Here is a 57,671-nt window from a genome sequence, read left to right as displayed (position 1 = left end):
CATTCTAAATCTTTATCAAGCTTTATTTCTCCAGTAAACCCACAAGAATAACAGATATCCGGCTTCGTATTTATTTCAGCATATTGTATATTATGGTATATATAGTTTATTATTTGTTCAACAGCCGGTAAGTTTTTACTCATGTCTGGAACTTCTATATAACTTATACATCCACCTAAACTTATATCATGGAATTGACTTTCAAATTTAAGTTTTTCAAAAGCATCTATTTCTTCACTTACATGAACATGATATGAGTTTGTGTAATACATTCTATCTGTTACATTTTTTATTTCACCGAATTTTTGTTTATCTATTCTACAGAATCTTGAAGTTAAACTTTCTCCTGGAGTTCCATATAGTCCAAATCCAAGTCCAGTTTCATCCTTCCACTTTTGGCAGGTATCATTTAAGTAATTCATTACTTTTAAAGCAAATTCCTCACCTTCTTTAGTTGTATGACTTACTTCAAGCATCGCTTGAGTCATTTCATACACACCAACATAACCTAAAGAAAGAGTTGAATATCCATTTTCTAATAATGGATCAATCTTTTCTCCTTTTTTAAGTCTTGCAATTCCACCATGTTGCCAATGGATAGGTGAAACATCTGAAATTACACCTTTTAATAAATCATGTCTAACCATTAAAGCTTCTTTACAAAGTTCTAATCTTTCATCTAGTACTTCCCAGAACTTGTCCATATCTTTATTAGCAGTTAATGCAACTTGTACTAAATTTAAAGATATAACGCCCTGGTTAAATCTTCCATACCATTTATAGTTTCCATTTTCATCTTTCCATGGAGATAAATGACTTCTACATCCCATTGGAGGGAATGTGTTTCCTTCATAATTTTTTCTCATTATTTTAGCACTTTGATAATCTGGAACTAATCTTTTAGTACTACATTTAGCTGCTAATTTAGTAATATAATCATATTTTCCACCTTCTAAGCAGTTATGCTCATCTAAAAGATAAACTAATTTTGGGAATTCTTCTCCAACTTCTTGCCCCTTGTAGTTTTTCATTCCTTCTAATCTTTGAAGAATCATTTCCTCACAAATTAAGGCCATTTCTCTTTCATACTCATGACCTTCTTCGATTTCTAGATATATTGTAGAAAATGGTGATTGACCATTACTTGTATATAAAGTAGATAGTTGATATCTTATGGTTTGTATACCACCCTTTAATTCTTCCATCATTCTATCTTCAGCTAATTCTTTTGCCATTTCTTCTGAGTATTTTTGAATATATTTATTATAGTATTTATCATAAGATACTCTTAAAAATGGTGCTATATGTTTTATAGTTATAGAGTTTCCACCATACTGTCCACTAGCTATTTGTGCTATTATTTGAGTAGTCACTGTACATGCTGTTGTAAATGACTTAGGAGACTCTACTAACTTATTACTTATTACCGTTCCGTTACTTAGCATATCTTCTAAATTTATAAGCATACAGTTATGAATAGGTTGTATTGCATAGTCCATATCATGATAGTGAAGAACACCTTCATCATGTGCATGTGCTATGTGAGCTGGTATTAATTTTCTTCTTGCTATATCCTTAGACACTTCCCCAGCAATTAAATCTCTTTGAGTAGATGCTAGTAATCCGTTTTTATTAGAATTTTCATTTATTACATCTTCATTACTATTATCTAAAAGTCCTAATATACTATCATCAGTAGTATTAACTTCTCTTTTAAAAGATTGAACAGCTCTATACCCCTCATAAGCTTTAGCTGTTAATTCATGCTTATGATTAATTAAACTTTCATAAACCATGTCTTCAACTTGATTTACAGTGGATAAATGTGGATTTTCGTTACATTTAACTTCTATTTGATTAGCTATTTCATTAGCTATTTCTTCTTCATATATTCCACTTCCATACTTCATAGCTTTAAGTATTGCATTTTCTATCTTAGTCTTATCAAACTCTGCAATGCTTCCATCCCTTTTAATTATATTTAATTGTTTTTTCATAAAACTCTCCTTTTGTCTAATACATCTTGATTGATTAAATTTTATTCTACAAAAGTATTGACTTTTATAATTTCATATTGTATACGTTAATAAATTTTTATACCATATGTAGTAATCACATAGTCCATTCTATACTATATATGGTATTTATTCAAGTTGATAAATACCACAAAAAATACATTTTAAAACACAAATAGAAAAGAAACCGCACTATATCTAAGTTCTGAATGCAGTTTCTTTTTTAAAAAAATTTTATAATATTTTTTTATATATTATTTAATACAGGAGCTAGTGATGAATCATTAAAAAATGTATTAGAATTATATAAATAAAGCATATCAGTTATATTCTTATCTTTTATTAGATTTTCAATATCTTCATAATAATATCTTGGGTCTACCATTATTATTTCTTTATAATAATGAGTTAGAAATTGTACAAAACTATTAGCATAAGAATCTTTTACTAGTAACAAAACTTTATCACTTTCACTAGTTGTTTTTATATCTACTAAAGGATGATTTCCTCCTAAAAATACCTCGTACTTGTCTTTTTTCTTTAAAGCCTCACTATTATATATAGTAGGAGACTTCTTCTTTTCTTCTTTATATTCAACTATAACTTGATCATTTTTATCTTTAGGAGTGAATATATCAACTTTATCTGGATCTACTTTATATCCGCTCTTTGAATATAAAGTTCCATAAAAGTCATTTGATACTCTATATTTTTCATATCCATTAGGATTCACATCAAGCCCAGCTTGATTAGCAAAATCTAAGAATGCATAATATGCACCTAATGTAGTCCAATGATGATCTGTTTTATAATAAATATATTCTTTTTTATGATCTTTAAGTGAATCTGATACATTTATAAACTTTACTTTATTATCTACAGACTTATCTAATTCTTTTAGATATTTATCTTGGTCATAAACTGGTGCAAAATTAGGTAGTTTATCAGATAAAATATTAACTGAGTTTGGTGCAATTAACATGTATTGATTTATATCTTTATGTTTATTAGCAAATTTATTTATAGCCTCTATATTTGCTTTTAAATACTCTTTATTAGGTTTATTAAAGTTTTCTATTAGATATCCATCTTTACCCTTATATACACCGTTTTCACTATTTTTACCTAATAATGAATCTACCTTTGTCTTAACCTTTATAAATTCGTCTCTTCCTACTATCTGATCAACTGTATATTTTTCATATTTTTTTGTATATCTACCTTCAAATAATCTATCAAAGGTAAATTTAGGTTTTTGCTGTAATATTCTGTTTTCATTTTCTGAAAACTCCTTATCTTTAATAATAAGATTCAAACCTACAAATACAAATATTGTTAATAAAAACATTATAGTCATTAATTTAATATAAACATTTTTATATTTACGTGAATTTTTTTGTAAATTTCTTCTTAACTTTTTATTTCTATATTTCAATATTCTCACCTCTCTTAAAATCTAAAGTATAAGAAAGGATTGTATGTTTCATTTACTAAATATGCAATACTAACAAATAGTAAAATAAATTGAACTGAAGTAGCAAATACGACACCTTTCATCTTTCCGTTTTGAATAATCTTTTTAAATACTTTATTAACTATTGGTGTAGAACATAAAATTAATATTATTAAAAGAATTAAATTAGTAAATAAGTAATATAAAAATGTTGAATCTATAATTGGATTTCCATTTAATAAAAACATCACCTTTAAATACTCTAAAGATTTTTGTATACTATCTATTCCAAAGAATGTCCATCCAACCATAACTAAAACCATTGTGTATATATGTTTTATTAAATTTGGCATTGCTTCTAAAATATTTTTTAATAAAAACTTTTCTATTACTAAAATTAAACCATAGTATAGTCCCCATAATATAAAGTTCCAGTCAGCTCCATGCCAAAGCCCAGTTAAAGCCCATACCACAAATAGGTTTCTAAGCTGTGCCATAGTTGAACATCTATTTCCTCCAAGAGGTATGTACACATATTCTCTAAACCAACTACTTAAAGATATATGCCATCTTCTCCAAAATTCCGTCACACTCTTTGCAACATATGGATAGTTAAAGTTTTCTATAAAATCGAATCCAAACATCTTTCCAAGCCCTATTGCCATATCTGAATATCCACTAAAATCAAAATATAATTGTAATGTATATGCAGCTATAGCCAACCATGCGGTTAAGACAGATATTTGATTTACATCATACTGTTGGATACTTGTAAATATCATCCCTATATTATTTGCAAGAAGAACTTTCTTAGAAAGCCCTTGTATAAAACGCTCTACTCCTTCTCCAAATTTATTTACACCATGAGTTCTATGTTTTAATTGATAATCTATATCTATGTATCTTACTATAGGCCCTGCAACTAATTGAGGAAACATTGTAACATATAGTCCAAATGATATTAAATTTTTTTGAACAGGAACTTTTTCTAAATATACATCAATTACATAAGATAGAGTTTGGAATGTATAAAAAGAAATTCCTATAGGAAGTGGTAACTGTTCATATCCTATATTAATTGAAAATAAAGAATTTAAGTTTTCAATTAAAAATCCGTAATATTTAAAGAATCCTAAAATTCCTAAATTTACAATTACAGCGATTATAAAAATACGTTTAGCTTTAATTTTATTTCTTCTGTATTTATTAATTAATATGCCTATAAAGAAATCAAATACTGTTGTAAACATCATAAGAAATACATATATAGGCTCACCCCATGCATAAAATACTAAACTAATTAAAAGTAATATAGCGTTTTTTGCTTTCTTAGGCGATAAATAATATAAAATCAAAGTTATAGGTAAAAAGGTAAATAAAAATATTATGCTACTAAAAACCATCGTTTTGCTTCTCCCTTTTAGTTTTTGATGCTTTCTTTAAATGCATCAGTAATTTTTTCTAAATTATTTGATACTGAATAGAAAACATAATCTCCTTTGCTCTTTACTTCATAATCCTGAAGTAGTGCAACTTGTTTTGGACCATAGCCACTAAAACTTTCTATTTGCTTATTTACTCTGCTATCAATTGCATCTTCTACACCTTGTGCTTGTGATTTATCTTTTAGCTTTACTATAAGCATTTCTTCAACATCCATAGTCGATTTTGGAGTATATAGTACAAAGTCTTTAAATTCATTTGAGTTTAATCCAAAAAATCTTTTAAGAGCTTTGCTATCACCTTTTTGCATATTATTTAAAGGTACCTTACTATTTATTTCAGTTACAATCGAATTTAAGCTTTTGTCATTATTAATACCACATCCACTCAATATAAATGCAGTTAATGCAAAGCTTAAAACTACTATGTATTTTTTTATTGTTCTCAATTAAATTCCCCCTGTCCTATAAATTAGCTTTTTCTTGTAAAATATTTAAATATCCTTTATAAAATGCAGGCTTAAAATGTATACCATCAGGCTCGTACAAATTCTTATCTGAATTCATACTATCTCCAACATCTATAAACTCAACATTTAAGTTTTTGCACATACCTTTTATTCCATCATTAAAACTATATACATTTTTAAATTTAGGCTGTTTATTTATAGCACTTTTATTAGTAGGAATTATTGAAGTTACATATATTTTTGAATTTGGTAATTTAGCTTTTACATCTTTTATAAGTGATTCATAATTTTTTATAAATTCTTTTGAGTCACTAAATAGTTCTAAGTCATTCATTCCATAAGTCATAAAAATTTTACTAGGGGCTAAATCTACAACACTAGATATATCATCTTTTGCCTTGATAGTAGTTCTGCCTTTATACGCTACTACTGATGATGGGCTTAAAATTTCATATTCTGTAAGTCCTTCTCCTCTAGAGTCTCCCATTATAACTGAATCTTCAAATACCTTATTAAAATCTTTAACCTCTTCTTTTTTAGTGTCATCTTTTTTATTTTCAACTTCATTATTATTACTTTCTTCATCCATCTTATCTCTTATAGAAGAAATATTTACTGACTCAAGTTCTTTTATTTTTTTCATACCATCTTTGTCACTTATATATGATTGTGCAAAGTGTTCTTTATATATATTTATAGCCAAATTAAATCCTAATATTATCGCCGTTCCTATTAGAGCAACTTTTACAACACGAATGTATAAAATCTTTCTCATCACTGTCACTTCTTCCTCATCTACTCTTTATTTTTTTCTTGACCAATTATATATTATACTCCTAGTTTCTTACTTTTTTCTGTAAATTTTTTTTACAATTTCGTAACAACTATTCGACATAATTTTTTTATATTCGACACTTTATATAATAACAAAAGGCATTACCATTTACCATGGTAATGCCTACTTTTCAATAATTTTACATTTAAATTGTTAACGCTCTATTACAGTGTATTTTTCAGCAAATTTTATAGGATGATACGATAGTTTTGCTTTTCTAAGTCCTTCAATTCCTAAATCTTCTTCTCTATTAACGAACTTAACATCACTAAATTCATTTACTAAAAATTCCTTATTTATATATGGATATAACCCTCTTATATCAGAATTAGCTTTTTCTATATGTATAACAGCCATATCTTTGTTTAACATCTCTCCTATTGAAAAAGCTTCTAATTTAGAATCAATATATATTCCAGCTATTTTTATTTTATCTTTTAGCTTATCATAGTTATCAAATATTCTTTTTATAGCCTTTACTTCACTATCAAATTCTGAATCTTCACCTTTATCTTCTAACCATCTACTCATAACATTTTTACAATCTTTAAAATCTTTTTCATTTAACTTTCTATATTCTACCCTGTCTCCATATTCTTTTATAAAACTATTTAAATGGTTTCTCTTTTTTTGATTTTTTCTACCAGCAAGTGTTCTTAAACTTTCCCCTTCATATATATAGTCAAAGTTATTTCTTTCTTCTATATATATAAATCTATCTTTATACTCTTTTCTTAAGTAGTTTACAACTTCTTTACTTATAGCTTTTAAAAGTATTTTTCTATCATTTTTTTGAAAATATCTTATTATAAAATCAAATGCTTTATACATATTTTCTTTACGTGCTAATGGTAATATTAAAAATCCTTTATTTTCATATTCTCCTGCTACTATAGCAAAATCTTTTTCTACATAATATTTCGTATTATACAATTCTTTCCACATATATAGTGTAGTAAAACAATATTCACAGGCCTCATAATCTACTAGTTCAAAGTATTTATCTAAAACCTGTTTTGAATCTATATCTATTTCTTTAAACAAAATACTTACCTCCAAATAAATCAATTTCATAACTATCCGATATTTTTATATTTAATAATATATCAAATTTTATCGATATATTAAATTAGTTACTTTATCGTAACTACCTATCTAAAATTTTTCATCTCTAATCAAATATGCATCAATTATGATTTTGTTACAATTTTGTTATATCCTTAGTGTTGTAAAGTTGTATAATTAATATATTGAATTAAATTTTTATTAAAGGAGACAACGAGAGTGGCTTATTCAAAAGGCAAACACAGTGCTAAGAGCAAAACGCGAAATAAAAATAAGGTAACGTACATAGTGATTCCTGCTGTTGTTGCTATAGGACTATTCATAGGATATAAAGAGATTTCAAGTGCAGTTACATCTAATGATAGTGAAATATCTCAAAATCTTGCTAGTCTACCTCAAGATATTATAAATACTGATAATCCAGCCATAGCTAAACTAGTAAAAATGGCTCCTATGTACCCTAGAATTTATAATATATTAAATAATGTAAATGATTATCCTCAAGAGTTGTTAGTAATGGCTTCTAAGAAACCTGAAACTATAAACTTTGTAGCTGATTATCCTGAACATAAAGGAGGCAACTCAACTTATGAGAACATAACTGTAGAAGGAGAATATACCAAAGGGGAAATCCCTTTATTTATGCAATGGGACGAAAGATGGGGATATGATAAATATGGACCTGACTTCTTTGCTATTAATGGTTGTGGCCCAACAGCTTTATCAATGGTAACTGTAGGACTTACAGGTAATACAAATATGAGTCCTAGATATGTAGAAAATTTTAGTCAACAAAATGGTTACTTAGTTCCTGGGGTTGGAACTGCTTGGTCACTTATGACAGATGGAGCAAGAAAGCTTGGTTTAAAAAGTAAAGTAATTCCACTAAGTTCTGAAAGTATTATAAATACATTAGAAAAAGGACATCCAATTATTGCAACTATGGGTCCTGGCCACTTTACTACAGAAGGTCATTATATAGTTTTAACAGGTGTTGACAGTGACGGAAAAATTATTGTTAATGATTCTGATAGTAAACAAAGAAGTAGTGAAACTTGGGATGTAGATGTGTTTCTTAAAGAAGCTAAAAACTTATGGGCATTTAGTTTATAACTAAAATAGATGTATTTAATTAGATACATCTATTTTTTATTTTATTTAATATAAAAAGCTAACTCAAATTGAGTTAGCTTTATTTATTAATGAGTAAATCCATATTTTTTATTTTCAGCTTTCTTTCCATGTACTAATATATTTGCATTGTTTAAATCATTTATAGCTGTTTTTAAATCTCTTATAAATAATTCCGCCATATCATAGCTTAAGTCAGCTCTACATACTATACGTTGTATTATAACATTTTCTAAATTAACTGGTAATGGATATGCAGGTATTTGCCATCCTTTCATTGCTAATCTATCTGCTAAATCATATAATGTCCACTCTACAGCATCTTCATTTCTTAATCTATAACATACTATTGGTAAGTTTTCTCCATCATTATATATTTTAAATAACCCAGTATTTTCTATCTCACTAGATAAATACATTGCAACTTCTTTTGTACGTTGATGTATTTGTCTATATCCTTCAAATCCAAGACGTAAGAAATTGTAATATTGTCCTATAACTTGACTTGCTGATCTTGAGAAGTTTATTGCCATTGTTGGCATTGATCCTCCTAAATAACTTACTTCAAATATTAATTCTTTTGGTAAATACTCTTCATCTTTCCACACTACCCATCCTATACCTGGGTAAACTAATCCATATTTATGACCTGATGTACTTATTGATACTACATTTTTCAATCTAAAATCCCATTCAAGTTCTGGGTCTATAAATGGAGTAAATAATCCTCCTGATGCAGCATCAACATGTATTGGTAAACTTATTTTAGCTGTTTTATTATATTCTTCAACAACTTCATCTAATGCTTTTATATCATCAAATTTTCCTGTGTAAGTTATCCCTAATAATGCTGCTATACCTATAGTATAATCATCTACATAGTCTAATACTTTATCTATATTTAAACTCATATGTTCTTCATCCATTGGTACTGTACGCATTTCTATATCCCAGTATACACAGAATTTTTCCCAACAAACTTGGTACCCTGATGATACTACTAAATTCGGCTTTTTCTTAGTTACATCTATACCTAATTTTTCAGCTCTATTTCTCCATCTAAACTTCATTGCCATACCACCAAGCATACATGCTTCTGATGATCCAACTGTTGATGTTCCTATATAATTCATATCTTTTGGTGCATTCCATAAGTTTGCTATCATATCCACACATCTATTTTCCATTTCTGTTGTTTGTGGATATTCTGATTTATCTATTGCATTTTTTTCTAATGTTTCTGACATAAGCTTAGTTGCTTCTTCTTCCATATAAGTTTGGCAGAATGTTGCTAAATTTAGTCTTGCATTACCTTCATTCATTAACTCATCCTTAATTAATCTATAAGCTATGTTTGGAGCAATAGAATCTTTCCCTATTACATCTTTTGGAATATTAGAGCCAGACTCTATTGTCCCAAACACTGGTGTACTATAATCATCTTGTTTCTTAAATAACATTGTAAAACCCTCCTAAAATATATGCTGTTTTTCTATTATATTAATTTTTTATAATAGTTAACTGTGATTATTTGTTGTTAACTTTGTTCACTTTCTTGGATGTTATTGAATATATTACAAATGGTATTAAAACTGTAATTATAAAACTTATACTTAATATAGTTAAATATTCATGAACACTTTTTCCACTTAATTGACTTGGTGGGAAAAATGATATAACTAGTGCAAATACTGAAGTTACTAATCCACATGCTGCTACTATTAATTTGAATACTTTTCCTCCAGGTACTTGGTAAGAACGTTTTAAATCTGATTTTTTTAGTACAAGCATAAAATAACCTATAAAGAATAGTAAATATCCAACTAAATATATAACAACTGTTAATGATATAGCTGTAAGGAATGATACATTGTTTCCTCCTCCACCAAAAGTAAGTACCGCTGCCCATATTGTAACTACTACACCTTGTATAAAAACTAAATTTACAGGAACATCATGTTTATTAGTTTTTGTTAAAGATTTAGGTAAAATTCCTTTTTGTGCCGCTGTATACATACCTCTTGAAGGTCCTACAACCCATGCACTAACTTCACCCATTACACCTAATGCTAATAATATCGCCATAAGTTTAACAAGCCATGTTCCATGAGGCATAAAGTGTAATATTAAAACCTTAAATGTCTCAACAACGCCTGAGCTTAAACTCAATTCACTTTGTGGTATTACAGATGCAACTGTTAATCCACCTACAGTGTTTAAAATTATTGCTAATATAACTAACATAATCATAGCTAATGGATAGTTCTTTTTAGCATTATCTAATTCATTTACATGAGAAGCTGATGCTTCAACCCCCATATATGCAAGTATAAATGAAACAAATACAACTAATGTATTTACTTTTGTAAAATCAGGTACAAAGTATTTTAATCCTATTTTTACATCTAGTGGATTACCTTGAACTATATAAGCTATTGATACTCCAAATAAAACTATTGCAGGTATTACTATACCAAATATAAATCCAGCTTTTGCTATTTTTGCTGTGTTTTTTGTTCCTCCTAACTGTGAAAATGTTAATACCCAGAATATTATTAATACTCCTATAAATTTCACAAATGGAACTGTATTTAACGCATCCCAATTAAATATATATGAAACACAACCTAATATAAAATAAATCATTGTTACAAATCCAACTGTTATTTGAAACCATTGAAAAAATATTGCCGCAAATCCAAACTTCTCTCCTAATGTATTCCCAACCCATGCAAAAATTCCACCTTCTTGCCAGCCTTCAACTGTAGCCATTTCTGCCGCACATAGAGCAACTGGTAAGAACCATAATATACCTCCAAGTAAAAGGAAGAATACCAAACTAAATCCTGATGTTGCAAATGTAGGATATTCATAAACCGTCATAACCATTGATGCGGTCATCGCAAAGAATGCAAATAAACTAAGGGAATTCCTTTTAGCTGTCTGTCCCTCTCTCATGTCAATCATCTCCTAGTATATTCAATTATTTACAACATAAATTATTCTAGGCCTATAATAATCAATTGTCGTTTTGTATATTGTATATATACCCTTTGTATTTAGCTCAAAACAATTTTTGCAAAAAATATTTCATCAAAAAATATTTTTGCAATAAAAAAAACATTAATTACCTTTTTACAAACAATTTAAAAAAGTCTTAGTATTTTCAAAAATACTAAGACTTTTTCTTTAGGACTTAACTTTGGCTATTTTATTTTTAGTGAGTAAATCCATATACTTTATTTTCTGGTTCTTTACCATGTACTAATACATTTGCATCATTTAAGTCTTTTATAGCTGCTTTTAAGTCTCTTATAAATAGTTCAGCCATATCATGACTTAAATCTGCTCTACATACTATACGTTGTATAATAGTATCTTGTAAGTTTATTGGTAATGGATATGCAGGTATTTGCCATCCTTTCATTGCTAATCTATCTGCTAAATCATATAATGTCCATTCTACATTAGCATTATCTACTAATCTATAACATACTATTGGTAAGTTTTCACCATTATTGTATATTTTAAATAATCCTGTTTTTTCTATTTCATCTGATAAATACATTGCTACTTCTTTTGTACGTTGATGTATTTGTCTGTATCCTTCAAATCCAAGACGTAAGAAGTTATAATATTGTCCTATAACTTGACTTGCTGATCTTGAGAAGTTTATTGCCATTGTTGGCATTGTTCCTCCTAAGTAACTTACTTCAAATATTAATTCTTTTGGTAAGTACTCTTCATCTTTCCATATTACCCATCCTATACCTGGGTAAACTAATCCATATTTATGTCCTGATGTACTTATTGATACTACATTTTTTAATCTAAAGTCCCATTCCATATCTGGATCTATAAATGGAGTAAATAATCCTCCTGATGCTCCATCAACGTGAATTGGTACACTTATTTTAGCTGTTTTATTATATTCTTCTAATAATGCATCTAATGCTTTTATATCATCAAATTTTCCTGTATATGTTATACCTTGTAATGCTACAACCCCTATTGTGTAGTCATCTACATAGTCTAATACTTTATCTATATTTAAACTCATATGTTCTTCATCCATTGGTACTAAACGCATCTCTATATCCCAGTATACACAGAATTTTTCCCAACAAACTTGATATCCTGATGATACTACTAAGTTTGGTTTCTTACTTGTAACGTCCATTCCTAATTTCTTAGCTCTATTTCTCCATCTAAACTTCATTGCCATACCACCAAGCATACATGCTTCTGATGATCCAACTGTTGATGTTCCTATGTAGTTCATATCTTCTGGCGCATGCCATAAGTTTGCTATCATATTTACACATCTGTTTTCCATTTCTGTTGTTTGTGGATATTCTGATTTATCTATTGCATTTTTCTCTAATGTTTCTGCCATAAGTTTTGTTGCTTCATCTTCCATATATGTTTGACAGAATGTGCATAGATTAAGTCTTGCATTTCCTTCATTCATTAATTCATCTTTTATTAATCTGTATGCTACATTTGGAGCAATAGAATCTTTCCCTAGTTCTTCTTTAGGTATGCTAGAGCCAGATTCTGTTGTCCCAAATATTGGAGTTTCATAACTATCTCCTAATTTATTTTTTCTACCAAATAACATTTTAAAAGCCTCCTTTGTATATAAACATATACATTTAAATTATTTTAATAACAAAAAACATAATTTAAAACTTTTTTTTACTATTTAGAATACATATACAATCATTTTTTGGTTGTTATCTTTGTTTTACTAAGTTTTTCTTTGTTTTCTATTATATTTTATATATACCTCTTAAAATTAAATTTAAACATTTTTTATATTATTTTATTTAGATTTTGATGTTCCACTTTCTAGTATTGAAACTATAGAGAATAAAGTAAAACATATAGCCCCTAATCCAATCATTACACGAGCTGGTATAAAATAAGATATATTAAATATTTCTGCTTCAAATAAAAATGCACCTATGAATAAGCATGTAAGAGCTGTAAAAACAGGTATTAATGGAACCCTTTTTGAAAGTGGATTAGACTTTCTCCATACCATGCCTAATAATAAAACTTTACTTAAAATACTATAGCAAACAATACCTAATCCAATTAAAACATATCCTGGGGCTATCCAAGCTGGATTTTTAGCTATTATAAGTATTGCAGTTCCCCATAAAACATCTATAGTTCCTAATATTACAACGCCTATGGCCCATTTATAACGTTCTTTATCTGTAAAAGTATTTTGTATTTGTTTAACTATACTAACTACTAACATTATTAAACTAGCACAAACTAATGATATTCCAACAAGCACATGTCCCGCTACGAAATGGTCATTTGTTGTAGATGAAAATAGTAAATATACCCCTCTAATAAATCCAATTAAGGTACATATTATAGGTACAGCTATTAATGTTTTTACTGTTGATTCTTTAAATGCTTCTTCTTGTTTTTCTCCTTCTTTTAAGCTACTACTATTTTTAGGAATTAGCATAAACTTTGTTGATGCTGTTGCTACAGTAGATACACAGCATGTTATTAACCCTAATCCAAATACAACATTTCCAGATACAAAATAAGGTGGGTTAGATATTCCTATTTGCCATAAAACAATACCTGAAACTATTGTAAATATTCCAGATAAATAACCTAAAGTAGGTAATGCCCACTTATAAAAATTATTATACTTATTTATAAGTTGTCTTATTATAGTTGCAGCAGTTGTAAATAAAGCTATACATATAGCTGTTAAAAATATTAATACATGTCCTGCAACTACAAAATCTGATCCCATAGCTTGTCCTAAATCCTTAACATAAAATCCATACCCTAAACATATGGCACCCATAAGTAATGGTATTGCTCTAAAAAGAACACTAATATAATAATTCATTTCTATTACCTCCAAAATTTAATAAATATCCTTTAATTTATTAATCCTATATATTAAAAAAGCAACTGGTACAAATACTATAGCACCAGTTGCTTTTTAAACATTCAATCTTGTTTTAGTGAGTAAAACCGTATGTTTTATTTTCTGTTTCTTTACCATGTACTATTACATTTGCGTTATTTAAGTCTTTTATAGCTGCTTTTAAGTCTCTTATAAATAGTTCAGCCATGTCATGGCTTAAGTCTGCTCTACATACTATACGTTGTATAATAGTATTTTCTAAGTTTATTGGTAATGGATATGCAGGTATTTGCCATCCTTTCATTGCTAATCTATCTGCTAAATCATATAATGTCCATTCTACGTTAGCGTTATCTACTAATCTATAACATACTATTGGTAAGTTTTCACCATTATTATATATTTTAAATAATCCTGTTTTTTCTATTTCATCTGATAAATACATTGCAACTTCTTTTGTACGTTGATGTATTTGTCTGTATCCTTCAAATCCAAGACGTAAGAAGTTATAATATTGTCCTATAACTTGACTTGCTGATCTTGAGAAGTTTATCGCCATTGTTGGCATTGTTCCTCCTAAGTAGCTTACTTCAAATATTAATTCTTTTGGTAAGTACTCTTCATCTTTCCATATTACCCATCCTATACCTGGGTAAACTAATCCATATTTATGTCCTGATGTACTTATTGATACTACATTTTTTAATCTAAAGTCCCATTCCATATCTGGATCTATAAATGGAGTAAATAATCCTCCTGATGCACCGTCAACGTGAATTGGTACACTTATTTTAGCTGTTTTGTTATATTCTTCTAGTAATGCATCTAATGCTTTTATATCATCAAATTTTCCTGTATATGTTATACCTTGTAATGCTACAACCCCTATTGTATAATCATCTACATAGTCTAATACTTTATCTATATTTAAACTCATATGTTCTTCATCCATTGGTACTAAACGCATCTCTATATCCCAGTATACACAGAATTTTTCCCAACAAACTTGATATCCTGATGATACTACTAAGTTTGGTTTCTTACTTGTAACATCCATTCCTAATTTCTTAGCTCTATTTCTCCATCTAAACTTCATTGCCATACCACCAAGCATACATGCTTCTGATGATCCAACTGTTGATGTTCCTATGTAGTTCATATCTTCTGGCGCATGCCATAAGTTTGCTATCATATTTACACATCTGTTTTCCATTTCTGTTGTTTGTGGATATTCTGATTTATCTATTGCATTTTTCTCTAATGTTTCTGCCATAAGTTTTGTTGCTTCATCTTCCATATATGTTTGACAGAATGTACATAGGTTAAGTCTTGCATTGCCTTCATTCATCAATTCATCTTTTATTAATCTATATGCTATGTTTGGAGCAATAGAATCTTTCCCTAGTTCTTCTTTAGGTATGCTAGAGCCAGATTCTGTTGTCCCAAATATTGGTGTCTCATAACTATCTCCTAATTTATTTTTTCTACCAAATAACATTTTAAAAACCTCCTTATTATTGTTTAATCTATTCTAAAACTTATTTTCCTACTTTTGTTGTTTTTGCATCTCTTTTTTTAGATGTAATCGCATATATTACAAATGGTATTAAAACTGTAATAATGAAACTTATTATTAATATAGTTAAGTATTCATGAGCACTTTTTCCTGTTAATTGAGCTGGTGGTACAAATGAAATACATAAAGCAAACACTGATGTAATGAAACCACATGCTGCTACTATTAATTTAAATGTTTTACCCCCTGGAACATGATAAGCACGTTTTAAATTACTTTTTTTAAGCACTAATACAAAATATCCTATGAAGAATAATAAGTATCCAACTAAATATATTACAACTGTTAATGATATAGCTGTAAGGAATGATACGTTATTTCCTCCACCACCGAAAGTAAGTACTGCTGCCCATATTGTAACTATTATACCTTGTACGAAAACTAAGTTAATAGGTACGTTGTGTTCATTAGTTTTTGTTAATTCTTTAGGAAGTATACCTTTTTGAGCTGCTGCATACATACCTCTTGAAGGTCCTACAACCCATGCACTAACTTCCCCCATTACTCCTAATGCTAATAATATGGCAATTAATTTTACAATCCATGTACTATGAGGTGCAAAATGTAATACTAAAGCTTTAAATGTTTCCACAACACCTGCACTTAAACTTAATTGGCTTTGTGGAACTACAGCTGCAACTGTTAATCCACCTACAGTATTTAGTACTATAGCAAGAACAACTAATATAATCATAGCTAATGGATAGTTTTTCTCAGCATCTTGTAATTCATTTACGTGAGAAGCTGATGCCTCAACACCCATATAAGCAAGTATAAATGAAACAAATACAACTAATGTATCGATTTTAGAGAAATCTGGTACAAAGTATTTTGCTCCTATTTTTACATCTACTGGATTTCCTTGAAGTATATAAGTTATTGACAAAGCAAATAATATTATTGCTGGTATTAATATCCCAAATATAAATCCAGCTTTTGCTATTTTGGCTGTATTTTTAGTACCACCTAATTGTGAAAATGTTAACAACCAGAAAATCACCAATACACCAATAAACTTGATAAATGGAACATTATTTAATGCATTCCAGTTAAATATGTATGAAACACAACCTAAAATAAAATAAATCATTGTTACAAATCCAACTGTTATTTGAAACCATTGAAAGAATATTGCTGCAAATCCAAATTTTTCTCCTAATGTATTTCCAACCCAAGCAAATATACCACCTTCTTGCCAGCCTTCAACTGTTGCCATTTCTGCTGCACATAGAGCAACTGGTAAGAACCATAATATACCTCCAAGTAAAAGGAAGAATACTAAATGGAAACCTGATGTTGCGAATGTAGGATATTCGTAAACAGTCATAACCATTGATGCGGTCATTGCAAAGAACGCAAACAATGTAAGTGAATGTTTTTTGGATGCTTGTGCATCTTTCATCTTAATCATCTCCTAATATATTTAATTTTTTTCATACTCGCTTCTATCCCTAGAGCGTTGGTATTACTTGTGTCTGTATTAATTAGATACCCGCTAAATTTAGCTTAAAACACATATGGTAAACTTTGTAAAATTCTAAAATTTCTCATTTTACAGATATTATAACAGTTGGTTTAATTATATTTTCTTTTAAACTTAAATATAGTGTTTTTATTAATTTTTCATAAGAATTTTAGCCTTTAAGTTTATATTTTTATGTTTTTGGTATAAATAATTTAAAACAAATTATTTTGATATAAATAATTTATATAATTAATAAATTTTTTAAATTATAAGAAAAAGCTATTAATTTTATAATTACATATGTATATATTCATTTTATAAAACTTATAAAAAAATCTGAAGAAAGTGAAAATACTTTTTAATTATTATTTAAATATATAGATTTTAAATATAATGGCATAAAAAAATATCCACCTAATTAGGTGGATATTTTTTTAATTATTTAATTTGTTTAAAACTTCTTCTAAATCTAAACCATGTATTTCACAAGCTTGCTCTAATCTCTCCATCTGAGCTGATGGGCATCCTATACAACCCATTCCATAACTCATAAGAATTTCTGCCGCATCTGGTCTCATTTTTATTATATCCGCTATTATAGTATCTTTAGTTATCATATTATATACACTCCTTTAAATTAGCTATTTTTAATACATCTTTTCTAAATTTTTCTATTGTTACTCTATCTACAAAATCTCCAAGCTTTTCTCCCATTTGTCCATATTCATTGTAATATTCTAGTATGACTTTTACTAAATTATAAGCTTCTTCCTCTGTTAGATTTTTTGTTACTATGTCTGCGGTCCTTGGATAAAATCCTGCACTTCCTCCGACCGTTATGAAAAACTTACCATCTATATCAACTAATACTCCTACATCCTTTGAGTATACACTAGTACATGCATTTCTACATCCTGCTACCCCTATTTTAGTTCTATTTGGTAATATCATTCCATGAAAATTTTTACTTATCTTCATACCAATACCTATTGTTGGGTATTTAGAACGCTTACAAAAATTTGCTGGGCATATCTCAACATTTTTTACAGAGTTTTGATTTTTAACAGCCGGTTCCATGTCTAAGTCTTTCCATATATCTTCTAGGTCTTCTTGCTTTAAGTTAGTTATAAGAATTCTTTGTCCTGATGTTAATTTTAATACTCCATTATACTTTTTAGCAACATCAGCTATTTTTATAAGTGTATCAGGTAATACAAATCCACCAGGTATATGTGGTGTTATTGCGTAAGTTCTTTTTCCATCTTTAATTTTTTGCAAGTTCCCATAATTACTCATATAAAATTTCCCTTTCATGTTTATTCTAAATATATTATAACCAATATTTTTTTTAAAATATGTAACCTACGTTATAGACTTATTATTTTTTTATTTACTTTTTATTATCTATTACTTATTTTATATTATAAATAATAGATATAACCACTAGCGATTTAATTTTAAAGTAATAGATAATATATTTTAAATTATTCTATTAATATAAATCAATAAAAAAGCTTAATCTTGAATAGATTAAGCTTTTTTATTGATTTATATTAATTTATTATTTTATACAATTAGCAATTTCAGTAAAAATTACTCCTATACCATATGCTCCAGCATCTGGATATCCTAAACTTCTTTCTCCAACTGTTCCTGCACGTCCCATTCTTGCAACTATATGTTCTGTTGATTTAGCTCCTTTTACAGCTTCTTTTGCACCTTTTACAAAAGCTTCTTTAAAGCTATCATTATTCTTAGCTGAAGTTTCCCATGAATTTGCACATGGAACTAAAGCATCTACTAATGTTTTATCTCCTACTACTGCTCCTCTTCCAAAAGATCTTTCTCCTGTAGATTGAATTCCTTTAACTGACGCTTTCATCATATCAGCAAAATCTTTAACATTGATTTCTTTTTTATTCCCAATACTTTTTCCTGCTGATCTAAATGCAGATCCCCATATAGGTCCTGAAGCTCCTCCACAATGTTCCATAATTATCATAGAACAATCATTTAAGAATTCTCCTATACTTAATTTCTCATTTGAAGTTATTTCTTTCCATTCCCTTTTTAATTGTTTAAATCCTTTTGCCACACTCATACCGAAATCTCCATCTCCAGCATGTGCATCTAATTCACAAAATGGAACTTCATTTTTTATTATTACTTCACTCATCTTATCTACTATATAAATCATATTGTCTAATGTTAATATATTATTTTCAATTTTAGAAAAATCAATATTAGTTTCAACTTCAAAAGTAGCATTTTCAGTGCATTTATTATCTTCATATATATCAACATACTCAACGCTTTCTACAGGTCCAGATACTTTAAACGCTGGAGTGTCACTAACTTGAGATAATAAATTTTTTAATTCATCATCTAATTTTAGTATAGATATAGATGCTCCTTCCATATCTATACTAGTCATATAATTTCCAACGAAAGCTCTATTAATTTTTATATTCTTCTTACTTAATTCACGATATACAGAGTTATTTAATAGATATAGTTCTTGTAGAGGAGTTCCCCCAAATCCATTTATAAGTATTGCAACTTCTTCATTATTTCCAACTATATTCATATCTTTTAAAATAGCATCAACCATTTTTTTTGCTAGGTCATCTGCTGATGCCATTTTTTCTCTTCTTATTCCCGGTTCACCATGTATTCCTACTCCAAATTCAATCTCATCTTCTCCTAGTTCAAAAGTAGGAGTTCCTTTTGCAGGTACCGTACATGATGTAAGTGCAAAACCTAAACTTCTAACATTATCTGCCGCTTTTTGTGCTATTGATTTTACATCTTCTAAAGATTTTCCAAGTTCTGCCGCTGCCCCAGCAATTTTGTGAACAAATACAGTTCCTGCCACACCACGTCTACCTACTGTATATAAACTATCTTCAACAGCTATATCATCTTCTACTCTTACATAATCTACTTTTATTCCATCTTCACTAGCTAGATAAGCTGCATTTTTAAAGTTCATCATATCTCCGCTATAATTTTTTATTATAAGCAAAGTTCCTTTATCACTAGCAGTAGACTTTATAGATTGATATACTTGTATTTGAGATGGTGAAGCAAATACATCTCCACAAACAGCAGCATCTAACATACCTTTTCCTACAAATCCTGCATGAGCTGGCTCATGTCCACTTCCACCACCACTTATTAGACTTACTTTGTTTTTATCTATATTTTTTCTCTTTATTATCTTATATTTTTTTATAAATTCAAGTTCTGGATGTGCCATAGCTATACCATTACACATTTCCATAACTACATTTTCTGGTTTATTTATTATCTTTTTCATAGTTACATACCTCTGTTGTTTTTATATTCTCTTCCTATTTTATCAGCTGTTATTATACATGCAGCTACAGATTCAATTTCTATAGGGAATGGCATAGAATAAATTGATTCTTCTGGTATACAAGCTTTTTGTGCAACCGCTAAAGCTTCTTCTTCTGTTATACTATCTACCCCTATATCTTCTAAACACACTGGTAATCCTATTTCTAAGCAAAAATCTAGTACTTGATTTAGCTCTTCTGTAGGTGCATTTTCTAAAACTAGCTGAGCTATTGTCCCAAATGCAACTTTTTCTCCGTGGAAGTATTTATGTGTTCCCTCTAGCATAGTTAATCCATCATGTATTGCATGTGCTGCTGCAAGTCCTCCACTTTCAAATCCTAATCCAGATAAAAGTATATTTGTTTCTATTATATTTTCTAATGCTTGAGTAACTACATTACATTCACATGATTGTTTAGCCTTTACTCCATCTTTTAATAGATTTTCATAACATAATTTAGCTAGTGCTAACGATGCATTAGTTCCTATAGCCGGTTCACACATTTCTTCTCTAACTCCGCAAGGTAATCCTGCATTTACTTTTGTAAATGAACTTGATGTAGCTCTAGCTTCAAAATATGTTGAAAGTGCATCTCCCATACCTGAAACTAAAAATCTAGTAGGTGCTTTAGCTATAACAGTTGTATCAACTAAAACTACACTTGGACTTTGTTTGAAATATGCATAATCATCAAACTCACCTTCTGGAGTATATAATACTGCTGAATGACTTGTTGGTGCATCTGTTGCAGCTATTGTCGGTACTATTATTAAATTATCACCTTGTGCAACACACTTAGCAGTATCTATTGCTTTTCCTCCACCAAGTCCTATAGTACATGAACATTTATTATTCTTAGCTAATTCTTGTAATCTAGCAACTTCTTCTCTTGAACATTCTCCTTTAAAATTACTTTCTACAAAAGTTATATCAAATTTTTTTGAAGTTGAATCTAATTTATCTTTAACACGTTGTATATCGTCCTTATGAGCAATTAGTAACGCTGAATTTCCAAATACTTTTACAAAATAACCTAAGTTTAATAATTCATCTTGCCCTTGTACATATTTTGTAGGACATATAAATGCTTTTCTCATCTTAATCTCTCCTTTGAATTTTGCAAACGCTATTATTTTTTGTTTACACTTATTATAATATCGTTTTCACAAAATTACATTGGATTTAGATGTTAATAAATTACGATTTTAAACCGTAATTTTTTGATGTAAAATTCTAAAGTTGTAAATTATCTACTTTTCGTAATTTTTTTAACAACATAAAATTACTATTTTGTCTTATCTTTATAGTGTTTTCTATATAAAGATGGTGTTACTCCCTCATACTTTTTAAATATTTTTATAAAATATCCAGCTTCACTAAATCCTAGTTCTTCGCTTATTTCATTTATATGCATATCAGTTTCTTTTAAAAGGTTTTTGGCCCACTTTATCTTAAGCTTTGAAATATACGTTGAAAAATTTTCTCCTAATTCTTTTGAAAATAGCCGACTGAAATAACTTGTACTAACATGACATAACTGAGCCATCTTTTCCATAGATAAATTTTCACTTTTATTATTATGTATATATTCTATAGCTGGTTTTAAAGTCTTACTTACTAGGGACTCCTTACTTTCTTTGTTATTTATTTCGCTTATACAACTATTTATAATTGCATTAGACATTTCTTTTTGTATATTTCTAATATTATTTAAGCCATATCCATCAAAAACTTCTTTACTTCTTGATCTTTCATCACTTACAACTCTTTCACACATATCTAAAATTAAATTTTTATCTAAAGCTTCTTCTATTATATACTTAGCTAGATAAAATAACATATTTGAAATATCACTTACTTGCTCATATGATAATATAGGTAAATCATCATAATACTTTTTCAATTCATATGACAATCCTTCAACTTCATTTGCTCTATTGCCTATATTAAGTATTTGCTCTAAATTATCAAAATCATTAGCATTAGATAGCTTTACTTGCCCAGCCATAATTGCCCCAATATACTGTTCATTTATAATTATAGGTATAGCTACATCGACAATATTATAATGACATAAATATATATATGGTTTATTTAAACGAACTGCTTCTAATCCACCTCTTGAATCACATTTTTTACAGTGCTTTGCTAAGTTTGAATTACCTCTTACTATCTCACAAAATTTATGGCAACCGCTATGCTTTGTTAGTGGATTACCTTTATAGTCAACAACTACTATTGCCATATTAGTAACCAATGATAAATAATCCTGTAAATTATCCCACTTGCTGAAATCTATTATCTTATTTAAGCTTAGGTTTTCATTTCTCACTTTTATGCTCCTTTAAAAGTAGTTTTCTAATATTAATTACATAATAATTTTAACATATATAGTTTTATATGAAGTAAAAAAGCTATATTAATAAACATTTTTATTTATATCTGATGACTATTTCATTAATAAACTACATATTTTATATTAAATTTGACCACTAAAGAAGGATTATTACTTGAGTGTGAGAAAAGTGATGAAGATTTATGTGTAAAAATATAATAATTATTTACAAAAAGCTTCTGATTCTGAATTTAAAAATTTATTTAGTCAACTAGCTCAAAAAGAACAACAGCACTTAGATTGAATTAATCAATTATTAAATGGTAGTATTCCTAATATAAATCAACATAATATGTACAATTCAATTATATATTTTAGACCGATAAAGTACCTTAATTCTATTCATTTAATTTAGTTATTATTAAATATCTGAAAATAATTAACTTTTGAACTATAAATTTTAATATTGACTTATTTAAATTTTTATTTATAATATAATACAACAAGTAGATAACTGAGATAGAGGCGCGAAACTTAAGAGTACTATTATGGAGGTAAGCTCGTTGAAGTAATAAGAAAGGAATTTTCGCCGAAGTGAATAGTTAATGGCTTTAATACTATTTGCTGGGCTTATATAAAATATATATAAGACTGTCACATTTTTGTGGAGAGCTATTTTCAATGAAAACGTACGGTACGTTCATACTTTTTAGTATAACATTTTTCGTATAAAATCATGAGATATAGTCTCATGATTTTTTTATTGTTAAAAATTTTATTATCTTAGTTACTTATTTATAATTGACACCATGAGGAGGATAATTTAAATGAGTGAACAGAATCACGAATTGAAAAGAGGGTTAAAAGCAAGACATTTAAATATGATTGCTTTAGGAGGTTCGATAGGAACAGGTATATTTCTTGCTATGGGAGATACTCTTCATCAAGCAGGTCCAGGGGGTGCACTAGTCGCTTATGGACTAATTGGTATTATGGTTTACTTCCTAATAACTAGTTTAGGTGAAATGGCAACTTTCATGCCTATATCAGGTTCATTTAGTTCTTATGCAACGAAATTTATAGATCCAGCTTTAGGTTTTGCTCTTGGTTGGAACTATTGGTACAACTGGGCTATAACAATAGCAGCAGAAATGGTAGCTGGCTCTTTAATAATGAAATACTGGTTCCCTAGTATTCCTGGATTTTATTGGAGTATATTATTTTTAATTATAATAGTAGGTTTAAACTTCTTATCTGCAAAAGCCTATGGCGAGTCTGAGTATTGGTTTGCCGGAATTAAAGTTGTAACGGTTATAATATTTTTAGTAATTGGGGTTTTAATGATATTTGGTATTATGGGTTCTGATGATATAGGTTTCCATAATTACTTTATAGGTGATGGCCCATTTCACGGTGGAATTAAATCTATATTTGCTATATTTTTAGTTGCTGGTTTCTCATTCCAAGGTACAGAACTTATTGGAGTTGCTGCTGGAGAAAGTGAACACCCAGAAAAAACTATTCCAAAAGCTATTAAATCAATATTTTGGAGAATTTTAATATTCTATCTTGGAACTATAATTGTTCTAGGTGCTATAATACCATTTACTAAAGCTGGAGTTTCTGAAAGTCCATTTACTATGGTGTTTGCAAAAGCAGGTATCGCTGGGGCTGCATCTTTAATGAATGCTGTTATATTGACATCTGTTTTATCAGCTGGTAACTCTGGTATGTATGCATCAACAAGAATGCTTCATTCAATGGCTACAGAAGGTCTTGCTCCTAAAATATTTGCAAGAACTAACAAAAGAGGTGTTCCTGTAAATGCTTTAATTTTAACTACTATCGTTGCATCTGCTTGCTTCTTAACTGGAGTATTTGCAGAAAGTACTGTTTATGTTTGGTTAGTTGCTGCATCTGGTCTTGCAGGATTTATAGCATGGGTAGGCATAGCAATTTGCCATTATAGATTTAGAAAAGCATATATTCATCAAGGTCATAGTTTATCTGAATTAAAGTTTAAAGCTAAATGGTATCCATTTGGTCCAATATTAGCACTTCTAATGTGCTTTGTTATTATACTTGGTCAAGGTTATTCTTGCATAACTGAACATGGAGTTGACTGGCATAGTTTAATAGCTTCTTATATTGGAATTCCATTATTCTTTGCTTTATATATAGGATATAAAATAAAACATAAAACAAAAGTAATTTCTTTAGATGATGTTGATTTAACATATAATGATGATTGTAAAAAAGATTTTAAAAATATTGAAAACTCAATATCAGAGCTCAATTAATAAAAAAGCATTACTATAAACTTATAGTAATGCTTTTTTATTGTGTATATATTTTTTATTTTAAGGACATATTAGTTCATATTAAATTTATGAGGTGATATATATGATTAAAGAAATATTAATTGTTGCTTTAGGGGTAATAATCGGAGAACTTGCTTTAGATATAATTAGATAATTGCTTAAAAGGTTAAAAGGATAGTATTTAAATCTCCATTTAATCCTTACTGTATTTGTACAAATTTTTCTATATAAAATATTTTCTCATTTTAAAGTGTATTTAGTAATTTGACTCATTTTTAGTCTATTTACCTTCATATTAAAATGTATTTTCAATAAAATTCTTAAAATTTTTCAGTATTTAAATATAATAAATAATATTAAATAGAATCACCTTGAATAACTGTTAATTTTTCGTAAATAAAAAATAGGGATTAGATTAATCTAATCCCTATTTTTTATTTTATTTAAATTACATAAATTTAAATAAATATATTAAACCTACTATTCCAAGCACTATTAGCCCTATAGCAACATATCTTTCTATCTTAGTAAATTCAGGTTTATTTGGTTCTGTTTCTCTTCTTGCTTTTTTAAATACCGGGATACCTATCGCATAAATAACAAGTGATATTAATAAATATTCAAGTCCTGCTGCGTATAATAACCACAATCCATAGATAGTACCAATTATAGCAGTTACATATGCATAAGTACGACTTGCAAATATTTTTTTAGGATAAGTATCATCTTTTGAAGATATTTTATATAGATATAAAGTTGAAGCAATATAACAAGGTAGTGCCATAACACTTGTTATACTTAACATCATATTCCAAGCATTTCCTGTAAAGTGAACACATATTAATATTATTTGCATTACAATGGTTGATGCAAGCAATGAAAATGATGGTGCTTCATTTTTATTTTCTTTTGTAAATACTTTAGGGAATGTTCCTCCTTTAGCTGCTGCGTATGGTAGTTCTGACAACATAACTGTCCATATAAGCCAAGAACTTAAAATTGCTATAATTACACCTATATTCATTATTATGCTACCCCATTTACCCATTACAGTCATTAAAACTGCAGCAGTTGATGGAGGCGCCATTTTTGATACAGTTCCTTGAGGAACTACACCAAGTGGTAATAATGAAAGTGCTGTATATAATAAAAGACAAATTAAGAACCCTAAAAATGTGGCTTTACCAACATCTTTTTGTGACTTAGCTCTACCAGATACAACAACTGCCCCTTCTATACCTGTAAATACCCATAAGGTTACAAGCATAGTACTCTTAACCTGAGGCAATAATCCACCTAGAGCACTATCATGTACTGATACAACTGTTTTTAATCCCCAGAAGTCTGTAAAGAAAAGTGAAACTTTAAATGATATAGCTAATACTAATATAAATATAGCCAGTGGAACTAATTTACCAATTGTTCCTATTACATTTAAAAATGCAGCTTGTTTAACTCCTGATAAAACTGCAAAATAAATAATCCATAGTACAATCGATCCACAAACAATAGATAACCAGTTATTCCCTCCTGTAAAATATGATGGGAAGAAATAGTTAAGTGAATCCATTAATAGTACTGCATACCCTACATTAGCAAAAGAGTTACATATCCAGTACCCCCACGCCATTAGAAACCCTGTAAATTTACCAAATCCTAACTCTCCATAAGCATATATACCAGTTGTTACATCTGGTCTGGCTGCTGCAAGCACTCTAAATGTATTTGCAATAAACCACATACCAAAACCAGTTATTATCCATGCAATTAATATTGCACCGGCAGATGCATGTTGAGCCATATTTTGTGGTAGATTATAAACCCCACCACCTAGCATAGCACTTATTACTACGCCTGCTAGAGCAACTACACCAAGCTTTTTAGTGCTATTATCTTTCGCTTTACTACTGCTACTTTTATCGCTCATAATAGCCCTCCTAAATTTCATTAAGTTTTATGAAAATTACTAGCTTTAAGTGCATTTTGCTATTTAAACTCTTAACAAAATGTACTTAAAAATAATTATTTTTGAGTACATTCTGTTAATGGTTTAAAGTCCATTTCATCTAGCCAATCATTAAGTGTTAATTGATTTAAACTTGAGAATCCGCTTTCAGGCACTGCATCTCTTGCTAAAGTTACATATGGTGCACAAGTTAATGCATTTCCTATTTCACCCGGTTTCATTATTGTATATGCAAATCCTACATAAGTTCTGTCAAATACTACATGTGAATCTCTACCGCACTCTTTAACTGACCAAGCAACTGCTTTTCTATGTTTTTCTAAGAATTTTCTTAAATCTTCTTCACTATCATTTTTTGTCCAAAGTCCCGCATCCTCTATAAATAAATCCGCACAATTATCTCTGTCGTTTGATAATGAAATTGCTATAAATGACCAAACTCCGTAAGCTTCTCCTTCTGTTAAAGGTCTATTTTCTTTTGGTCTATAAGATGTAACACTTTTATTTGCACATATTACATGAGCTCCTGGTACTGTTGGGAAACGTCTATTTTTTTCTGTACCAAATAATTCAATGCCTGCTTCTAATAAAGGTTTTGCATCATATACATGAAGTGGTGTTCCATCAAATTGTTCAACATCAAATAATGGTTTTTCTTCTTCATTTGCTATATTAAGATGTGTTGCTAAATCATACCCCCATATTTGTCCTGCTATCCCACAAAAAGATGAAGCTGTAAGCATGTTTATTTGACCAACATATGCATCATTTATCTCCGCTCTATCATATGAAACTATTCCATCTAATAGGAAATCGTCTGTTTTTTTTACTGTTCCAACAGAAACTGTAAGAACTGAAACATATCCGTTTCCATAAGCTCCTGGCATTCCGTATCCATCACAATAACGATTATATGGACTTATAGCTGTTTTATCTACTTTAGCCGCTCTTACTTTTCTTACCTTCCTAGGTCCAACCCCTATAGTTTGATTCCTTTGTGACTCTAAATTCTTATTCATTTCAAGCACCTCCTAAAAGTTGTGTACAGTAAATCATCTGTACATAAGGACATATACCCTTGCTCAAAAACGAAAAACAGAAAACGTTTATTTCTTTATATTTAGAAATTTGCTAAATTTACATATACTTGTACATTATTACATTATATATTTATATAATACGCTTTATTATATATAATAAAATTTTCCTATTATAATCATGTATTATTTCTATTTAACTTATTTTTTTATAGGTATTATAATAAATTTAAAGAAAATTTTGTTTAAAATCATTTGAAAGAAGGCGTAAAATATGGCTATAAAATTAATATGTATAGATATGGATGGTACACTTTTAATGGACCAACAAAATATATCTGAAGAAAATAAATCTGCTATTAAAAAGGCTGTTTCCCAAGGGGTTCATGTTGCTATAACTACTGGAAGAGTTTATAACTGTGCTAAATTATACTCAGATGATATTGGGTTAAAGACACCAATAATAGCATCTAATGGAGCTTTTATTGGTGGAAGTAATGGTGAGGTTATTTATAACAATCCTTTAACACCTAATGAAGTTAAAGATTTTCTAAGTACATCAAAAAAATATGGATTGTTTTCTTATTTAACTGCGAACTTTGGAATTGTATCAACCGATGAACTGCCAGAGGATCATATTTATAAAGTTCTAAATAACCGTCTAAAAGATGATGAAAAGATTAAATTTAAAGTTATAAATAGTATAGATGAAGCTTTTAATATGTATCCAAATGAACTTTTAAAAGGTGTTTGTTTAGAAAAACATAATATAGAAAAATTAATACAAGCTAAAAATGAGTTAAAAAAATTGAATCCCGAACTTGAAATAGTATCTTCTTGGGATGATAATTTTGAGATTATGAAAAAAGGAAGTTCTAAAGGAGAAGCCGTATCCCAGCTTGCTAAATATTTCAATTTAAAAAGAGATGAAATTATGTGTATAGGTGATAGCGAAAATGACTTATCAATGATTGAATATGCAGGAATTGGAGTTGCTATGGGAAATGCAATTGATAAAGTAAAAAAATCAGCTCAGTATATAACAGCACCAAATACAGATTCAGGAGTTGCTAAGGCTATAGAAAAGTTTGTATTAAAATAAAAAAACACATTGAAAGAAAATCTTTCAATGTGTTTTTTTATTTTAAATATTAATATCCTATAGTTTTTGCAAATTCTCTTAAAACATCATTTGATTTTTTAAATTTAGCTTCTTCTTCATCTGTCATATCAATTTCAAAAACTTTTTCTGCTCCATCTTTACCTATTATAGTTGGAACTCCTGTATATATATTAGTCTCTCCATATTCTCCTTCAAGCAAAGATGAAACTGGAAGTATTTTCTTCTCGTCACTAAATATAGATTTTATTATACCTACGACAGCAGCTGCAATACCATAATAAGTAGTACCTTTTCTATTGTAAACTTCCCAACCTGCTTTTGCAGTTTTTTCTACTAATTCATCTAAATCCATCTCTGACTTAAGCTTTTCATTTTCATCTAATATTTTTAATAGAGATTTACCTGCTACATTTACATTTGACCAAGGTACCATTTGTGAATCTCCATGTTCACCCATAGAGTATGCATGTATAGATCTTGGATCAATTCCATCTAAATGTTGTGATAAGAAATTCTTTAATCTTGCAGAATCAATAGTTGTACCTGTTCCTATTACTTTATTTTTAGGTAGTCCTGATAATTTCCATATATGATATGCTATTATATCTACTGGATTTGAAGCTATTACGAATATTCCATTAAATCCAGATTTCATAACTTCCTTTACTACTGAATCACATATAGCTGCACTCACACCTAGTGTATCTAATCTAGTTTGTCCTGGCTTTGGAGCTGCTCCAGCTGTAAAGATTATAATATCTACATCTTTACAATCTTCAAATTTAGCTTGTCTTACTTTTGTTCTTTGAGACATATATTCCACACCATGTACTAAATCCCAAGCTTCTCCTTTAGCTTTTTCTTCATTTATATCAATCATTAGTAATTCATCACAAACACATTGGTTAACTAACGCAAATCCACAACTCGAACCAACTAATCCTGTTCCTATGATTGCAATTTTTCTTGATTTTAATGCCATATTTCTACCTCCTGATGATAATTGCTTTTTCTTTATAATAAATTATAACATTTATATTTTATAAAAATCACTTTTTCATTTTATTTTTGTAGAATATTGTATTTTTTTGTAGTTATTATATCTTAATTATATTTTTTTCATTTTTAAGTAAATTAATTTATCCAATAATTGACTAAGTAATACTACTTCTTTTTCTATTCCATGCTTATAATATAGTTCGCCTAATATATACTGCAATTCTTTTATAACTTCATCTAAATTTTCCATCAGTATCTCCCCTATGACTTCATATTCTAAAAAATCTAATAAAACAAAACCGCCTAAATTTTTATTTAGCCGGCTCCTTCTTGTCTTTATATAACATAAAATCTGCTTCCCTTAATACCTTATCTATATTACTTTTTTCATTAAATATAGAATATCCTTGAGATATGCTTACTTTTAAATTTTTATAATATCTATTTTTACAAACTAAGTTAACTTCATCTACATATTTTTTACAATCATCTTCATCTCCATCAATAAGTAATGATATAAATTCATCTCCTCCCCATCTAAATACAATTCCTTTATCTCCACAAGTTTCTTTTAATATATTTGCAATTGACTTTATAAAATTGTCTCCTTCTATATGCCCAAAAGTGTCATTTACTTTTTTAAGTCCATCTATATCACCTATTACAACTCCTATACTAAAGTTATCATTCTTTTTTATTTCAGATATCTTCTCTTCGAAATAAGTTCTATTGTATAATCCTGTAAGTATATCTTTATAACTTAAATCTCTTAATCTTTCTTCAATAAGTTTACTTTTTGTTATATCTCTTACTGATCCTATAAGACCATGTATATTCCCTTGTTTGTCTATTATCGGAGTTTTTATAGTTTGGTAAATTGCAAAATTATCACTTTTAGGTATAGGTACCTTTTCTTCTATATAAAAAGATTTTCTTTCATTAATAACTAATTTGTCAGTTTTATTACAAGCGTTTATAAAACCTTTATCTAAATTAAATTCTAGATCATTTTTTCCTATAACTTCATATATTCCTCTTTCAAAGTAAAATTTTTTACATTCTTCATTGATTATTGTATATTTAAGGTTTTTATCTTTACAAAAGATAATTTCTGGAATGCTATCAATAAGTAAATTGAACATACATGATGCGTTTTTACATTTCTCAATATCTATTGTAGGAATTAAAATTCCAATAACAAAATCATCAGTAATTGGAATTAATAACTTATTGTAATTTATTCCAAATAAACTTATAGGTCCATAATATCCTACACTTGTACTTTCTATTAACCTTAATACCCAATTTAATTCTATATTACTACCTATATTTTTTATAAAATCAGAATCTAAGTCAAAAGTTATCTTAAAACTACTATTAAAAAAAAGTATTTCATCTTTATATTTTACCCATATAGGAACATTCACTTTGTCCAAATCATAAATCCACTTATCCATAATTTTCTCCCCAATAATTTCATAGTATTTCTATATTTGCTTTATTATTAATATAATCTGTAAACTCTTCATTAAATACCTGATCTTTTACATTTATAGTTTTTATCTTATTTATTGGTATAAGTATAAATCTATCATCTAGTTTGGCATATAAATGTAATCCATTATCTTTTAATACATACTTAATTGGATTTACCATATAAACATTTGAGTCAATATACACTTCTATAACCTTTTTATACTTTATACAATATATAATTTCGCTATGAAGATTACTTTCTAAGTCTAGTTTTTTATCAGTAATATCTAATACTATGTATTTTTCAAAATCTTTAATTTCAGATTTAGCTTTTTCCCCACTTACTAACAAAATCTTTTTTATTAAGTTTTCAAATATATCATTTTTAACTAGATGATTTCCTATATATAAAGCTAACATAGCAAAATTGAATTCATTATTGTTAAGTACACCTTTTTTTAAACTATATGTTTTTTCTATTTCAACTCCACCATTTATGCCTCGATGAATAATTACTGGAATTCCTAATACTGTAAGTTTGTCTAAATCCCTTTGAATAGTTTTTACAGATACATTAAAGTGTTGTGCAATTTCTCGTGTTGATAGTCGATCACTTTTTAATAGCAAAAAAAATAATTCTATTAACCTCATACAATGTTCTCCTTCTTATTTTTAAGTGTTACTTTATCAATTATTTTTTATTAGTTACCATTTATATAACTTAAAATTAAAGTTAATACCTGTATTTAAGCCTATGATATTCTTCTAAAATCTAAATGACTTATAATTACCAAATTAATATAATTTTCCAAATTACCTTTTTCTTAAATTAAATGGTATTGTTGAAGTATTTCTTTAAGGTTAATTAAGATTTATTTTTATATCTGTTGTCCCACATTGTTATCCAAAATTAATTTATTTAATCTAATCGATTTCTAAACTTAACCATATATAACACCTTAATCTTTGCACATCTTTTGTCCGATTCTCCAACATTCTCAAATTATCATCCACAAACAATTTATATAACCCCTAAATATCTAGATTAAACGTTTAAGTGCATAAAATCACTATTATGATATTTAATAATAATCTTAATTTAGGACACCTAACGTCTTATTTTGTCGTAAAAAGGAAAATTCACCCATTTTAATAATATTTCAATTGGATATTATATCAGATTTTTTGTTTAATTTTAAAAATAAAAAAGTGTAGGCATTAATTTGCCTACACTTTTGAATTATTTTAGCCTAAAAACCTTATTTTTTATTTAAGCTTAGAGTAATATTCTACAACTAGAATATCATTTATTTCTATTGGAACTTCCATTCTTTCAGGTACTTTTGTAAGAGTTCCTGAGAAGTTTTCTAAATTCTTACTTAAGTAAGAATATTGGCTATTAGCATTTTGTTGAAAACTATCTTTAAACATAGTATTTTTCTGAGATTTTTCTCTTAACGATATAACTTCTCCTACTGAAACTCCATAAGAAGGTCTATCTACTTTTTTCCCATCTACTAATATATGTCCATGAACAACCATTTGACGAGCTTGTCTTATAGAACTTGCTAAACCTAATCTATAAACTAAATTATCAAGTCTACACTCTAGTAGCTGAACCAAAGCTGTACCTGTTGCTTCACCAGACTTCATAGCTTTTTTCACATAGTTAGAAAATTGTTTTTCTAATACTCCATAGTAAGCTTTTAATCTTTGTTTTTCTAATAATTGCATACCATAAGGTGAAAGTTTTTTGTCTGCTCTAGACGTACCTCTAGTTGCTCTGTCCATCGCTTTTGGATGTCCACATACATTTAATCCTAGTCTTCTACATTGTTTAAATCTAGGTCCCATCATTTTTGCCATAATTATCATCTCCTATAAAATCAGAAATTTGCCGCGATAACTTTAAGCCTGAATATAATATATCATATTTTTTTGTAAAAGTAAATGACTTTCATTATCAATAAAAAAAGCCACGAGTAAAATCGTGACTTTTTCGAATAAGTTTTTCAATATTTTAGGATTAAGTTAAGTGTAAATTATTTAGATTAGTGTAATTATTTGGCAATTTAAATCCTTAATACTTTAAGTTTGCGTGCTGAAAAGTTTTAGGATTCAGGTACACTCTAAATGTCGAGAGAAACTCAGTGATTTCTCTTTCTAAATTTATTATATCATGGAAAAATTATTTTGTAAATGAAAATAACTATCATTTTCATTTTTTTATTTATATCTACAAATATATTTAGTAATATAATTGTTTGCTAAATAAAAGTAGGTACAGTAAAATACTGTACCTACTTTTATTTTATAAAGATCTATTTATGCAACTTATATGCTTCAACTTCAAACTTTGATTGTAAATCTTTATTGTAAACTTTATATGATCTCATTTCTTTGACAACAATTATCCATGTTATAACTATAGCAATAAAATCCGATACTGGTTGAGCATACCAAACTCCATCTAATCCAATTAATTTAGATAATATTATAGTCACAGGAATTAGTATTATCACTTGTCTAAGTAGACCTAAAATTATTGCTTTTTTAGCTTTACCTACAGATTGTATATAATTTGACCCTAGTATAGATATAGGTACCAATGGCATCATTAATGAATACTTTTTCAGTCCATTTATAGTTACTGAAACTAAATCTTTATCACTATTAAATGCTTTAACTAATATACTTGGCCATATATTTATTACTACCCAGCCTACCGTTAATATAACTATTCCATATACTAATGATATATTGAAGGTCTTTTTTACTCTATCATATTGCTTTTTCCCATAGTTAAAACCTATAATTGGTTGAGATCCTTGGCTAATTCCAAAGACGGGCATAAAAAATACAAGCATGATTGAAGTTATAGTAGACATAGCCCCTATAGCTAAATCTCCTCCATATAACTTTAGTGCATTGTTACAAACTATTTGAACTATACTTGCAGCGATTTGCATAGAAAATGCTGCCATACCTATCACACATATCATTTCTACAGTCTTTAAATCTAATTTTAAATATTCTCTTTTTAATTTTAAGTTTGATTTACCTTTTATATAATACATAATTCCCCAAATAGCAGTAATAACCTGAGCTATAACAGTAGCAATAGCAGCTCCTTCTATCCCCATGTTAAATTTAAATATGAATATATAATCTAAAAATATATTGAGTATACACCCAACAGACATTATTATTGCTGCTAATTTAGGATTTCCATCTCCTCTTATTGTACTATTTAAAGTAAATGCAGATATATTAAATACAGCTCCTAAAAGAATTATATTAACAAATGGTTGTGCATATGGTAAGGATTGTTCACTAGCTCCAAACAATATTAATATCTTCTCTCCAAATATAATCCCTATAAATGTTAAAACTATTCCTATAATTATAGATAAGGTTATTGAATTTCCAAGTACTCTATCAGCTTCCTCTATTTTACCTTCTCCTAATTTTATAGATATATTAGTAATTGCACCTATTCCAACCAACATACCAAAAGCTATTAGTATTGTAGTTATAGGCATTGTAACTCCTATTCCAGCCGTAGCCAATTTCCCAACATTAGGTATATTTCCGATAAACATTCTATCTACAACATTATATAATGCATTGACAAGCATCCCAATTATAGCTGGGATAGAGTACCTAACAAGTAATTTGCTAATTGGCTCATTTGCTAATAATTCTTGTGTCTTATCCATGTAAATCTCCTTTTTATTTTAGCCTAAATTTTAATCTAAAATAGCTGATTCTTGAAATTAAAGAATCAGCTATTTTAGATATATTCTTATATATCTTATTAATTGAAATTAAATAAAGTTACTTATCAATCATAAATTTATGAAGCGCATATACCCTTTTGTTGTTTAAGTTGCAATTTTTCTAGTCCTCTTATGGCTTCTTTTAAAACGTCTAATTTTTCCACTAAGGCTATTCTTACATAACCCTTTCCTCCATAACCAAATCCACTTCCAGGTAACATAAGCACATCTGTTTTTTCTAATACATAACTTATAAACTCTGTATCTTTCATATGTTTATATTCATCTGGTATCTTTACCCAAAGGAAAAATGAGCCTTCTGGTGCTTTAGCACTCCACCCAATTCTATTTAGTTCGCTTACAAAGTAATCTATTCTTTTTTTATAAGTTTCGGCTTGATACTTAGAATATGTCTCCATATTATCAAGCATATCTATTGTAGCTTTTTGAAAAGGTATAAATGTTCCAAAGTCTACATTATATTTTAAAGTTTTTGCATTTTCTATCACTTCTTTGCATCCTAATGCAAACCCTATACGCCATCCAGCTACATTACAAGATTTACTTAAACTATATAACTCTATACAAACATCGCTACTATTAGGTAGGGATAGTATACTAGTTACATCATTGTCTTCGTAACAAAGTTCTCCATATGCTACATCATGGATTATTTTAAAATCATACTTTTTAGCTAGTTTTATAGCTTTTTCTAAGAAACTTTTAGGCAATATTTTAGTTGTAGGATTTCCTGGAGAGCATAGTACCATTACCTTTGCATCAATTAACTCTTGTTCTTTTATTGAATCTAGGTCTGGAATAAAATTTACTCTATCGCATGGAAAATATATAGTTTGTCCTCCTATTAAATGTACAATGTTCATATACACACTATATGATGGTGATGGAATTAAAACCTTATCTCCTTCATCTAACATAGCTGATAGTAGATAATAAATTCCTTCCTTAGTTCCATTTAAAAGTGCAACTTGATTTTCTTCTTGTAATTCCACATTAAATCTTCTCTTATAGTATCTAGATATTGCTTTTTTAACATCTTTTTCAGTATCTTTATCTGAAAATCCATATCCATGTACATTTTCATCTTGAATATACTTATTTAAATTATTTATTATAGATCCATTTGGTGGATCTATTGGATTTCCTATAGATAGATTTATTACCTTATCTTTTTTTGATAATTCTTTATCTATAAAACAAAAAGCATCTTCTGGTATTGTGTTTATATACTTTTTACTCATATCCCCTCATCTCCCTGTACTATCTTATTGGTTTTTCAAAATCAACTTGTCCAATAGAAATATCTCCAGATAACACTTTTGCCTCAAACTCATCTATAGTTTCATTTAACTTAATTACTATGTCTGAAATAATCTCACTATCTAGGTACATAGACATTGGGAATATTAAAAACGCTGTATGATTTATATCCCCAGGATAAATTTTATACTCAGGTACTATACTTATTAAAGGAACTACTTTTCCAGCATTAACTTCATCCCAACAATACTGCATAAATGCTTTTGCTATACTTTCATAGCTTCCATTATATTTTTTCTCTATTCTATTAAAATCAATATCAAATACAATTTCCCATCCTAAAGACTTATTTAATATGGATATTTTTTCACTTTCTTCTAATTTAGTTTTTAATTCTTCACTTATAGATTTTAATTTAATTAAGTAATCTTGAAAACCTGTTCTTCCCAATCTATTCATAGCTATCCAAGAGTTTACTATACCTGTTGCCGGTCTTGAATTTTCAAAAGTATATCTATATGCTCTAAAGTTACCAAACTCATAGTCATCTTCTCCATATGAGTACTTACCATCATTTAGATAGTCAAAATTATCATCTGTCTTTGATATAAACATACTTGTTGAATAAGGGCATAAACCGTTTTTATGCATATCAACTCCGAAAGAATCAAAGTTAGAAATCCCTTCTATTCGTTTAACTACTTCCATAATTTTATTCCTAATTTTTTCATTTTGAATTTTTTCATTTAGTTCAGATTCACTAACTCCTATAAAATTCATCCATAACCATCCTATAACACTATCTAAATGAAAATATGGGAAATAATCTTGATTACTATTTTCAAACAGCTCTTTTACATTTTTATATACACTTACTGTATCATCACAGGCAAAGTTAATAGTAGTTCCTCCTGCACATATAATTGCAGCTACCTTTTTCCCATTTTTATGTTGTTCTTCTATGGTTTCTAATAAATTTTTAATATTCATCTTCCAACCATCTTCGGATTTTATCCTTATACAATTGTCTGATCCTAATCCTAATATTGAGCATACATGTTCAACACAATAATGTGAAGATTCATTAGTTAATACTACTAGATTTTTATCTATTCCCTTATTCCTAGAATCTGGATCTATTTTTGATATTGCAGACTTTACAGCATATAAAAGTGTTAATTTTCCACCGTTACAAGCTACTCCATGAGCATCGTTCCATCCAGCTAATTTACCTAACATCCTAGCAATTTTTTGTTCAAATAATAATACTTTTCCCCCAAATGAATCCATTAAACTGTTTGTATTATATAATTGAGTAATTGTAGATGCTGCCACAGTATCTATTAATGGCGATGGCACCATATTAAATAAAGAATATGGTGATTGAGTTCTAATACTACCTTCAAATAACTCTGATAAATTTTCAAATACTTCTTCTGAAGATGATCCTTTCTCAGGTATAGCTACTTCATCTAATATTTCGTTATATGAAAATGTATTAACTTTAAATTTAGGATTTAAATCTTTGTTATTTAAATGTTCATGTATTGCTGAAATTTTTTGTAATAACACATCAAAATTACTTTCATTTGATTTTAAGAACTCCTTTTCTAGCTCCATGGAATTTAATAGTGATGCTGACCCCATATCATTTTCTTCCCTAATTAAAATTGTTGATTCCAATGTGATTCCCCCTGTTCGTTGTTTATTCTTAAAATATTTTTTCCCTTTCACTGTAATGGTAGTCCCTTTTACCTTCAATTGTCTACCAATAAATTATATTTTTTTTATAAAAAAATAAATTTATATATTTAATTTAATTTTAACTTTGGCTAAATTAGGCTAAATTACATAAGTTTTTTATAATATTTTTAATCTATTTTATAATTATGAAATTACCTATTAAATTTAAATAAGAATAATATTTTTTAATTTATACATTTTATTAAATTTTTTTAATTTTCTTTAATCATTGTTATTTTAAAATAATTTACTAATTTATAAAAATAAACTTTTCATAATATTAAGTTCACTGTTTTATAACATAAATTTTATAGTAATATTTAAGATTTAACATGTAATTTTAATATTTAGAAATAATATAATTTTTATTGTTTTAAATTTTAAGTCCGCATATATTTTTGTTAATTTATTATTTATCAAATAGAAAAAATTCTCATAATTAAATTTATCTTATAAAAAGTTTTTTAAGGAAAGAACTATTAAATATCCTTATTGTAATAAATAAAGAGCTCATATTTAATATGAGCTCTTTATTTATATATTTTTTAAAGTTTTTATAGCATCTGTAGTTTTTATTTTTCGATCTATTGCTTCACTAGATATTTCTTTTACCACCTGAGTATAAATAAGATCTATTAAAAATATCTGAGCTAATTTTGAAGATATGGAGCCGGTTTCTAGAAGCGTTTCTTCAGATATATATTCAAGATGTATATCTGATATATCTTTTAAACTAGATTCCTTTTTCTTAGTAATAGAAATAACATCTACTTCATTTTCTTTTGCAAGTTTAACTGTCTTTATAATTTCATCAGTTTCTCCTGAGTGAGATATAGCTATTAATAAATCCCCTTTTTCCATTATGGATGCCATCATGATCATAGTGTGACTGCTATCAAAACTTACACAATTTAATCCAATTCTCATAAATTTATAATTAGAGTCTTGTGCGATAATTCCTGAGTATCCTATACCAACAAAATAAATTCTATTTGCATTGATTATTAATTGTGAACTTTTATGAATATCTTGCCCATTAATTATATCCACTGTACTTTCTAGTGTATTTATGTTGGATATTAATAATTTTTTAGCTGTATCTACAACTGGTTCATTATTTTCTATATTGCTATTTATTATATTCTTGTTTTTACTTAAACTAGAAATTTCTTGAGCCAAAGTAACTTTAAAATCCTGTAATCCATTAAATCCCATTTTTTTTGAAAATCTAGTTATTGTTGCTTCTCCTATATTACTTTCTTTAGCAATTTGAGATATTGGCTTGTAAAAAACATCATCTATATTATTTTTAATATACTCTATGAGTATTTTATCCGATTTTGTAACTTTAAAATTTGGTGATTCTAAATTTTCTATAATTCCCATGAGTAAAACCTCGGTTCATTTATATTTTATTTAAAAAATTGTACAATGCTCCTATCATACCTGCATCGTTTTGTTTTTTAGCAAATTCTATTCTTGTATTATCATAAATATTTTTTATAAGTTCTTGACTTAAAGCATCCTTTAACCTCTTTTTTATAAACTCCCCTTGAGCCATTATGCCTCCTCCTAAAATAATAACTTCAGGATTTGTTACATAGCATAAATTTGCGATTCCAATTGCTAATGATTTTATCATATAATCAATTTCTTTTAAACAATCCTCATCTTTATTTTTAGCCATTTCAAATATTATTTTTCCATTTAAATCTTTTTCAGATATCCCCTTCGCTTTAGCTACCCTTTTTACTAGACTAGTTGTAGATGCTAAATCTTGAAATCTTTTACCATCTACATTCATATAACCTATCTCACCTGCACTATTACTAAATCCAGATATTAATCTATTATTTATAATTACACAACCACCTATACCTGTTCCTATAGTCATACAAACTGCTGAACTACTGCCTTTACCAGCTCCTAACCAAATTTCTCCTAATCCAGCACAGTTCACATCATTTTCAACCTCACATCTTATTTTAAATTCTTCTTCAACTTCCTTCTTTATTTCCATACCTGTATACCCAGGTATTAATTCCTCTAATGAATATATTATTTTACCTTCATTTGGGTCTACCATTCCAGCTGTAGATATACAAATACCTTCTATACTATAATCATTAATATATTTTTTTACTATATATTTAATTTTTTCTAAAATTCCTATTCCACCTTCTTCTAATGCTTTTGTATCCATGCAATCTTTAGTTATTATACTTCCATCTTCATTTAAAACCCCATACTTTATAGAAGTCCCACCTATATCTATACAAATAAATTTTTTCATATTATATTCTCCTAACTAATGTAATTATATTATATAAAATAATTTAGGGAGAGTAGTAAACTACTCTCCCTTTTAAAACTATCTTAAAATAACTTTGAAAATAGCTTTCTTTACCTTACTTTTTTCATTAACTTTTATAGCTGTCATATGAGCATCTTCTGGATAACAAATTAGAAAATCTCCTTTTTCTAAAGTAACATATCCATTAGCTTCTCCTTCTAGAGGTAAGAAATCATCTTTTTCTTTATATTCTTTTTGAATCAAATTTTCTATAAATCCAATATCTATTCTTTCACTACCTTCAAGCATATAGTGTATATCTATATACTTTTTATGTGCTTCCCAAAATCTTTCTTCTTTTTCAACAGTTTCATATTCTACTATATTAACGAAAATATCTTCTCCATCTATTGCATAGCTTCCTTTTTCTAAATCAACTAATGAATTATTCTTTGCGTATTCAAAACAAGTTAATAAATCCTTTTCTATGTTAGAATACGTTTTCTCATGTGCTATATTTCCAAATATCATATTAACTGCCTCCTAGTTAGATTCATAATATATTGTAGATTCACTATCAACCTTATTAACTTTATTAGTAAGTTTTAATTGTATTAAACTTGATATTTGCCCAACTACAACAGAAGTTGTTATAGTTATTAAAGAATATGCCCAAGAACTAACATCTGGAACATTATACTTTAAGTATATAACTAATATAGCTGATACTGCAAACCCTATATATGCACCTAGTTTAGTAGCTTTCTTACAAAATGCACCAAGTACAAATATGCCAGCTAATACTCCTAAAACTAGTCCCATGAAACTATTAAACCATTCATATGCTGATTTAATTTCTCCATTTGCTAATACAATTGACACTCCTATTGAAAGTATACCTACCCCAAGAGAGATATATTGTGCTATTTTAGTTTGTCTTTCAAGACTCATATCTTTATTTATAAGAGTTTGTATATCTAATGTCCAGCTTGTTGCTACTGAGTTAAGACCAGTAGATAAAGTTGATTGACTTGCTGCATATATAGCTGCTAATAATATACCTGTTATTCCTACTGGTAATTGATATGCTATGTATGAAGCAAATATTTGGTCTTGTTTAACTGTTTGAGCTAGTTCTGGATTTTGGCTGTAAAATACAAATAGACAAGTTCCTATTAAATAGAATATTGTAGCAACTACTATTGATAGTACTCCGTTTCCATAAGTCATCTTCTTTAATTGTTTTAAATCAGTAGTAGTTGTAAATCTTTGAACTACGTCTTGACTTGATACATAAGATGAAAATGTATTAAGTCCTGCACCTACAAATATTATAAATGCACTTGTCTTTAATATATTCGGATCAAAAATAACTTCTTTTTGAGCTAAGAATTTTTGCCCTGATGTTAAAGTTTCCATAACAGTTCCAACTCCACCGTTTATGTTTGCTATTAAGTAGATTAATGTTCCTGTTACCCCTACTATAAGAACCATACCTTGAATAAAGTCTGTCCATAAAACAGATTTTAAACCACCTGTATATGAATAAATAATTGCTATTACACCCATTGCTATTATAAGTATGTTTACTGATATTCCAGTAAGTTCAGCTAATACAACTGATGGCAAGTACATTATAATAGACATACGACCTATTTGATATACTATAAACATTAAAGCTCCTAAAACTCTAAGACCTTTACTATTGTATCTTATTTCTAGATATTGATATGCTGTATCTAAATCTAATCTACTATATAATGGTAAAAAGAATTTTATTGTTAAAGGTATTGCTATAAATATTCCTAATTGTGCAAACCAAAGAATCCAAGTTCCACCATATGAGTTTCCTGCTAATGATAAAAATGAAATTGGACTTAGAAGTGTCGCAAAGATTGAAACAGAAGTAACCCACCAAGGAATAGTTCCATCACCTTTAAAGAACTCTTTTCCTTTCATCTCTCTCTTTGAAAAATGAAGTCCTGCTAGTAGCACTGCTAATAAATACACTACTAGTATTACAAAATCTACAACTGTAAAACCACCCATAGCCTTGTATCCTCCTTTTAAATTTTCAATTGTATTTCTTACTTATAGGGATTATAAGTAACCTTATAATCCCTTAATTTTTTATTGGAAGTACTTTTTATTCATCTCTTTCGCTTTTGCTATCATTTCTTCTGTAGCTTCTTTCATAGGTTGTCTACAATAACCTGCTTCTACCCCTTGCTCTTCAAGTATTGCTTTTATTGTTTGATATAGTCCGTTATTTAATATATCTGTTATTAAATCATTAGTAACATGTTGTATTTCTAATGCTTCTTTTATTTTTCCTTCTTTAGCTAATTCAAATATTTGTCTAGCTCTTACACCATTTACGTTAAAAGTAGATCCTATAGCTCCATCTACTCCAAGAACAGTAGCTGGTAACATCATTTCATCAAATCCTGCATATATTAATTTATCTGGGAATCTTTTTCTCATTCTTTCTAATAGGTAGAAATCTGCTGCTGTAAATTTAACACCTATTATCTTTTCATTCTCAAATAACTCACCAAATTGATCTAAACTCATATTAACTCCAGTTAAGAATGGTATTGAGTATATTATTAATTTATTATCTACAGAATTTATTATTGTTTCATAGTAGTGCTTTATTTCTTGGAAATCAAATTTGTAATAGAATGGAGTAACAGCACTTATTGCATCGTATCCTAAATCAGTTGTAAACTTAGCAAGTTCTACAGCTTCTTTAAGATTAACAGATCCAACTTGAGCTATTAATTTAACATCGTTTTTAGCTTCGTCTTTAGCTATTTCGAAAATTCTTTTTTTCTCTTCAGTAGATAACATGAAGTTTTCTCCAGTAGATCCTCCTACATAAAGACCATCTACTTTACAATTGTCTATGTTGTGTCTTACTATTTGTCTTAATCCCTTTTCGTTTATGTTTCCATCCTTATCAAATGATACTAATAACGCTGAATATATTCCTTTCATTCTACTTTCCTCCAATATCAATATAATAGTTTTTTTATTTATGTTATATTGCCTTTGCAAATTTTGCCGTAATAAGTTGTGGTCTTGTAATAGCTGATCCTACTACTGCTGAATGTATACCCGTTTTATAAGCATCTTTTAAATCTTGAGGTGTATTTATTTTTCCTTCTGCTATAACAGGTATTTCTAAATCTCTTACAAGATTTTTCATTAAATCAAAATTTGGTCCTTCTAAACATTCTGTATAAGGAGTATATCCTGCTAGTGTTGTCGATACACAATCTACTCCTAATTCTTGTGCTTGTATACCTTCTTCATAACTTGATATATCTGCCATTACTAAAATGTTTTTTGATTTTATATAATCTATAAGCTCTTTTAAACTTTCATTATTAGGTCTTTTTCTACTTGTTGCATCTAATGCTATCATTTCACAACCTGTAGTTAAAAGCTCATCTATTTCTTTCTTTGTAGGAGTTATATATATATCTGAATCTTCGTAATTTCGCTTTATGAGTCCTATAATAGGAAGTGAGGTTACTCTTTTAATTTCTTTTATATCTTCAACTCCTTGAGCTCTAATTGCTACAGCCCCACCTTCTTTAGCCGCAATAGCCATTTTTCCCATTACGAATGAACTATGTAGCGGTTCATTTTCTAAAGCTTGGCATGATACTATCAGCTTATTTTTAATAATATCTAACATTTATACTCTCTCCCCATTTTTTGAAATTTATTTTCTTTTTATGTTTTTATAATACCATGCAAACTTTTTCCTTGCAATATATTTTCATATTTTTTTTAACTTTTTAGTCAAAATTCTTGTTTTTCGATTTAGAACATCTTGTTTTGAAATTTAATTTCATTTTTAAGAAATATTTTTTCATTTCAATTCAATTTTATAATTATTTTATATCTCAAATTTTAAATTAAAACAAAAAGAACTACTTATTAATAAGTAGTTCTTTTTTATTTTAATTTGCAGTTAACCTATCTATGATACTAACAAGATTAGCTATTTCTGGTTTAGTTATTTGTTCATCAGCTCCTATTGACTTACCTTTTATACGCATTTCTTCACTTATTAATGAAGAGAATAATATAAGTGGTATATCTTTTAAGACACTATCATCTTTAACAAGTTTTGTTAATCTATGACCATCCATTAAAGGCATCTCAATATCTGAAACTATACAAGAAACATGAGCTTTAACTGGATCTCCACAAATTTTAACTTCTTCTAAATAATCCCATGCTTCCTGACCATTATCAACCTTAATTGTATTTTTATAACCAGCTTTATGTAAACATTCTACAATCATCTTAGAAAGTAACATAGAGTCTTCAACTATTAAAATAGTTTTATCATACTCTTTACGATTACCTAGTCTTTCTATTTCTTCAAATTGTATACTTGACTCAGGACTTATTTCTGCAACAATTTTTTCAAAGTCTAGTATAGTTATAAGTCTATCTTTATATTCTGCTATACCTGTTGCTACTCCTTCATCTCCGCCATATATAACTTTATCCGGCTTTTTAATTGATTCCCAAGATACTCTAGCAATTCCAACTACCGTTTCAACATGGAATGCGAAGTTTAATTTATTAAAATGTGTAACTATAAAAATATCATTACTAGTGTTTTGAGACTTAGGAAGATTTAAATATTTTCCTAAATCAATAACTGTAATAATGTCATTTCTTGGCTTAAACACACCTTCTACTACTTCATGTGAATTAGGCATTTTCTTTACTTCTTGAGCTATCATGATTTCTCTTACTTTTGCTACATTTATTCCGAATAATTCACCTGCGATGGTAAATTCCATAATTTCAAGTTCGTTAGTTCCCGATTCCAAAAGTATTTTTGTTTTACTTGTACTTTCTGAAAATCCCATAATTAACCTCCCGTTGTTACAATTATAGTAACTATCAAAATATAATTACTTTGTATATACGGAACTTTTTTTTAAATCTAGAGAGTTCTTTCAATTTACTTATATGTGTATATGTTAATTAATTTCATGGATTTTGTGGATATGTAATGAAAACTTTTTCAGTTTTTTGACTCCATCCTGTGAATTAAATTAAAATTAAATTTTATTATTTTCTAAATATAAGTTAATATCTACCTTTAAGTCATTTTAAATCCAATAAAAAATTATAAATATTATAACTATAACCATTAAAATTCCAGTTAAGTTATCCACTATAGAACTTGGATTTATATATACATATGGATTTAAAATGATCAATTTATTATTTTTCTCATTTTCTTTTTTTATCATATCCATTAATATCATATTAAAATTTAACGCTATTGGAGAAAGTAAATTTTTTTGATTCATTTCTTCTAAATTTTTAATTACTTTTGATATCACTTCTTGTTTTTGTTTCTTATTAGTACAATTTTTTAATTCTTCCTTCAAAGATTTATATTCTTTTGATAAGGGTTCTATTAAATCTTTTATATCTGTATACTTTTCATTTATTATAATTTGTTCTTTAGGAGTAAGCTTTTCTCCCTTTATTACTTTAACAATCGTAGCTTCTATTTTTTTATCTTCCATATTAACTTGCTTTGAAAATTTTTCTAACTCTTTTATTAGAGCCAACTTTACTTTTACTTCCGGTTTTGTAAGGGTACCTTTTTTATCACTTACTTCTATATCTTTTATTATATTTTTTATTACTTGTTTTCTTTCATCATCATTTTTACAAACTTTTAATTGTTCTTTTATTTGAGTTAGTTCTTTTTTAGATTCATTTATAAATTTTTTTAGTTTTGGATATTTTTCACTTATAAATTTTTCTTCTTTTGGTGTAATTCTTTCTCCTTTTAATTTCTTTACACCTATCACTTCTGCCTTTTCATCTTCTAAATTAACCTTTTGAGCGAAATTTTCAACATCTTTAATAGCCTCAAGTTTTATTTTCCCTTGAACTTCTGTTAATAAACCTTTCTTTATCATAGTTTTAATACTGTTTATAACTTTTGATATTACTTCTTTTCTCTCTTCTGGAGTTTTACAATCTTTAACTTGCTGCTTTAAAAGTTTAAACTCCTCCTTTGTTTCTTTTGCAAATTGTTTTATATCTGGATATTTTTTATCTATGAATTTTTCTTCATTTTTTGTTATAGGTTCTTCTATAATTATTTTTATAGCTATTAATTGTGCATTTTCTAATTCTTCTTTAAGTTTTAATAAAAAATCTTTATTATTTATCTCTAAAATACCATTTTGTTTTGTATCTGACTCATCATTTGTTTTTATAGGAATTTCTGTGTAAGTATTTACGTTATATGAGTTTTTATTTATATTATTTATCATTTTTCTACTCCTCATATTATATATATTCATAGTATTTATACGGTACAGATGTTAATCTCTAGACATCATTAAATCTTTGAAATATAATAGTTATAAAACTATAACTATTAATATATAAAAATTAACGAAAGAAAGGATAGATATGAATAAAATAGGATTAATATTAGAAGGTGGCGGTATGAGAGGCATATATACTGCTGGTGTGTTGGATTTCTTTATAGAAAAAGATATAGAAGTAGATATAGCAATTGGTGTTTCTGCTGGAAGTTGTCACGCTTCATCTTATTTATCAAAACAATATAAAAGAGCCTTTCATGCTACTATTGACTATATAAATGATAAAAACTATATAAGTCTTAGAAACTTAATTAAAACAGGGTCTATATTTGGTATGGAGTTTATGTTTGACACTATACCCAATAAACTAAATATATATGATCATGAAGCCTTTAATAAATCTAACTCTAAGTTTGTAGTGGTTACTACAAACTGCGAAACAGGAAATCCTGAGTATTTTGAATTGACAGATTTGAAAAAAGAAATAACATATATGCAGGCATCTTGTTCCATTCCAATGTTTGCAAATATAGTTGAAATTGATGGCTATAAATTAGTAGATGGTGGAGTTGCTGATTCAATTCCAATAGAGTATGCATTGAATCAAGGCTATAAAAAAAATATAGTAGTTCTAACTAGAGATAAGACTTATAAAAAAAGTAAACAAAAATTTACATCTATAGTAAAAAGAAAATATAAAAAATATCCTAAACTTGTAAAAGCCATTGAAAATAGACATATAAACTACAATAAAAGTCTTGAATTAGTAAGCACTCTTGAGGCTAAAGGAGATGTTCTTGTTATAAGACCTAAAAATCCAGTTAAAGTTAGTCAGGTTGAGAAAAATATTGATAAGCTTACGGCTTTATACAATGAAGGTTACAACGACGCAAAAGAATTATACAGTGATATATTAAATTTTATAAACCCTTCACATTCCCAAATTTAGGTATACTAAAAAAGAGGGCATATTATTTCACTATACCCTCTTTTTTATTTAAATCAATTCTAAACTTAAAAGTTCTTCATGACTTTAGATTATAAATATTAATTTTATTTGTTAATATTTTTTCTCAAATTTTTTAAACAGTAAAACTTTAAGTTCCACAGTAAGTTCTATAAGGACAACTTGACGGCTTTGGTAACTTAGAATACTCCTCTTGTTCTTTTGAGTATTCATATGGTTTTGATAAAACTTCAATAAGCTTTTTCATTTTATCAAAATCACCTCTATCAGCTGCATCTATTGCTTCTTCAACTCTATGATTTCTTGGAATTACAGCTGGATTAGATGATTTCATTAATTCATGTATTAAATCACTTGATTGATTTTGTCTATTAAGTCTTTCTTTCCATAACTTATACCAATTTTTAAATTCTTCACTTTTATACATTTCTTTATCATCAAATTCATTAAGGGTTAAATTTCTAAAAGTATTTGTAAAGTCTTCCTTATATTTTTCCATCATGTTAAGTAAATCTTCTATTATAGCTTTATCTTGTGCTTCCTCATTAAACAAGCCAAGTTTTGCTCTCATATTAGACATCCAATTTAAATAGTATAATTCAGTAAAATTGGATATAGCATCTTGAGCTATTTTTATAGCTTCATCTTGATTCTCATTTATTAAAGGTAATAGTGTTTCAGCAAATCTACATAAATTCCATTCTGCCATAATTGGTTGATTTTTATATGAGTATCTACCTTGAGTATCAATTGAGCTAAACACTGTATTTTCATTATACTCATCCATAAAAGCACAAGGCCCATAATCAATAGTTTCACCACTAATAGTCATGTTATCTGTATTCATAACTCCATGTATAAACCCAACAGATTGCCATTTAGCAACAAGATATGCATGGTATTTAATCACTTCATTAAGTAAATTTAAATATTTATTTTCATCATCTTCTATATTTGGATAATGTCTTTTTATTGTATACTCAGCAAGCTCTTTTAATGCTTTTTCTCCTCCAAACTGAGATGCATATTGGAATGTTCCAAATCTAATATGGCTTGATGCTATACGAGTTAAGACTGCTCCTTTTTGAATCTTATGTCTAAAAATATCTTCTTCCGTTTTTACAACTGCAAGACTTCTTGTTGTCGGTATTTTCAATCCATACATGGCTTCACTTATTATATATTCTCTAATCATAGGTCCAAGTACAGCTCTTCCATCTCCACCTCTAGAATACGGTGTTTTTCCAGACCCTTTAAGTTGAATATCATATCTTTCTCCTGATGGAGTTATTTGTTCTCCAATTAATAAAGCTCTTCCATCTCCTAACATTGTAAAATGCCCAAATTGATGTCCTGCATAAGCTTGAGCAATATATGAACCCTTGTCTATAGCTTCATTTCCTGAAAGTATTTGAATTCCTTCGTAGCTTTTAAGCTCATCTATATTTAACCCTAAGGAATTTGCTAAAGGTTCATTTAAAATAACTAGTTTAGGCGAAGTAACTGGATTTAAATTTATTTTGCTATAAAATATGCTTGGCAATAGCTCATAGCTATTATCTAGATTCCATCCCATTCTTTTAATATTTTCTCTTGTATTCATTTTATCTCCTATATAATATTTATTTGAATTTTTTTAATTTTTATTTTATGTAGTTAATATACCCTTAAATTCTATTTACAATTACTCTATCCATAAATTTTAAATAAATAAAAATCTATTTAAATTTTCTAATAAATTAAAATAGCCATATCAATATTGATATGGCTATTTTTAATCTATTTACATGTTTAATTCTGGATATAATATTTTAAATATCTTCATATTTTGCTCTATTTTAGGAAGATAATATTTATGAGCATATTCTCTTCTATCAAATTTATCATCCTCACCATTTTTTACATTCCATTCCTGTATTGTCTTATCTAGATCTTTATTATTATACTTAGATATATAATATGCACCTAACTTTAAACTAGTTTTTTCATCAACAAGATTTTCAGGCTTAAAATTATTAATATTTAATTCCTTTGCTAATTTAATAGCAGATTGATCACTAAGTCTAAAAATTCCATTGTTTGAGTTCTTTTCATACTTTTTATCATCAAATCTAGATTCAAAATGTCCAAGTGATGCTAATAAATACGGATCTAAATTATATTCCTTTGCAATACTTTTTATATCTAATGTATATTTAACAGGATATATTAATGTTCTAGCAGTAAAAAATGCACCACCAACCAGTAATATAATAATTCCTATAGTAATATATATTATTTTTTTCATATTTTTCTCCTCTAATTATTTTTAGTAACTATATCAAAATAAAATTTTGATGTAATTATATAGTAAATTATATAAATTATTGAATATGGTATAAGCGTCCATCCCATTACCATTGCAATATTTTGACCTAACATATTACAAACAACATAATTTGCAATAATACTATGAATACTTCCCACTAGTAAAGGCACAAAGAAATTCACTCCAACTTGCTTATACACAGTTAACTTTATATCACCGTTATCTACTCCTACTTTTTCCAATATATTATATCTAGGTGCTTCGTCATGTGCTTCTGATAGTAATTTAAAGAATATAACACTACCAGTACACACTAAAAATACTAATCCTACGAAAACTCCTATAAATACCATTATCCCTGCTGTTGTAAATGCATCTTTAAATGTAATATAGTAAGAATCTACTAAGCTATCTACTGATTTTTTATAATCTCCAACTGCATATTTTTCAGTTAAATCAGAAACTATTCTATTAAATTTTTCTCCATCTTTTTGATTAGAAATATTGTATATATAGTAATTATTTAATTTATTGTTTGATTCTAACTCTTTAAACATTCCATCTGATACAACTATAGTATTTTGAGGTTCCATTGAGTTATATAATTTTTCATCCAAATCATATTTAAGTTTCAAGTTCATAATATTGTCATTATTTTTTATAGCTACTGATTCTATATGATAAAAATCATTTTCTTTAGGATATATATGAATAAACTCATTATCACCTATTTTTTCTACTGTGTTTTTACCTTTTAAATTTAATAACTTATTTAAATTAGATATTGATATAACCTCATACTCATCAAAGTATCCAAAATCATTTTTATCACTAGATTCTTTTGTTATATAGGTAAATTCAGCTTTATCAATTAATTTATGATTTGTAGATTTACCTAGTTTTTCTTCAAATTCTCTTATATAATTTTTATTATCCATTTTTAAAGTGTATGAAAATGGAGCAGATTTATCTACACTTTGAGAGCTCATAAAATATGTTGAAATAGATACACCTATTGCCGTTAAAGTTGTAGCACTCAATATTGATATTATAGATAGCATTCTTGCATTACTTTTTATTCTATATAATAATTGAGATATAGCTATCATATTTAAACCTTTATAATAAATTCTCTCTTTATTCTTCTTTTTCTTTATAAAAAAGTACATAAATGATCCAAAGAATAAAAATGTACCTATAACTACAGTTACTAATGTAACCATAGATGCAATAATTAAATCCATACCTTTTAAAACAAAAAGATAATTTATATATCCAAATCCTATCAGAATTATAGACATTGTTGCTTTTAATTTAGAACCTTTACTTACTTTTTCGGATACACTTGAAGCCTTAAATAATTCTATAAGCTTAAATTTATATATAATCCTATTACTCTGGCAAGCAATAACCAAAAATATAATCATAAAAAGTATAAATGTATCAAATATTCCTTTGAATGATATAGTAAATGCTATAGTTAAATTTAAACCAATAAGCTTCAGAAGTATCATTAGCATAAGCTTTGAAAATATGATTCCAGATATTATACCTATAACTAGTGCAGCAGTTCCTATTATTAATGTTTCAAAGAATAATAATAGCCCTATTTCTTTATTTTCAATTCCTAAAAGTGCATATAATCCGATTTCTTTTTTCCTCTTCTTTATGAAGAAACTATTTGAGTACCATATAAATAATACTGAAAATAAAGCAATTATAAATGATGCTGAATTAAATGCAGTAGATGCTTTGCTACTAGCTGATAATGCACTATCTATACTTGGGTTATATTGTAAGTTTTTAAATGCATAATATATACCTACCGTAAATACTATTGAAAAAAAGTATAAGAAGTATCCTTTTAAATTTTTCTCTATATTCTTTTTAGCTATATTAAATAAGACCATTATCTCCACCACCTATCAAAGATAAAGCATCTAGTATTTTGTTTAAAAATTCTTTTCTAGATCCTTTTCTCATAATTTCTTTAAATATTATTCCATCTTTTATAAATAGAACTCTTTTGCAATAACTAGCTGCAAATGCATCATGTGTAACCATCATTATAGTTGCATCTTGTTCCTCATTTAACCTAGTCATAGCATTTAAAAGATCTGTAGATGATTTTGAATCAAGTGCTCCTGTTGGTTCATCTGCTAATATTAGCGATGGATTTGTTATTATAGCCCTAGCACAAGCAGTTCTTTGCTTTTGCCCTCCTGATATTTCATACGGATATTTATTAAGTAGATCTTGTATCCCTAATGTCGTAGCTATCGAATTTACCTTTGTATTGATTTCATTCATATTTGCACGAGCAAGAGCTAGCGGAAGTGCAATATTATCTTTTACAGATAAAGTATCTAATAAATTAAAATCTTGGAATATAAAACCTAAGCTTGTTCTTCTAAATTTAGCAATTTGTTTATTATCTAAATTAGTTGTATTTTTACCCTCAATTTTAATTTCCCCACTTGAGGGTGTATCTATAGTAGAAACTATGTTTAAAAGTGTACTTTTACCAGCTCCGGATGGACCCATTACTCCAACGAATTCTCCTTTGTTTATTTCTAAATCTATTCCATTTAATATTGTTTGAGTATTTTTTTGATCCCCATATGATTTTTTTAAATTTTTAACTTCAAGTATTTTTGCCATATTTACTACCTCCTTGTTCTTTACAGTTATTTAGTATATATGGACTTTTAATTTTTTAATATCGATTTACATATCAATAGACTTACAAATTTGTAATCTAGGAAATAATAAAAAAATATCCCTATTAAAATAGGGATATTTTATATAGTTTGATAGAATAATCCATCATTTGTACAGTAGAAATATAGTCTTCCATGACCTCTTTTTCTTAATCTAAATTCTAAATTCCACTCTGGATATTGTTTCACGATAATCACTCTATCTCCTCTTACATAAGCTAAAAATGATATATAATGTTCTTTTTTCATATCATGTTTAGAAGTTATAAATAGCTCATCTTCTACTGGTTCTACGTTAAGAGTATGTTCATCTTCTGATTTTTTAGCATTTAATGGTTCTATCTTCTTTCCACAGCAAGATATAGTTGCATCTCCTGTAGCTGTCATTAAGTTATTGCACTGTGGACATACATAAAATTTTAATTTGTTCATATTTCCTCCTACTGATTCGTTTAAATTTATTTCACCTGATAAAATTTCATCAACACTTGTACCTAATATATAAGCTAACTCCGGAAGTAATGATACATCAGGACAGCCTTGACCTCTCTCCCATTTGCTTATTGCTTTATCGCTTATATTCATTTCATCAGCAATTTGTTTTTGTGTCATATTTTTTTCTTTTCTCAGTTGGTATATCAAGTTACCAATCTTTTTACAATCCATTGGCATCACCTCTTTATATTAATTTAAACTAATTTTATATTTCATACAATAAACGAACCGTAGAGTATTATATTTTTAATATATTTACAATAAAAAAGTATACTCAATATATTGAGTATACCTCTTTATTTTTATATTATAACTTTAATTTTTTTATATCATTAGTTAGACATGCTTTTATTCATTTTTAGCATCTTATACAATCTATAATATTTGTTTTTTATAAGTTGTTATTTTACTATTCTATTGTTAAAACATCATTCATGTCATAGTATCCTGGTTGTTTATCAATTAAATACTTACAAGCCATTACAGCTCCTTTAGCAAAAATAATATTAGAACTTGCCCTATGTTTTATTTCTAAAACTTCATCTTCTCCTGAAAAAATAACATCATTTTCTCCTATTATAGTTCCACCTCTTATAGTATGAATTCCAAGTTCATTTTTTTGTCTAGAACAATCTCTACCTTTTCTACCATAGATATTTTCCAGTTCATACCTTAATTCTTTTATAACATCCGCCGTCATATAAGCAGTTCCACATGGACAATCAGTTTTTCTATTATGGTGTTTTTCTATAATCTCTATATCAAATTCATCTAATAATTTAGTTGCTATATTTATTAATCTAAGCATAACAGTTATACCAATTGATGTATTTGAAGATTTAAAAACTGGGATTAATTTAGAAGCTTTTAAAATTTTTTTATTTTGTTCTTCTGTATATCCTGTTGTTCCTATTACTATAGGAACCTCATTATTTATAGCATAGTCTAATATTTCATCTATTCTAGATGGTTTTGAAAAATCTATTATAACATCTGCTTTTTCTTTTATATATTTAAATTTTTTATAAACTTTGAAAGACTCATCCTTTAAATCAAATTCTGATACTACACATGACAAATCTACCCCTTCAGTTTCTTTTATGCATTTTAAAATTTCTATACCTGTATTTCCCAAGCCACTTAAAATTACCTTTATCATGTATTCATCCCCTTATGTTATAAATTTCTATATCTTAACATTAAACTTACTTATATATTTATTTTATATTAAATTCCTTTATTAAAAAACAATACTTAGCTTATTTTTATAAGTAAAAAAGGCATTTACTATTAAAGTAAATACCTTTTCATTTATATTAATCTTCTACAAGTTTATTTAATTTCTTATCCAGACTCCAAAGCAGTATACCACATACCAGTACTATTACTCCTACTAATGCATATGCTGGTGCAAATGAGAATTTTGATAAATACTCATATAAGTATCCATAAGCTTTACCAGCTATAAATACTGCAACTGGCCATATACCCATCATTAATCCTAATAGTTTTGCAGGGGAGAACTTACTTATAAATGAGTTTCCAAGTGGTGAGAACACCATTTCACCAAGTGACATTAGTACCCCAACCATTACTATCCACATTAGGTTAGCTTGACCATCGCCTCTTACTACTTCAGCTAATGCCATTACTCCAAATGCCACTCCTAAGAATAACATCCCTAATGCAGTTTTCTTGAACATACTTAAATCACCTTTTTTAGATTTTGCCTTTTTAGCCCAAACCCTTGCTAATATAGGTCCAAGAACTATACAACATAAAGCATTTAAAGAATCAAACCATGAAGATGGTACTGTAAAGTTTCCTATCATCCAGTTTGCTTTGTTAGCATAATCAAAATCTGGTCCCCAATGATATAATATTGGCATACTAGTTAAGTACCAAACTACCCAGAATACTATAGAGAACAATGTAACTAGTAAAATTGCTCCAACTCTTAATTTTTCTTTTTTAGTTAAAGGATCATCTTCAACCTTTTCAACTTTCTTTCCAGATGTTTCTGTAACTTCATCAACTTTAAAAGGTTTTTTACCAACTTCACCAAAAGTTAGCTTACCTCCAACTACAAACCAAATTGCATCTAAGAATAATAGCGCTGCACATACCAAGAATGTCCCACCAAATCCTATTGTAGAGTAAGCTATGAAAGATACAAAAGTTGTTCCTATAAATGAACCTATATTAACAAATGAATATTGAATAGAGAATGCTCCATCAAGATCTTCTTTATTATCAAATAATCTACCATTTATACCTGATAAATTTCCTTTAAATAATCCTGTACCTATTGATACAAGAAGTATCATTAACCACACATATGTAAATGATGATTGAACTGATGCTTGCCATCCACACATATACCCAAGTCCCATAAGTATCGAACCTAAAGGTACGCATAATCTAGGATTTATCCATTTATCTGCAATAAAACCTCCAAGTATCGGAGTTAAGTAAGTAAATGCAACTAAGTTAGCTGTCATTTTAGCCCCATCAGCAGGAGTTAATCCAAGTCCACCTTTTGCCACTGATGCAGCTATGAATATTGCTATTAACCATTTTGAAGAATAAAACGCCATACGCTCAAATGTAAAAGATAAAGAACAAACATAAAAGCCTAAAGGATATTTCTTTTTAGTTTTTACTGAACTTTCCATAATTTCCCTCCAAAGTATTTGTTTTATATTACTTTTATAAATGTACTAGTCTATTTATAAAAGCTGTGGCATCCCTAAGTACTTTTAGATGGTTTACATCTTTCCCCTTGTACCTTACCACTTTTTAGCTAATACTTTTTGGCAAATTTTATAATATAAATATCAGTTATATATCCATTTATCTATTTAGAATTAATCAATTATATATTTTATTATTCCCCTTAACACAGCTTGTGAATTGAGTTTTAGTTATGTAATTTGTCCTTTTAAGATAATTTAGATATATTTTTCTTAACAATTTAATTACAATTTGTCTAAAGTACTAACTTAATAATTTATTATTTTTAAATTTTTATTTTGCCAATAAATTAATTTATTTTTCTGAAATTTTCAATTTCAAATTTACTTTAATGGCTTTTAAAAAATTTTAGGGCTAAATTATTTTTATTTATTTAATTTTTAATTTTGATTATATTTAAATACTTAAATCTTTGTGAATTACTAGATGTCCTATTAGAATTGAACTTAAATTTTAATATTAATTTTTTATGAATAGATATATTATGTCTAGAACTTATTTTAACCTATTTAGTTTTATGATCAATCTGAATGAGAAGTTTCTCCATAGTTTTTAGGTTATGTAAAAGGTAGGTTTGTCAAACTTAAGAGTCTTGTCTTCTCATATGAAAATTTTTATTTACAACACTTCATTAGTAATAAGTTTCATTATGCCTAATTTTGATAATTTTTCAACAATAATTAATTTAATAATCTTTGTCGATATATTTTATCTCTTATGAAAAATTTATCAAAAAACGTTTTCTATGTCAATATAAATATATTTTATTATATGAAAAATATTACTAAATATATTTCATATATAAAACAATTCACTCATCATCTATTTAATTTTATGAATCATTCTATACTTTTGTATTAATTTAAATATATTGAATATGTCTAAACTCTTTATATAATTTTTCATATTTAAATAAAAATAAAAAAATATATTGATTAGTAAATCAATATATTTTTATGTA

Annotated in this window: 46 protein-coding genes and 1 riboswitch (1 of these 47 cut by a window edge); of the genes, 4 read left to right on the top strand and 42 right to left on the bottom strand. The window is 27.8% G+C overall.

Going from position 1 to position 57,671, the window contains the following annotated elements; genetic code table 11:
- The 6 genes from nrdD to ATCC9714_RS01850 form a co-directional block, all read right to left on the bottom strand.
- Positions 1 to 1,997: the 5' portion of an anaerobic ribonucleoside-triphosphate reductase gene (gene nrdD / locus ATCC9714_RS01875; RefSeq protein WP_057545626.1), read on the bottom strand. 133 nt of this gene lie to the left of the window's left edge; the window shows 1,997 of its 2,130 coding nt (coding positions 1-1,997); it begins with the start codon at positions 1,995 to 1,997; the stop codon falls past the left edge of the window.
- Between the two features lie 265 nt (positions 1,998 to 2,262).
- Positions 2,263 to 3,450 carry a DHHW family protein gene (locus ATCC9714_RS01870; protein WP_244465149.1) on the bottom strand — a complete coding sequence of 396 codons (1,188 nt, stop codon included), beginning with the start codon at positions 3,448 to 3,450 and terminating at the stop codon, positions 2,263 to 2,265.
- A gap of 14 nt (positions 3,451 to 3,464) precedes the next feature.
- On the bottom strand, positions 3,465 to 4,871 hold the full coding sequence (locus tag ATCC9714_RS01865) for an MBOAT family O-acyltransferase (protein WP_021127308.1): 1,407 nt from the start codon (positions 4,869 to 4,871) through the stop codon (positions 3,465 to 3,467).
- 17 nt (positions 4,872 to 4,888) lie between these two features.
- Positions 4,889 to 5,359 carry a DUF4358 domain-containing protein gene (locus ATCC9714_RS01860; RefSeq protein WP_021121355.1) on the bottom strand — a complete coding sequence of 157 codons (471 nt, stop codon included), beginning with the start codon at positions 5,357 to 5,359 and terminating at the stop codon, positions 4,889 to 4,891.
- A 16-nt stretch (positions 5,360 to 5,375) separates the two neighbouring features.
- Positions 5,376 to 6,155: a GDSL-type esterase/lipase family protein gene (locus tag ATCC9714_RS01855; RefSeq protein WP_057577616.1), complete on the bottom strand. Its 780-nt coding sequence runs from the start codon at positions 6,153 to 6,155 to the stop codon at positions 5,376 to 5,378.
- 213 nt (positions 6,156 to 6,368) lie between these two features.
- The gene (locus ATCC9714_RS01850; protein WP_057545633.1) at positions 6,369 to 7,262 is read right to left on the bottom strand and encodes a DUF2156 domain-containing protein; all 894 of its coding nucleotides are present in this window, start codon (positions 7,260 to 7,262) and stop codon (positions 6,369 to 6,371) included.
- A gap of 237 nt (positions 7,263 to 7,499) precedes the next feature.
- On the opposite strand from ATCC9714_RS01850, the gene ATCC9714_RS01845 reads away from it, so the two are divergent.
- On the top strand, positions 7,500 to 8,393 hold the full coding sequence (locus tag ATCC9714_RS01845) for a C39 family peptidase (protein ID WP_057545623.1): 894 nt from the start codon (positions 7,500 to 7,502) through the stop codon (positions 8,391 to 8,393).
- A gap of 86 nt (positions 8,394 to 8,479) precedes the next feature.
- On the opposite strand, the gene ATCC9714_RS01840 is transcribed toward ATCC9714_RS01845, so the two are convergent.
- The 11 genes from ATCC9714_RS01840 to ATCC9714_RS01790 form a co-directional block, all read right to left on the bottom strand.
- Positions 8,480 to 9,871 carry a glutamate decarboxylase gene (locus ATCC9714_RS01840; RefSeq protein WP_054631602.1) on the bottom strand — a complete coding sequence of 464 codons (1,392 nt, stop codon included), beginning with the start codon at positions 9,869 to 9,871 and terminating at the stop codon, positions 8,480 to 8,482.
- Positions 9,872 to 9,938: 67 nt separating this feature from the next.
- Entirely contained in the window at positions 9,939 to 11,369 is a 1,431-nt protein-coding gene (gene gadC, locus ATCC9714_RS01835; RefSeq protein WP_057545622.1) for a glutamate:gamma-aminobutyrate antiporter, read from the bottom strand.
- Positions 11,370 to 11,628: 259 nt separating this feature from the next.
- Positions 11,629 to 13,032 carry a glutamate decarboxylase gene (locus tag ATCC9714_RS01830; protein WP_057545621.1) on the bottom strand — a complete coding sequence of 468 codons (1,404 nt, stop codon included), beginning with the start codon at positions 13,030 to 13,032 and terminating at the stop codon, positions 11,629 to 11,631.
- Between the two features lie 204 nt (positions 13,033 to 13,236).
- Complete coding sequence (locus ATCC9714_RS01825; RefSeq protein ID WP_057545620.1) at positions 13,237 to 14,298, bottom strand: DUF2776 family protein; 1,062 nt, start codon at positions 14,296 to 14,298, stop codon at positions 13,237 to 13,239.
- Positions 14,299 to 14,413: 115 nt separating this feature from the next.
- Positions 14,414 to 15,817, bottom strand: coding sequence for a glutamate decarboxylase (locus ATCC9714_RS01820; RefSeq protein ID WP_057545619.1), 1,404 nt, complete (start codon positions 15,815 to 15,817; stop codon positions 14,414 to 14,416).
- A gap of 40 nt (positions 15,818 to 15,857) precedes the next feature.
- Entirely contained in the window at positions 15,858 to 17,297 is a 1,440-nt protein-coding gene (gene gadC, locus ATCC9714_RS01815; RefSeq protein ID WP_021130059.1) for a glutamate:gamma-aminobutyrate antiporter, read from the bottom strand.
- A gap of 497 nt (positions 17,298 to 17,794) precedes the next feature.
- Positions 17,795 to 17,977: a DUF1858 domain-containing protein gene (locus tag ATCC9714_RS01810; RefSeq protein ID WP_021130060.1), complete on the bottom strand. Its 183-nt coding sequence runs from the start codon at positions 17,975 to 17,977 to the stop codon at positions 17,795 to 17,797.
- A 1-nt stretch (position 17,978) separates the two neighbouring features.
- Positions 17,979 to 18,656, bottom strand: a complete 678-nt coding sequence (locus ATCC9714_RS01805) for a nitrite/sulfite reductase domain-containing protein (protein ID WP_021126372.1) — start codon at positions 18,654 to 18,656, stop codon at positions 17,979 to 17,981.
- A gap of 265 nt (positions 18,657 to 18,921) precedes the next feature.
- On the bottom strand, positions 18,922 to 20,679 hold the full coding sequence (gene dhaK / locus ATCC9714_RS01800; RefSeq protein ID WP_077065732.1) for a dihydroxyacetone kinase subunit DhaK: 1,758 nt from the start codon (positions 20,677 to 20,679) through the stop codon (positions 18,922 to 18,924).
- A gap of 2 nt (positions 20,680 to 20,681) precedes the next feature.
- A complete protein-coding gene (locus tag ATCC9714_RS01795) occupies positions 20,682 to 21,818 on the bottom strand; it encodes a glycerol dehydrogenase (RefSeq protein WP_021130062.1) in 1,137 nt (378 codons plus the stop codon).
- A 188-nt stretch (positions 21,819 to 22,006) separates the two neighbouring features.
- Complete coding sequence (locus ATCC9714_RS01790) at positions 22,007 to 23,053, bottom strand: PocR ligand-binding domain-containing protein (RefSeq protein WP_057545618.1); 1,047 nt, start codon at positions 23,051 to 23,053, stop codon at positions 22,007 to 22,009.
- Positions 23,054 to 23,568: 515 nt separating this feature from the next.
- A riboswitch (Lysine riboswitch) is annotated at positions 23,569 to 23,739 on the top strand.
- Between the two features lie 144 nt (positions 23,740 to 23,883).
- Here ATCC9714_RS01790 and ATCC9714_RS01785 point away from each other — a divergent pair.
- Entirely contained in the window at positions 23,884 to 25,356 is a 1,473-nt protein-coding gene (locus ATCC9714_RS01785; RefSeq protein WP_057545617.1) for an amino acid permease, read from the top strand.
- A 469-nt stretch (positions 25,357 to 25,825) separates the two neighbouring features.
- Here the strand turns inward: ATCC9714_RS01785 and ATCC9714_RS01780 are convergent, their stop codons facing one another.
- Both ATCC9714_RS01780 and hdcA read right to left on the bottom strand, forming a co-directional pair.
- The gene (locus ATCC9714_RS01780) at positions 25,826 to 27,304 is read right to left on the bottom strand and encodes a basic amino acid/polyamine antiporter (RefSeq protein ID WP_021130065.1); all 1,479 of its coding nucleotides are present in this window, start codon (positions 27,302 to 27,304) and stop codon (positions 25,826 to 25,828) included.
- A 95-nt stretch (positions 27,305 to 27,399) separates the two neighbouring features.
- Complete coding sequence (gene hdcA, locus ATCC9714_RS01775; protein WP_057545616.1) at positions 27,400 to 28,362, bottom strand: histidine decarboxylase, pyruvoyl type; 963 nt, start codon at positions 28,360 to 28,362, stop codon at positions 27,400 to 27,402.
- A gap of 292 nt (positions 28,363 to 28,654) precedes the next feature.
- Between hdcA and ATCC9714_RS01770 the strand changes: the two genes are divergently transcribed.
- Positions 28,655 to 29,482: a Cof-type HAD-IIB family hydrolase gene (locus ATCC9714_RS01770; RefSeq protein ID WP_055336988.1), complete on the top strand. Its 828-nt coding sequence runs from the start codon at positions 28,655 to 28,657 to the stop codon at positions 29,480 to 29,482.
- A 49-nt stretch (positions 29,483 to 29,531) separates the two neighbouring features.
- Here ATCC9714_RS01770 and ATCC9714_RS01765 read toward each other — a convergent pair whose 3' ends face one another.
- From ATCC9714_RS01765 to ATCC9714_RS01690, 16 genes are all read right to left on the bottom strand, one after another.
- Positions 29,532 to 30,485, bottom strand: coding sequence for an L-lactate dehydrogenase (locus ATCC9714_RS01765; protein WP_081013666.1), 954 nt, complete (start codon positions 30,483 to 30,485; stop codon positions 29,532 to 29,534).
- A 126-nt stretch (positions 30,486 to 30,611) separates the two neighbouring features.
- Positions 30,612 to 30,752, bottom strand: a complete 141-nt coding sequence (locus tag ATCC9714_RS01760) for a hypothetical protein (protein ID WP_021126391.1) — start codon at positions 30,750 to 30,752, stop codon at positions 30,612 to 30,614.
- A gap of 61 nt (positions 30,753 to 30,813) precedes the next feature.
- Positions 30,814 to 31,959 (bottom strand): sensor domain-containing diguanylate cyclase, encoded by a 1,146-nt coding sequence (locus ATCC9714_RS01755; protein ID WP_057574350.1) that lies wholly within the window; start codon positions 31,957 to 31,959, stop codon positions 30,814 to 30,816.
- A 19-nt stretch (positions 31,960 to 31,978) separates the two neighbouring features.
- The gene (locus ATCC9714_RS01750) at positions 31,979 to 32,629 is read right to left on the bottom strand and encodes a helix-turn-helix transcriptional regulator (protein ID WP_055332721.1); all 651 of its coding nucleotides are present in this window, start codon (positions 32,627 to 32,629) and stop codon (positions 31,979 to 31,981) included.
- A gap of 615 nt (positions 32,630 to 33,244) precedes the next feature.
- Positions 33,245 to 33,844 (bottom strand): 30S ribosomal protein S4, encoded by a 600-nt coding sequence (rpsD, locus tag ATCC9714_RS01745; RefSeq protein WP_057545613.1) that lies wholly within the window; start codon positions 33,842 to 33,844, stop codon positions 33,245 to 33,247.
- Positions 33,845 to 34,299: 455 nt separating this feature from the next.
- Positions 34,300 to 35,697, bottom strand: a complete 1,398-nt coding sequence (locus tag ATCC9714_RS01740) for an MATE family efflux transporter (RefSeq protein WP_057545612.1) — start codon at positions 35,695 to 35,697, stop codon at positions 34,300 to 34,302.
- A gap of 137 nt (positions 35,698 to 35,834) precedes the next feature.
- On the bottom strand, positions 35,835 to 37,019 hold the full coding sequence (locus ATCC9714_RS01735; RefSeq protein ID WP_057545611.1) for a pyridoxal phosphate-dependent aminotransferase: 1,185 nt from the start codon (positions 37,017 to 37,019) through the stop codon (positions 35,835 to 35,837).
- A 19-nt stretch (positions 37,020 to 37,038) separates the two neighbouring features.
- Complete coding sequence (locus ATCC9714_RS01730) at positions 37,039 to 38,721, bottom strand: pyridoxal-dependent decarboxylase (RefSeq protein ID WP_206541469.1); 1,683 nt, start codon at positions 38,719 to 38,721, stop codon at positions 37,039 to 37,041.
- A 594-nt stretch (positions 38,722 to 39,315) separates the two neighbouring features.
- On the bottom strand, positions 39,316 to 40,167 hold the full coding sequence (locus tag ATCC9714_RS01725) for a MurR/RpiR family transcriptional regulator (protein ID WP_054629662.1): 852 nt from the start codon (positions 40,165 to 40,167) through the stop codon (positions 39,316 to 39,318).
- A gap of 19 nt (positions 40,168 to 40,186) precedes the next feature.
- Positions 40,187 to 41,074: an ROK family protein gene (locus tag ATCC9714_RS01720; protein WP_054629661.1), complete on the bottom strand. Its 888-nt coding sequence runs from the start codon at positions 41,072 to 41,074 to the stop codon at positions 40,187 to 40,189.
- A gap of 78 nt (positions 41,075 to 41,152) precedes the next feature.
- Complete coding sequence (locus ATCC9714_RS01715; RefSeq protein ID WP_021126408.1) at positions 41,153 to 41,605, bottom strand: YhcH/YjgK/YiaL family protein; 453 nt, start codon at positions 41,603 to 41,605, stop codon at positions 41,153 to 41,155.
- A gap of 12 nt (positions 41,606 to 41,617) precedes the next feature.
- Complete coding sequence (locus tag ATCC9714_RS01710; protein WP_057545610.1) at positions 41,618 to 43,123, bottom strand: sodium:solute symporter family protein; 1,506 nt, start codon at positions 43,121 to 43,123, stop codon at positions 41,618 to 41,620.
- Between the two features lie 81 nt (positions 43,124 to 43,204).
- The gene (locus ATCC9714_RS01705; protein ID WP_057545609.1) at positions 43,205 to 44,074 is read right to left on the bottom strand and encodes an N-acetylneuraminate lyase; all 870 of its coding nucleotides are present in this window, start codon (positions 44,072 to 44,074) and stop codon (positions 43,205 to 43,207) included.
- 43 nt (positions 44,075 to 44,117) lie between these two features.
- On the bottom strand, positions 44,118 to 44,780 hold the full coding sequence (locus ATCC9714_RS01700) for an N-acetylmannosamine-6-phosphate 2-epimerase (RefSeq protein ID WP_021126413.1): 663 nt from the start codon (positions 44,778 to 44,780) through the stop codon (positions 44,118 to 44,120).
- A 268-nt stretch (positions 44,781 to 45,048) separates the two neighbouring features.
- Positions 45,049 to 45,975, bottom strand: coding sequence for a chemotaxis protein (locus ATCC9714_RS01695; RefSeq protein ID WP_021130082.1), 927 nt, complete (start codon positions 45,973 to 45,975; stop codon positions 45,049 to 45,051).
- A gap of 246 nt (positions 45,976 to 46,221) precedes the next feature.
- Positions 46,222 to 47,409, bottom strand: coding sequence for a hypothetical protein (locus ATCC9714_RS01690; RefSeq protein WP_057545608.1), 1,188 nt, complete (start codon positions 47,407 to 47,409; stop codon positions 46,222 to 46,224).
- Between the two features lie 142 nt (positions 47,410 to 47,551).
- Between ATCC9714_RS01690 and ATCC9714_RS01685 the strand changes: the two genes are divergently transcribed.
- A complete protein-coding gene (locus ATCC9714_RS01685; protein ID WP_057545607.1) occupies positions 47,552 to 48,415 on the top strand; it encodes a patatin-like phospholipase family protein in 864 nt (287 codons plus the stop codon).
- A gap of 148 nt (positions 48,416 to 48,563) precedes the next feature.
- Here ATCC9714_RS01685 and ATCC9714_RS01680 read toward each other — a convergent pair whose 3' ends face one another.
- The 7 genes from ATCC9714_RS01680 to ATCC9714_RS01650 form a co-directional block, all read right to left on the bottom strand.
- Positions 48,564 to 50,036: a protein adenylyltransferase SelO gene (locus ATCC9714_RS01680; RefSeq protein WP_057545606.1), complete on the bottom strand. Its 1,473-nt coding sequence runs from the start codon at positions 50,034 to 50,036 to the stop codon at positions 48,564 to 48,566.
- 180 nt (positions 50,037 to 50,216) lie between these two features.
- A complete protein-coding gene (locus tag ATCC9714_RS01675; protein ID WP_021126421.1) occupies positions 50,217 to 50,720 on the bottom strand; it encodes a transglycosylase SLT domain-containing protein in 504 nt (167 codons plus the stop codon).
- 11 nt (positions 50,721 to 50,731) lie between these two features.
- Positions 50,732 to 52,651 (bottom strand): FtsX-like permease family protein, encoded by a 1,920-nt coding sequence (locus ATCC9714_RS01670; protein ID WP_057545605.1) that lies wholly within the window; start codon positions 52,649 to 52,651, stop codon positions 50,732 to 50,734.
- Positions 52,638 to 53,402, bottom strand: coding sequence for an ABC transporter ATP-binding protein (locus tag ATCC9714_RS01665; protein WP_057545604.1), 765 nt, complete (start codon positions 53,400 to 53,402; stop codon positions 52,638 to 52,640). Before ATCC9714_RS01665 ends, ATCC9714_RS01670 begins: the two co-directional genes overlap by 14 nt.
- Before the next feature lie 140 nt (positions 53,403 to 53,542).
- Positions 53,543 to 54,127 carry a helix-turn-helix domain-containing protein gene (locus ATCC9714_RS01660; RefSeq protein ID WP_021130089.1) on the bottom strand — a complete coding sequence of 195 codons (585 nt, stop codon included), beginning with the start codon at positions 54,125 to 54,127 and terminating at the stop codon, positions 53,543 to 53,545.
- A 238-nt stretch (positions 54,128 to 54,365) separates the two neighbouring features.
- Positions 54,366 to 55,115 carry a 4-hydroxy-tetrahydrodipicolinate reductase gene (gene dapB, locus ATCC9714_RS01655; protein WP_057545602.1) on the bottom strand — a complete coding sequence of 250 codons (750 nt, stop codon included), beginning with the start codon at positions 55,113 to 55,115 and terminating at the stop codon, positions 54,366 to 54,368.
- Positions 55,116 to 55,272: 157 nt separating this feature from the next.
- A complete protein-coding gene (locus tag ATCC9714_RS01650; protein WP_055337032.1) occupies positions 55,273 to 56,631 on the bottom strand; it encodes a peptide MFS transporter in 1,359 nt (452 codons plus the stop codon).
- Positions 56,632 to 57,671 lie beyond the last annotated feature (1,040 nt).

The organism is Paraclostridium sordellii (assembly GCF_000953675.1).
GTDB lineage: Bacteria > Bacillota > Clostridia > Peptostreptococcales > Peptostreptococcaceae > Paraclostridium > Paraclostridium sordellii.
The sequence above is the reverse complement of the archived record's forward strand: the minus strand, read 5'-3'. Positions and strand labels throughout refer to the sequence as shown.

Excerpts from the sequence above, each read along its gene's own strand:
- ATCC9714_RS01700 (WP_021126413.1), bottom strand. The coding sequence starts at position 44,780 with ATGTTAGATATTATTAAAAATAAGCTGATAGTATCATGCCAAGCTTTA.
- ATCC9714_RS01685 (WP_057545607.1), top strand. The coding sequence starts at position 47,552 with ATGAATAAAATAGGATTAATATTAGAAGGTGGCGGTATGAGAGGCATA.
- rpsD (WP_057545613.1), bottom strand. The coding sequence starts at position 33,844 with ATGGCAAAAATGATGGGACCTAGATTTAAACAATGTAGAAGACTAGGA.
- ATCC9714_RS01780 (WP_021130065.1), bottom strand. The coding sequence starts at position 27,304 with ATGAGCGATAAAAGTAGCAGTAGTAAAGCGAAAGATAATAGCACTAAA.
- ATCC9714_RS01760 (WP_021126391.1), bottom strand. The coding sequence starts at position 30,752 with ATGGAAAATTTAGATGAAGTTATAAAAGAATTGCAGTATATATTAGGC.
- ATCC9714_RS01755 (WP_057574350.1), bottom strand. The coding sequence starts at position 31,959 with ATGGATAAGTGGATTTATGATTTGGACAAAGTGAATGTTCCTATATGG.
- ATCC9714_RS01675 (WP_021126421.1), bottom strand. The coding sequence starts at position 50,720 with ATGAAAAAAATAATATATATTACTATAGGAATTATTATATTACTGGTT.
- ATCC9714_RS01770 (WP_055336988.1), top strand. The coding sequence starts at position 28,655 with ATGGCTATAAAATTAATATGTATAGATATGGATGGTACACTTTTAATG.
- ATCC9714_RS01695 (WP_021130082.1), bottom strand. The coding sequence starts at position 45,975 with ATGGGATTTTCAGAAAGTACAAGTAAAACAAAAATACTTTTGGAATCG.
- ATCC9714_RS01765 (WP_081013666.1), bottom strand. The coding sequence starts at position 30,485 with ATGGCATTAAAATCAAGAAAAATTGCAATCATAGGAACAGGATTAGTT.
- ATCC9714_RS01810 (WP_021130060.1), bottom strand. The coding sequence starts at position 17,977 with ATGATAACTAAAGATACTATAATAGCGGATATAATAAAAATGAGACCA.
- gadC (WP_021130059.1), bottom strand. The coding sequence starts at position 17,297 with ATGAAAGATGCACAAGCATCCAAAAAACATTCACTTACATTGTTTGCG.
- ATCC9714_RS01650 (WP_055337032.1), bottom strand. The coding sequence starts at position 56,631 with ATGGAAAGTTCAGTAAAAACTAAAAAGAAATATCCTTTAGGCTTTTAT.
- ATCC9714_RS01705 (WP_057545609.1), bottom strand. The coding sequence starts at position 44,074 with ATGAAAGGAATATATTCAGCGTTATTAGTATCATTTGATAAGGATGGA.
- dhaK (WP_077065732.1), bottom strand. The coding sequence starts at position 20,679 with ATGAAAAAGATAATAAATAAACCAGAAAATGTAGTTATGGAAATGTGT.
- ATCC9714_RS01715 (WP_021126408.1), bottom strand. The coding sequence starts at position 41,605 with ATGATATTTGGAAATATAGCACATGAGAAAACGTATTCTAACATAGAA.
- ATCC9714_RS01665 (WP_057545604.1), bottom strand. The coding sequence starts at position 53,402 with ATGGCAAAAATACTTGAAGTTAAAAATTTAAAAAAATCATATGGGGAT.
- ATCC9714_RS01660 (WP_021130089.1), bottom strand. The coding sequence starts at position 54,127 with ATGGATTGTAAAAAGATTGGTAACTTGATATACCAACTGAGAAAAGAA.
- ATCC9714_RS01750 (WP_055332721.1), bottom strand. The coding sequence starts at position 32,629 with ATGAGGTTAATAGAATTATTTTTTTTGCTATTAAAAAGTGATCGACTA.
- ATCC9714_RS01735 (WP_057545611.1), bottom strand. The coding sequence starts at position 37,019 with ATGAGTAAAAAGTATATAAACACAATACCAGAAGATGCTTTTTGTTTT.
- ATCC9714_RS01680 (WP_057545606.1), bottom strand. The coding sequence starts at position 50,036 with ATGAATACAAGAGAAAATATTAAAAGAATGGGATGGAATCTAGATAAT.
- gadC (WP_057545622.1), bottom strand. The coding sequence starts at position 11,369 with ATGAGAGAGGGACAGACAGCTAAAAGGAATTCCCTTAGTTTATTTGCA.
- ATCC9714_RS01725 (WP_054629662.1), bottom strand. The coding sequence starts at position 40,167 with ATGGGAATTATAGAAAATTTAGAATCACCAAATTTTAAAGTTACAAAA.
- ATCC9714_RS01830 (WP_057545621.1), bottom strand. The coding sequence starts at position 13,032 with ATGTTATTTGGTAGAAAAAATAAATTAGGAGATAGTTATGAAACTCCA.
- ATCC9714_RS01710 (WP_057545610.1), bottom strand. The coding sequence starts at position 43,123 with ATGGGTGGTTTTACAGTTGTAGATTTTGTAATACTAGTAGTGTATTTA.
- ATCC9714_RS01805 (WP_021126372.1), bottom strand. The coding sequence starts at position 18,656 with ATGAGTAATTATGGGAACTTGCAAAAAATTAAAGATGGAAAAAGAACT.
- ATCC9714_RS01690 (WP_057545608.1), bottom strand. The coding sequence starts at position 47,409 with ATGATAAATAATATAAATAAAAACTCATATAACGTAAATACTTACACA.
- ATCC9714_RS01740 (WP_057545612.1), bottom strand. The coding sequence starts at position 35,697 with ATGGATAAGACACAAGAATTATTAGCAAATGAGCCAATTAGCAAATTA.
- hdcA (WP_057545616.1), bottom strand. The coding sequence starts at position 28,362 with ATGAATAAGAATTTAGAGTCACAAAGGAATCAAACTATAGGGGTTGGA.
- ATCC9714_RS01720 (WP_054629661.1), bottom strand. The coding sequence starts at position 41,074 with ATGAAAAAATTTATTTGTATAGATATAGGTGGGACTTCTATAAAGTAT.
- dapB (WP_057545602.1), bottom strand. The coding sequence starts at position 55,115 with ATGATAAAGGTAATTTTAAGTGGCTTGGGAAATACAGGTATAGAAATT.
- ATCC9714_RS01795 (WP_021130062.1), bottom strand. The coding sequence starts at position 21,818 with ATGAGAAAAGCATTTATATGTCCTACAAAATATGTACAAGGGCAAGAT.
- ATCC9714_RS01670 (WP_057545605.1), bottom strand. The coding sequence starts at position 52,651 with ATGGTCTTATTTAATATAGCTAAAAAGAATATAGAGAAAAATTTAAAA.
- ATCC9714_RS01840 (WP_054631602.1), bottom strand. The coding sequence starts at position 9,871 with ATGTTATTTAAGAAACAAGATGATTATAGTACACCAGTGTTTGGGACA.
- ATCC9714_RS01825 (WP_057545620.1), bottom strand. The coding sequence starts at position 14,298 with ATGAATTATTATATTAGTGTTCTTTTTAGAGCAATACCATTACTTATG.
- ATCC9714_RS01855 (WP_057577616.1), bottom strand. The coding sequence starts at position 6,155 with ATGAGAAAGATTTTATACATTCGTGTTGTAAAAGTTGCTCTAATAGGA.
- ATCC9714_RS01820 (WP_057545619.1), bottom strand. The coding sequence starts at position 15,817 with ATGTTATTTGGTAGAAAAAATAAATTAGGAGATAGTTATGAGACACCA.
- ATCC9714_RS01865 (WP_021127308.1), bottom strand. The coding sequence starts at position 4,871 with ATGGTTTTTAGTAGCATAATATTTTTATTTACCTTTTTACCTATAACT.
- ATCC9714_RS01785 (WP_057545617.1), top strand. The coding sequence starts at position 23,884 with ATGAGTGAACAGAATCACGAATTGAAAAGAGGGTTAAAAGCAAGACAT.